The organism is Nocardia brasiliensis NBRC 14402 (assembly GCF_000308475.2).
In the GTDB taxonomy this organism is placed as follows: domain Bacteria; phylum Actinomycetota; class Actinomycetes; order Mycobacteriales; family Mycobacteriaceae; genus Nocardia; species Nocardia brasiliensis.
Genome location: NZ_BAFT02000001.1, coordinates 1 through 57,671, shown reverse-complemented (window position 1 = coordinate 57,671; position 57,671 = coordinate 1). Strand labels below are relative to the sequence as shown.

Annotated in this window: 52 protein-coding genes and 3 pseudogenes (1 of these 55 running past the window's edge); 30 read left to right on the top strand and 25 right to left on the bottom strand. The window is 68.2% G+C overall.

The window, feature by feature from the left end:
• The 10 genes from TY25_RS00265 to ligD all read right to left on the bottom strand — a co-directional run.
• On the bottom strand, positions 1-2,114 hold the 5' portion of the coding sequence (locus TY25_RS00265; protein WP_042253228.1) for a cytochrome P450. It extends 430 nt beyond the left edge of the window; 2,114 of the gene's 2,544 nt are visible here — the first part of the coding sequence; it begins with the start codon at positions 2,112-2,114; its stop codon lies beyond the left edge, outside the window.
• Positions 2,115-2,189: 75 nt separating this feature from the next.
• Positions 2,190-2,948 (bottom strand): MerR family transcriptional regulator, encoded by a 759-nt coding sequence (locus TY25_RS00260; protein ID WP_029899794.1) that lies wholly within the window; start codon positions 2,946-2,948, stop codon positions 2,190-2,192.
• A gap of 69 nt (positions 2,949-3,017) precedes the next feature.
• A complete protein-coding gene (locus TY25_RS00255) occupies positions 3,018-4,523 on the bottom strand; it encodes a flavin-containing monooxygenase (RefSeq protein WP_088606969.1) in 1,506 nt (501 codons plus the stop codon).
• 10 nt (positions 4,524-4,533) lie between these two features.
• Complete coding sequence (locus tag TY25_RS00250; RefSeq protein ID WP_042253251.1) at positions 4,534-5,454, bottom strand: reductase; 921 nt, start codon at positions 5,452-5,454, stop codon at positions 4,534-4,536.
• A gap of 7 nt (positions 5,455-5,461) precedes the next feature.
• Positions 5,462-6,367, bottom strand: coding sequence for an SDR family NAD(P)-dependent oxidoreductase (locus TY25_RS00245; protein WP_042253226.1), 906 nt, complete (start codon positions 6,365-6,367; stop codon positions 5,462-5,464).
• A gap of 1 nt (position 6,368) precedes the next feature.
• On the bottom strand, positions 6,369-7,355 hold the full coding sequence (locus tag TY25_RS00240; protein ID WP_042253225.1) for an alpha/beta hydrolase: 987 nt from the start codon (positions 7,353-7,355) through the stop codon (positions 6,369-6,371).
• 135 nt (positions 7,356-7,490) lie between these two features.
• Positions 7,491-7,910 carry a hypothetical protein gene (locus TY25_RS00235; protein WP_042253224.1) on the bottom strand — a complete coding sequence of 140 codons (420 nt, stop codon included), beginning with the start codon at positions 7,908-7,910 and terminating at the stop codon, positions 7,491-7,493.
• Positions 7,911-7,958: 48 nt separating this feature from the next.
• On the bottom strand, positions 7,959-8,315 hold the full coding sequence (locus TY25_RS00230) for a nuclear transport factor 2 family protein (RefSeq protein WP_042253223.1): 357 nt from the start codon (positions 8,313-8,315) through the stop codon (positions 7,959-7,961).
• 153 nt (positions 8,316-8,468) lie between these two features.
• Positions 8,469-9,419: a D-isomer specific 2-hydroxyacid dehydrogenase family protein gene (locus TY25_RS00225; protein WP_042253222.1), complete on the bottom strand. Its 951-nt coding sequence runs from the start codon at positions 9,417-9,419 to the stop codon at positions 8,469-8,471.
• Positions 9,420-9,515: 96 nt separating this feature from the next.
• Positions 9,516-10,490, bottom strand: a complete 975-nt coding sequence (gene ligD, locus TY25_RS00220; protein WP_042253221.1) for a non-homologous end-joining DNA ligase — start codon at positions 10,488-10,490, stop codon at positions 9,516-9,518.
• Between the two features lie 62 nt (positions 10,491-10,552).
• On the opposite strand from ligD, the gene TY25_RS00215 reads away from it, so the two are divergent.
• Entirely contained in the window at positions 10,553-10,792 is a 240-nt protein-coding gene (locus tag TY25_RS00215) for a DUF6364 family protein (protein WP_014982656.1), read from the top strand.
• The gene (locus TY25_RS00210) at positions 10,789-11,097 is read left to right on the top strand and encodes a hypothetical protein (RefSeq protein ID WP_029899785.1); all 309 of its coding nucleotides are present in this window, start codon (positions 10,789-10,791) and stop codon (positions 11,095-11,097) included. Before TY25_RS00215 ends, TY25_RS00210 begins: the two co-directional genes overlap by 4 nt.
• A 23-nt stretch (positions 11,098-11,120) precedes the next feature.
• Here the strand turns inward: TY25_RS00210 and TY25_RS00205 are convergent, their stop codons facing one another.
• Positions 11,121-13,244 carry a RecQ family ATP-dependent DNA helicase gene (locus TY25_RS00205; RefSeq protein ID WP_042253250.1) on the bottom strand — a complete coding sequence of 708 codons (2,124 nt, stop codon included), beginning with the start codon at positions 13,242-13,244 and terminating at the stop codon, positions 11,121-11,123.
• A 280-nt stretch (positions 13,245-13,524) separates the two neighbouring features.
• Here TY25_RS00205 and TY25_RS00200 point away from each other — a divergent pair, with 280 nt between their 5' ends.
• Positions 13,525-14,664 (top strand): GGDEF domain-containing protein, encoded by a 1,140-nt coding sequence (locus TY25_RS00200; RefSeq protein ID WP_042253220.1) that lies wholly within the window; start codon positions 13,525-13,527, stop codon positions 14,662-14,664.
• A gap of 64 nt (positions 14,665-14,728) precedes the next feature.
• A complete protein-coding gene (locus tag TY25_RS00195) occupies positions 14,729-15,211 on the top strand; it encodes a hypothetical protein (RefSeq protein WP_042253219.1) in 483 nt (160 codons plus the stop codon).
• Between the two features lie 51 nt (positions 15,212-15,262).
• Here TY25_RS00195 and TY25_RS00190 read toward each other — a convergent pair whose 3' ends face one another.
• The 4 genes from TY25_RS00190 to TY25_RS00175 all read right to left on the bottom strand — a co-directional run bounded on the left by TY25_RS00190 (position 15,263) and on the right by TY25_RS00175 (position 20,031).
• Positions 15,263-16,486, bottom strand: coding sequence for an RtcB family protein (locus TY25_RS00190; protein ID WP_042253249.1), 1,224 nt, complete (start codon positions 16,484-16,486; stop codon positions 15,263-15,265).
• Between the two features lie 77 nt (positions 16,487-16,563).
• A complete protein-coding gene (locus TY25_RS00185; protein ID WP_042253218.1) occupies positions 16,564-17,634 on the bottom strand; it encodes an amidohydrolase family protein in 1,071 nt (356 codons plus the stop codon).
• A 1-nt stretch (position 17,635) separates the two neighbouring features.
• Positions 17,636-19,003 carry a type I glutamate--ammonia ligase gene (locus TY25_RS00180; RefSeq protein WP_052382696.1) on the bottom strand — a complete coding sequence of 456 codons (1,368 nt, stop codon included), beginning with the start codon at positions 19,001-19,003 and terminating at the stop codon, positions 17,636-17,638.
• A 152-nt stretch (positions 19,004-19,155) separates the two neighbouring features.
• The gene (locus TY25_RS00175) at positions 19,156-20,031 is read right to left on the bottom strand and encodes a ribokinase (RefSeq protein WP_042253217.1); all 876 of its coding nucleotides are present in this window, start codon (positions 20,029-20,031) and stop codon (positions 19,156-19,158) included.
• 67 nt (positions 20,032-20,098) lie between these two features.
• Between TY25_RS00175 and TY25_RS00170 the strand changes: the two genes are divergently transcribed.
• The 10 genes from TY25_RS00170 (at position 20,099) to TY25_RS00125 (ending at position 31,459) form a co-directional block, all read left to right on the top strand.
• A complete protein-coding gene (locus tag TY25_RS00170) occupies positions 20,099-21,364 on the top strand; it encodes a glutamate-5-semialdehyde dehydrogenase (RefSeq protein WP_042253216.1) in 1,266 nt (421 codons plus the stop codon).
• 52 nt (positions 21,365-21,416) lie between these two features.
• Positions 21,417-22,301 carry an AAA family ATPase gene (locus TY25_RS00165; protein WP_029899776.1) on the top strand — a complete coding sequence of 295 codons (885 nt, stop codon included), beginning with the start codon at positions 21,417-21,419 and terminating at the stop codon, positions 22,299-22,301.
• 3 nt (positions 22,302-22,304) lie between these two features.
• Complete coding sequence (locus tag TY25_RS00160) at positions 22,305-23,732, top strand: vWA domain-containing protein (RefSeq protein WP_042253215.1); 1,428 nt, start codon at positions 22,305-22,307, stop codon at positions 23,730-23,732.
• A 63-nt stretch (positions 23,733-23,795) separates the two neighbouring features.
• Positions 23,796-25,646, top strand: a complete 1,851-nt coding sequence (locus tag TY25_RS00155) for an HSP90 family protein (protein WP_042253214.1) — start codon at positions 23,796-23,798, stop codon at positions 25,644-25,646.
• Positions 25,647-25,648: 2 nt separating this feature from the next.
• The gene (locus TY25_RS00150) at positions 25,649-27,649 is read left to right on the top strand and encodes a tetratricopeptide repeat protein (RefSeq protein ID WP_226887472.1); all 2,001 of its coding nucleotides are present in this window, start codon (positions 25,649-25,651) and stop codon (positions 27,647-27,649) included.
• An 87-nt stretch (positions 27,650-27,736) separates the two neighbouring features.
• Complete coding sequence (gene nadD, locus TY25_RS00145; protein ID WP_014982670.1) at positions 27,737-28,378, top strand: nicotinate-nucleotide adenylyltransferase; 642 nt, start codon at positions 27,737-27,739, stop codon at positions 28,376-28,378.
• A gap of 26 nt (positions 28,379-28,404) precedes the next feature.
• Positions 28,405-28,821 (top strand): ribosome silencing factor, encoded by a 417-nt coding sequence (gene rsfS / locus TY25_RS00140; RefSeq protein WP_029899772.1) that lies wholly within the window; start codon positions 28,405-28,407, stop codon positions 28,819-28,821.
• A gap of 27 nt (positions 28,822-28,848) precedes the next feature.
• On the top strand, positions 28,849-29,508 hold the full coding sequence (locus tag TY25_RS00135) for a histidine phosphatase family protein (protein WP_042253247.1): 660 nt from the start codon (positions 28,849-28,851) through the stop codon (positions 29,506-29,508).
• Between the two features lie 382 nt (positions 29,509-29,890).
• On the top strand, positions 29,891-30,613 hold the full coding sequence (gene octT / locus TY25_RS44585; RefSeq protein WP_081868590.1) for a diglucosylglycerate octanoyltransferase: 723 nt from the start codon (positions 29,891-29,893) through the stop codon (positions 30,611-30,613).
• Between the two features lie 3 nt (positions 30,614-30,616).
• Positions 30,617-31,459: a DegV family protein gene (locus TY25_RS00125; RefSeq protein ID WP_042253212.1), complete on the top strand. Its 843-nt coding sequence runs from the start codon at positions 30,617-30,619 to the stop codon at positions 31,457-31,459.
• An 8-nt stretch (positions 31,460-31,467) separates the two neighbouring features.
• On the opposite strand, the gene TY25_RS00120 is transcribed toward TY25_RS00125, so the two are convergent.
• Entirely contained in the window at positions 31,468-32,250 is a 783-nt protein-coding gene (locus TY25_RS00120; RefSeq protein ID WP_042253211.1) for a DUF5984 family protein, read from the bottom strand.
• A 1,266-nt stretch (positions 32,251-33,516) separates the two neighbouring features.
• On the opposite strand from TY25_RS00120, the gene TY25_RS00115 reads away from it, so the two are divergent.
• The 4 genes from TY25_RS00115 to holA all read left to right on the top strand — a co-directional run bounded on the left by TY25_RS00115 (position 33,517) and on the right by holA (position 38,361).
• A complete protein-coding gene (locus tag TY25_RS00115; protein WP_226887470.1) occupies positions 33,517-34,218 on the top strand; it encodes a ComEA family DNA-binding protein in 702 nt (233 codons plus the stop codon).
• Positions 34,219-34,331: 113 nt separating this feature from the next.
• A complete protein-coding gene (locus tag TY25_RS40230) occupies positions 34,332-37,073 on the top strand; it encodes a ComEC/Rec2 family competence protein (protein ID WP_193125449.1) in 2,742 nt (913 codons plus the stop codon).
• 33 nt (positions 37,074-37,106) lie between these two features.
• On the top strand, positions 37,107-37,253 hold the full coding sequence (locus TY25_RS42315) for a hypothetical protein (protein ID WP_156055016.1): 147 nt from the start codon (positions 37,107-37,109) through the stop codon (positions 37,251-37,253).
• A 139-nt stretch (positions 37,254-37,392) separates the two neighbouring features.
• The gene (gene holA / locus TY25_RS00105; RefSeq protein ID WP_042253209.1) at positions 37,393-38,361 is read left to right on the top strand and encodes a DNA polymerase III subunit delta; all 969 of its coding nucleotides are present in this window, start codon (positions 37,393-37,395) and stop codon (positions 38,359-38,361) included.
• Between the two features lie 27 nt (positions 38,362-38,388).
• Here the strand turns inward: holA and TY25_RS44380 are convergent, their stop codons facing one another.
• Positions 38,389-38,514, bottom strand: a complete 126-nt coding sequence (locus TY25_RS44380) for a hypothetical protein (RefSeq protein WP_256656725.1) — start codon at positions 38,512-38,514, stop codon at positions 38,389-38,391.
• 753 nt (positions 38,515-39,267) lie between these two features.
• Between TY25_RS44380 and TY25_RS00095 the strand changes: the two genes are divergently transcribed.
• Positions 39,268-40,428, top strand: a complete 1,161-nt coding sequence (locus TY25_RS00095; RefSeq protein WP_342448143.1) for an LCP family protein — start codon at positions 39,268-39,270, stop codon at positions 40,426-40,428.
• A gap of 21 nt (positions 40,429-40,449) precedes the next feature.
• Here TY25_RS00095 and TY25_RS00090 read toward each other — a convergent pair whose 3' ends face one another.
• Positions 40,450-41,520 carry an aldo/keto reductase gene (locus tag TY25_RS00090; protein ID WP_042253207.1) on the bottom strand — a complete coding sequence of 357 codons (1,071 nt, stop codon included), beginning with the start codon at positions 41,518-41,520 and terminating at the stop codon, positions 40,450-40,452.
• 123 nt (positions 41,521-41,643) lie between these two features.
• Between TY25_RS00090 and TY25_RS00085 the strand changes: the two genes are divergently transcribed.
• Positions 41,644-42,519 carry a helix-turn-helix transcriptional regulator gene (locus tag TY25_RS00085; protein WP_042253206.1) on the top strand — a complete coding sequence of 292 codons (876 nt, stop codon included), beginning with the start codon at positions 41,644-41,646 and terminating at the stop codon, positions 42,517-42,519.
• Here TY25_RS00085 and TY25_RS00080 read toward each other — a convergent pair.
• Entirely contained in the window at positions 42,496-42,747 is a 252-nt protein-coding gene (locus TY25_RS00080; RefSeq protein WP_029902415.1) for a hypothetical protein, read from the bottom strand. The genes TY25_RS00085 and TY25_RS00080 overlap by 24 nt on opposite strands.
• Positions 42,748-42,916: 169 nt before the next feature.
• A complete protein-coding gene (gene rpsT, locus TY25_RS00075) occupies positions 42,917-43,177 on the bottom strand; it encodes a 30S ribosomal protein S20 (protein WP_014982684.1) in 261 nt (86 codons plus the stop codon).
• A 417-nt stretch (positions 43,178-43,594) separates the two neighbouring features.
• Here rpsT and TY25_RS00070 point away from each other — a divergent pair, with 417 nt between their 5' ends.
• The 4 genes from TY25_RS00070 to TY25_RS00055 all read left to right on the top strand — a co-directional run bounded on the left by TY25_RS00070 (position 43,595) and on the right by TY25_RS00055 (position 47,850).
• Positions 43,595-45,157 (top strand): circularly permuted type 2 ATP-grasp protein, encoded by a 1,563-nt coding sequence (locus tag TY25_RS00070; protein ID WP_042253243.1) that lies wholly within the window; start codon positions 43,595-43,597, stop codon positions 45,155-45,157.
• The gene (locus TY25_RS00065) at positions 45,157-46,128 is read left to right on the top strand and encodes an alpha-E domain-containing protein (RefSeq protein WP_042253205.1); all 972 of its coding nucleotides are present in this window, start codon (positions 45,157-45,159) and stop codon (positions 46,126-46,128) included. The genes TY25_RS00070 and TY25_RS00065 overlap by 1 nt, the downstream gene beginning before the upstream one ends.
• The gene (locus tag TY25_RS00060) at positions 46,125-46,967 is read left to right on the top strand and encodes a transglutaminase family protein (protein WP_042253204.1); all 843 of its coding nucleotides are present in this window, start codon (positions 46,125-46,127) and stop codon (positions 46,965-46,967) included. The genes TY25_RS00065 and TY25_RS00060 overlap by 4 nt, the downstream gene beginning before the upstream one ends.
• Positions 46,968-47,061: 94 nt before the next feature.
• Complete coding sequence (locus tag TY25_RS00055) at positions 47,062-47,850, top strand: aquaporin (protein ID WP_042253242.1); 789 nt, start codon at positions 47,062-47,064, stop codon at positions 47,848-47,850.
• 40 nt (positions 47,851-47,890) lie between these two features.
• Here the strand turns inward: TY25_RS00055 and TY25_RS00050 are convergent, their stop codons facing one another.
• Positions 47,891-48,442: a type II toxin-antitoxin system PemK/MazF family toxin gene (locus tag TY25_RS00050; RefSeq protein ID WP_014982689.1), complete on the bottom strand. Its 552-nt coding sequence runs from the start codon at positions 48,440-48,442 to the stop codon at positions 47,891-47,893.
• Positions 48,443-48,795: 353 nt separating this feature from the next.
• Between TY25_RS00050 and TY25_RS43780 the strand changes: the two are divergent.
• Positions 48,796-49,056 (top strand): annotated as a pseudogene (locus TY25_RS43780) (IS5/IS1182 family transposase); the annotation flags it as partial.
• A 633-nt stretch (positions 49,057-49,689) separates the two neighbouring features.
• On the opposite strand, the gene TY25_RS42310 reads toward TY25_RS43780, so the two are convergent.
• Positions 49,690-49,980, bottom strand: coding sequence for a hypothetical protein (locus TY25_RS42310; protein WP_146154055.1), 291 nt, complete (start codon positions 49,978-49,980; stop codon positions 49,690-49,692).
• A 579-nt stretch (positions 49,981-50,559) separates the two neighbouring features.
• On the opposite strand from TY25_RS42310, the pseudogene TY25_RS41325 reads away from it, so the two are divergent.
• The 4 genes and pseudogenes from TY25_RS41325 to lepA all read left to right on the top strand — a co-directional run.
• Positions 50,560-50,900 (top strand): annotated as a pseudogene (locus TY25_RS41325) (transposase); the annotation flags it as partial.
• The gene (locus TY25_RS44375) at positions 50,824-51,093 is read left to right on the top strand and encodes a helix-turn-helix domain-containing protein (RefSeq protein ID WP_081868584.1); all 270 of its coding nucleotides are present in this window, start codon (positions 50,824-50,826) and stop codon (positions 51,091-51,093) included. The pseudogene TY25_RS41325 and the gene TY25_RS44375, both read left to right, overlap by 77 nt.
• 170 nt (positions 51,094-51,263) lie before the next feature.
• Positions 51,264-51,854 (top strand): hypothetical protein, encoded by a 591-nt coding sequence (locus TY25_RS42305; RefSeq protein WP_146154054.1) that lies wholly within the window; start codon positions 51,264-51,266, stop codon positions 51,852-51,854.
• 135 nt (positions 51,855-51,989) lie between these two features.
• On the top strand, positions 51,990-53,852 hold the full coding sequence (gene lepA, locus TY25_RS00025; RefSeq protein ID WP_370466225.1) for a translation elongation factor 4: 1,863 nt from the start codon (positions 51,990-51,992) through the stop codon (positions 53,850-53,852).
• A gap of 4 nt (positions 53,853-53,856) precedes the next feature.
• Here the strand turns inward: lepA and TY25_RS00020 are convergent, their stop codons facing one another.
• From TY25_RS00020 to TY25_RS00010, 3 genes are read right to left on the bottom strand one after another with little or no spacing between them, the layout of a single operon-like run.
• Positions 53,857-55,182, bottom strand: coding sequence for a sensor histidine kinase (locus TY25_RS00020; RefSeq protein WP_042253200.1), 1,326 nt, complete (start codon positions 55,180-55,182; stop codon positions 53,857-53,859).
• Positions 55,179-55,871, bottom strand: coding sequence for a response regulator transcription factor (locus tag TY25_RS00015; RefSeq protein ID WP_042253199.1), 693 nt, complete (start codon positions 55,869-55,871; stop codon positions 55,179-55,181). Before TY25_RS00015 ends, TY25_RS00020 begins: the two co-directional genes overlap by 4 nt.
• A gap of 22 nt (positions 55,872-55,893) precedes the next feature.
• A complete protein-coding gene (locus tag TY25_RS00010; protein ID WP_042253198.1) occupies positions 55,894-56,301 on the bottom strand; it encodes a hypothetical protein in 408 nt (135 codons plus the stop codon).
• 381 nt (positions 56,302-56,682) lie between these two features.
• Here TY25_RS00010 and TY25_RS00005 point away from each other — a divergent pair.
• Positions 56,683-57,671: pseudogene (locus TY25_RS00005) on the top strand (hypothetical protein); the annotation flags it as partial.

Genomic DNA, 57,671 nt, shown 5'->3' with positions numbered 1-57,671 from the left:
CGCGTGACGTGCTCGGCGGTGACCGGCCCGGCGCCCACGAAATCGTCCAGCTCCCTGCGTATTTCATCGGCGATCCGGGGTTGGCGCATGATCTCGTGCCACACCCAGCCGAGGATCGACGCGGTCGAGCCGACGCCGGCGGCGAGCATCAGCAGCAGCTCATCGATGATCTCTTCGTCGGAGAGCCGGACGCCGGTCTCCGGGTCGCGATGGCGGACCAACTCTGACAGCACATCGTGGAAATCACGGTCGGCACGGCGGTATTCGGCGACCACCGCACCGATCTGGGTGCGCAGCCGGTGCGCCGTGCGCGCGAAGCGGCGGTTCGCCAGCGCCCGCATCCGGCGCACCGGCGGCGGCAGCGCGGCCCGCTGGATGACCTGACCGAGCAGCCACGGGATGCTCTGTTGCACTTCGCGTTTGGCGCGCGCGCCGAAGTCCGCGGTGAACAGGGTCGAGGAGATGATGTCGAGCACCACGCGATGGGCCTCGTCGGCGAGATCGAGTTGCTGTCCGGGGCGCAGCGCCGCCGACCAGGTATTCGCGAGATCCGCTGCGACCACGGCATATTCGTTCAAACGACGTTGTCGCAGTGCGGGCGCGATCAACCGGCGGCGGAGCTCGTGCGGTTTGCCGCTGAGCACATTGGACGCCTCGCGGATGACCTCTGCGATCGCCTCGCGCAACTCCTCGCGGTGGAACTGCCCTGCCTCGCCGAAACCCACCGCGCGGACCAGCTCCGGGGTGGTGAGCAGGTAGGCCGGGCGCGGGCCGAGATAGATCCGCACGATCGGCCCGAGTTCGGCCAGCGAGGTGACGAAACGCAATCCGTCGCGCAGCGCGACCGCCGTGTGACCGATCAGCGGCAGCCGTCCCGGCGCGGTGGGCACGTCCGGAACCTGCTGTGTGGCAGCGGCATACACGTCCAGGATCGACTCGGTCAGCCGGGACTGACGCGCGGATTCGGTGTGCTCGGCGAGGATTTTGCGCATCGGCGCCAGCAGGTCGGGGTCGTCGGCCAATTCCCGCAGCGTGGCCGCGATCGCGGCCACCGACGGGTCGCCGGTGCGGATTCCGCCGCCCTCGGGCACGGTCTCGGCCAGATCGGGATCGCAGTAGACCACCGGAAGCCGCATCGCCGCGGCCTCCAGCAGGGCCATACCCTGTGTGTCGAAACCGGAAGAGGGGAAAAGCAATACGTCGTGGTTCGCCATCGCGGCAAGGCACTCGGCTTGGTCGACCGCGCCGTGCAGCCGTATCCGCGCCCCGAGTCCGCGCGCGTCGATCACCGCTCGCGCGCGATCCTCGAGATCGCCGGAACCGTAGATGTCGAACTCGCAGTTCGGCACCGCGGCCACCGCGTCGAGCGCCTCCAATAGCCGTTTTTCGGCAGACAGCCGGGCGCACCACAGCACGCGCAGCGACCCGGTTGCGGCAGCGGCTGTTTCGGCCGAGCGGGCGGCCTGTGCCCGATCGAGCAGCGCGTCATCGATGCCGTTGGAGATCACCCGCAGCGGACGAGTCAACCCGTGCGCGCGCAGGCGCTCGGCGAAATGGTTGGTCGGCACGATCACCCGATCCGCCGCCTGGGCTTGGCCGACCATGGTGTGCCAGGCGTGCCTGGCCGCCCGGGATTCGTCGTTGCGCGGCATCCGCTCGGGGTGCGCGACGAAGCGGCCGTGCAGCGCACGCATGGTCAGCGCGGCCAGGTAGGGGGCGGGGGAGGTGTGCTGGATGAACACGTCGTCGCGGCTGTGCACGGTGTGCACCACCGGAAGGCCGTGCCTGTGGGCAGCGCGCAACCCGGCGATGGCGACGCCGTAGGTGGTCTGGGTGTGCACGACGTCGACCGGGCGCCGCTCAGCGAACACCGCGTCGATCAGTCGGGCGTTCGACCTGGTCGGCAGCACCATCGCGAACCCGTTCACCACCACACCGCCCAGCGCGGACAGCACCACCACATCGGGGTCGGTGGCCGCGGCGCCGGGCAGCGGCGCGCAGAACAGGGTGACGCGGTGGCCGAGGCGTTCGAGCCCCCGCCGCTGGGCGTGCACCGAGGTCTGGATTCCGCCCATGGTGCCGGGATGGAAGTCGGTGAACAGCGCGACGTGCATGGCACCACGGTACGGACCGAGCGCGCGCTTCGGCGCTCATCAGCCGCTGGTTTCGGCCATTTCCCCGCTGCCTCGCTAGGTGGCCGGATCGGTGCGGGCGCGTTCGCGTTCGGCCGCGGTGGCCAGGTAGTCGCCGAGTTCCCGGCGCAGGGTCACGTCCAGCGAGCGGGCGAGCGTGGCGTGCACCGAGGCGACGGCCAGCTCCCGCATCTTGCTCAACATCGTTGTGGTGTCGGCGATCTCGCTGCTGGTATCGGGCAGCCAGCCGGGGCCGTGCTCATCGATGATGTGCTGTTTGGCGGCCGTGATCATGATGTGGGTGATGTCATCGATCCGGTCGGCCACCTTGGCGTAGATCTCGATGAGCGTGCGCAGTTCCAGCCCGTACTCGTGCAGTTCGGCGAACGAGGTGAGCAACTGCGTGTCGGTGAACACCACGGTGTCGCCCTCGAGCCGCACCAGCTTCATCTCGCGCAGCCGGTCCACCAGCTCATCGGCCTCGGCGCCGAGAATGGTGCCGATCAGCTCCCGGGGCACCTCGAACGTCTCGTCCTTCGACCACGAGGCCGTTACGGCGTGCTGCAGGCCGAGTACCTCGGTGAGGTCCTTGCCGGTCTCCCAACTGGTGATGAAATCGCCGATGTGCGCGGTGGTGAACCCGCGCTGCAACAGCGCGTCGATCAGCCGCAATCGCTCGAGATGCGAGTTGTCGTAGATGCTGGCCCGGCCGTCCTTGCCGATCGGCGGCGGCAGCAGGCCACGCTCCTGATAGGCGCGCACGTTGCGGGTGGTGGTGCCCGCGGCGCGCGCGAGGTCATCGATCCGGTACTCCATCGAACTCACCTCCTCGCCCGCCACGGTGCCGGAGCCGAGTCTATCGCCCCCGCCTCCGGCACCGATCACCTAAGAAACCGCCGCGATCCGCGTCGGACGCACCTGACCGGCCGACGGCACCACCGTGTAGTCGGCGAGGTCGACGGTGCGCAGCTGGTTGACGTACTGGGAGGCGAAGCCCGGGTACATCGTGGCGTTGAAACCGTCCTCGGTGAGATACCAGCTCTTACAGCCCGAGTTCCAGGTGGTGCCGGTGAGTCGGCGCTGCATGCCCTCGTTGTAGCGGTCCTGCCGGTCCTTGCGGACGTCGAGGACGCGCAGATCCTGCTTCAGAATGGTGTCGATGCCCTGCACCAGGTAGTCGATCTGGGCCTCCATGTACACCAGCGCCGAATTGTGGCCCGGCCCGGAGTTCGGCCCGAACGTGAGGAACATGTTCGGATACCCGGACACCGCAACGCTCTTGAATGCGTATGCGCCGCGCGACCATTCGTCGGCGAGCACCCGTCCGTCGCGGCCGACCACCGGAATCGGCGTGCCGGTCTTGGACACATCGAACCCGGTCGCGAACACGATGCAATCCGCCTGGTGCTCAATGCCTTCCGCGGTGCGGATACCGCGCTCGGACAGCGTGGCGATGGGCCAGGTGATCAGCTTGCAGTTGTCCCGTTGCAGCGCGGGGTAGTAGTCGTCGGTCATCAGCAGCCGCTTGCAGCCCGCCCGGAAATCCGGCGTGAGCTGCCTGCGCAGCCACGGATCCTTGACCTGCCTGCGCAATTGGGCCTTGCCGACCAGCTCGACCACCCGGGTGAGCGGGGTGTTCCAGACCACGCCGAGCGCGACCGACTCGTGCCCGTAGAACCAGGCCTGCCGGGCCAGCTGCTCGGCGGCGGGCACCCGGCGGTAGAGCTCCCTGGTGACCGCGTTGGTCCGCCTGTTCACCCTTGGCAGCACCCACCCTGGCGTGCGCTGGAAGACCTTGACCGAGGCGGCCTTGTCCACCAGCTCCGGAATGATCTGCACCGCACTGGCTCCGGTGCCGACGACGGCGACCTTCTTGCCGGTGAAGTCGTAGTCGTGATCCCACCGGGCGCTGTGGATCTTGTGCCCGGCATAGCTTTCGATGCCGCGAATGTTCGGGAAGCCGGCGTTGGCCAGCGGACCCGAGGCGAGCACCACGGTGCGGGCGAGCACGGTGTCGGCGCGGCCCTCGACCGAGATCTCCCACCGCCCGGCCGCTTCGTCGAAGACGATGCCGGTCACGTTGTGGCCGAACCGCAGATGCGGCGCGAGCCCGAACTCCGCCACCATCGTCTCGATGTAGCCGAGGATCTCGTTGCTGCCCGAATAGGTGTGCGACCAGTCCGGGTTCGGCGCGAAGCTGTAGGAGTACAGCCGGGACGGAATATCGCACGCCGCACCGGGATAGGTGTTGTCGCGCCAGGTGCCACCGATGGATTCGCCCCGCTCGAAGATGGCGAAGTCGTCGATGCCCTTCTGCTTCAACCGAATCGCGGCACCGATACCGGCGAATCCGCCACCGATGATCGCGACGTCCAGGGTCTTGTTCGTCATTGCCATCCCGTCAGGCCGCCGGCTCGTAGGTGACTTCCTTGACCCAGGTCGGGTCGCGGCGCAGCAGGGCCTTGGGCACCCGCGCGGTGATCTTCACCAGTGCGTCGGCGAACAGGTGGTACGGGTGGCCGCGGTCGATCACCCAGCCGCCGTGCATCTTCACGATCTGGTACATCGGCAGCCGGCGCGCGAACTCGCTGCGCTCGCCGACATTGGCGTAGCGCTTCAGCGCGGAGTACAGCTTCTCCTCGTCGACGCCCATCTCGACGATGTTGTCGCGCATCTTGTTCAGCAGCGGCACGTAGCTCAGCACGCCGATGATCAGCGAGGGCTTCATCCAGCCGCCGACCAGGTCGATGAACAGCTTGCGGGCCTGGGAGTGGCCGAGCAGATCCATCACCGCGAAATCGACGGCCAGATGCCGGGATTCGTCGTTGTTGATCTTCTTGAAGGCTTCCTGGCAGACCGGGTCCTCGATCTCGTCCATGATGAACTTGACCAGCGCGCCGTCGAGGGCGACCTCGAGCATCGGGATCACGGTGCCGAGGAAAGACAGCGACATGTCGTCGGCGTACTTGTCCAGGAAGTCGATCACCAGCTTGACGTTCACGTTCGGCTGCGGGATCTCGTCACCGTCGAGCATGCCCCAGCGCCGCATCAGCGCCAGCTCGGCATTGGCGTGACGCTGTTCCTCGGCGTGGAAGTACCGGTAGATCTCGCGCAGCGTTTCGGTGGGCGCCTTCTTCGCCATGGCGGCGAAACCGCGCGCGCCCACGTTCTCGATCCACATCAGGTCGGCCATGAACGGCTTGAGCCGGGCGTGCAATTCGGGCGAGATCGTCTCGGCACCCGGTGCGTCCCAGTCGATATCGGCCAGCGCCCACTGCCGGTTCTTGATCTTGGTGAGCATGTCGTCGAAGTCCATTGCGATGGCCATGTCAGACTCCTGTCTTGTCGGTGACCGAAGCGTGGTCGGTGGCGGGGGAGTTGTCCTGCGGCAGTACGCGATCCAGGAGGCCGAGAACGTAGGTGTACTGGGCGGGGAAGTAGCGCTTGAGCCGCCAGATCACATGCGCGTCCAATTGCGGCAGCACGTAGAGCTGTCCGCGATCGTGCGCGTCGAGGGTGTTGCGGGCGACCGTCTCGGGGGAGAATCCGGTCCAGCGCATCAAGGTGTCGGCCAGCCGCGCGGACTGCTGGGTGATCCGGCCGTCCTTGGCCACGTTGGTTTTCACGAACGTCGGGCACAGCACGGTGAGGGCGACGCCGGTGCCGCTCAGCTCGGCCGCCATCGTTTCCGACAGCGCGAGCACGCCCGCCTTCGACACGTTGTACACGGCCATCGAGGGCGCGGCGGTGAAGGCCGCCGCGGACGCGACATTGATGATGCCGCCGCGGCGGGCCGCGCGCAGCTTCGGCGTGAACACCTCACAGCCGTGCACCACGCCCCACAGATTGATGCCGAGGGCCCATTCCCAGTCGTCGAATCCGACCTGGCCGACCCGGGTTCCGCCGATGCCGACGCCGGCGTTGTTGATCACCAGGGTGACCGGACGCTCGAACAGTGATTCGGCAAATCGCGCAAGGTTTTCCACGTCTTCGCGCTGCGCGACATCGCAGCGGAACGCGTGCGCGACACCGGGGAATTTGCGCTCGATCAGGGCGACGGTCTCGTCGGCCCGCGCCTCGTCGATATCGGCGCAGATCACGTGGCCGCCGCGATTGGCGATCTCGACCGCGAAGGCACGGCCGATGCCGCTGCCCGCGCCGGTCACCACCGCTCGCGCGCCGTAGCTGCGCCGCGGTCGATTACCAAGGGGCAGCAGGTTTTCCAGTCCGAACATGTCAGCTCACCTTTTCCGAGACGGGGTGGGAGGCCAGTGCGGCGGACAGGAAGTCGGCCGCGCGCGTCAGGGCTCGGCCGGCCTCGGGCACCAGCAGCGGCAACGCCTGGAAGACGTGCATCTGGCCCGGCCAGACCTCTAGATCGGCGCTACCGCCCGCGGCGCGCACCATCGCGCACAGCGCCCGTGCGTCGGCGCGCAGCATTTCGGCGCCGCCGACCTGCACCAGCATCGGCGGCAATGCGAGGCCGTCGGGGATGCTCAGCCGCACCCGCGGTGCGTCGGCGGGCAGGCCGCGGGTGTACATGGCGGGCATCCGGCTCGCCGCCGCGGCCGTGATGAGCGGATCCGGTTGCTGCCGTTCCTGTTCGGCGGCGAGACCGAGGGTGAGATCGAGTAGAGGCGAGAACAACGCGACACCGGCCGGAGTGGCCATGCCGCGACGGCCGTTCTCCACGAGCAAGTCGAGCGCGAGGTGCCCGCCCGCCGAATCACCGGCGAGCACAAGGTTTTCCGGGGCATAGCCTTGCTCGAGCAGCCAGTTGTAGCCTGCCTCGACGTCATCGGCCGCGGCCGGGAAACGATGCTCGGGGGCGAGCCGATAGTCGATGACGAAGACGGGCAGGCCGGTCTTGCGGGACAGTTGGGCGGCGAGCGCGCGGTGGGTTCGGGCGGAGCAGATCACGTAGGCGCTGCCGTGCAGGTAGTAGAGCGCGCGCGGGCCGAACGACACACCGGCGGCGCGGACCCATTCCCCGCGCACCGCGCCGGCCTGTACCGGCGTGACCTGCGTACCGTTCGGCACCGGACCCCCGACGGCCATGAAGGTGGCGACGAGCTTGCGGGCGAACCAGACTCCCGGCGCGTTCATCGGCACCGCGCAGTTGAGCTGCCGCAGGCCGAAGCGGGTGGCCGTCGCGGCGAGCGTCGCCTGCACGGATGGTGCCGTGGGTACGCCGGGAACCGAGGTCCTCGTTGACCTTGTCATGTGCCCAGAATCATCCATGAATGTGCCAGTTGTCAATGGCACATTTATTGCAGGCTGTTTACTGGTGGTCTTGACCTGCAAAAACGACCGGGGTACCAGCAGGTCTGCTGGTACCCCGGTCGGGTTTCGGTGGGTTCAGGACGCTTTGCGCAGACCCAGGTACTGGAGGGCGGCGAAACCGCCGACGGTCGCCGCCTGCATGACCGCCCACACCGCGCCGACCATGTTCAGGTCCAGGGCGCCTTCGAGCAGGGCCGCGAGGCTGACGACGGCCCAGGCCGAATTGGCCGCGATCACGGCGCGGGTGGCTCCGGTGCTGATCGTGGACCGGGTGCCGATGATCGCCACCGCGAGACCGTACAGCGTGAGGAAGACGCCGATCGGGATACCGATCTCGGTGTTCAGGCCGAGCAGCGACTCCAGCGGCTTGGCGAGAGCGAGATAGGCCAGGCCGTTGACGCCGGTGACCACCGCGTCCAAGCGGAGCGAGAGACGGAGCAGCTTCGGGCCGGGGGCGAGCACGGAGGACAGGTAGGACGGGGCGGTGGTGGTCATGGCGGTGCCATCCTTCGGTGAATCAGATTGGGGGAGAGGGAGTTTCGATCAGGCAGTGGCGGGGACGCGGTCCAGGAAGCCGTACACGTTGGCGATCTTGCCCTGCTCGAGCACGGCCACGTCGAAGCCGACGACGACGGCGGGCGCGTCGGCCGGGCCGAGCTCCCAGGTGAACCGGACCTGGTCGTGATGCGCGTCCACCGGACCGGCCAGCCGGAACGTCCAGCCGGGGAATTGTGCTTGCGCGGCGGCGATTCCCGCGTCGATGGCGTCGTGGCCGATGACCGACATCAGGGGGTCGGTGTAGCCCGCGGTCTCGGTGAACACCCGGGCCACCGCGGCCTTGCGCGCTGCGGCGTCGGTGGTGTTCCAGGCTTCCAGGTACTGGGCGACGATGGTGTCCATGATGAGCTCCTTCGGGGCTGTGATCTGCGGTTTCGCTGTCGTTGTGCTGACACGAACTACGTTATGGCCGCAGGGGGGTGCCCCGAATCAGTCATCTATAAGTACTTTTCGCGCTTCTATACGTATGCCCAGTCGCTCGGCGTAGGTATAGGGCTAGTAACCGCGTTCCGGATCAACCGGCGCGAGCAGTTCCTCGCCCGCGACGAACCGTCGCACATTCGCGCCGACATGGTCGGCGAAGGCGGCCAGCCGCAACTGTGGCGGATTCGAATCATGCGGCGTGACAATGGCATTCGGCAGTACCCAGAGCGGATGTCCATCCGGCAGGGGTTCCGGATCGGTGACGTCGAGCCCGGCGCCGGCGATCGCCCCGGAGGCCAGCGCGGTGACCAGCGCGTCGGTGTCGATCAGGCTGCCGCGAGCGATGTTGACGATCCACGACGACGGTTTCAGTCGAGCCAGCACGTCGGCGTCGATGAGGTGGGTGGTCGCGGGCGTGGCCGGCGCGGCGACGACCACATGGTCGGTGCGCGCCCACACCCTGGAGAGCTGATCGGTGGAGATCGTCTCGATCGTGTCCGGGATGCCGGGGCCGGTGACCGGGTTGCCGGAGCGGTTCACCGCGATCACGTGCGCACCCAACGGGATCAGCATCGGGATCAGCGCGCGGCCGATGCCGCCCGCGCCGACGATCGTGACGGTCTTGCCGCGCAGCGACCCGATATGCGGGACGAAGTCCTGCTGCCGCCAGCTCGCCGCGCGCAGCTGCTCGGGCAGGTAACGCACCCCGGCGAGCAGCAGCATCAGCGCGTGCTCGGCCACGCTGGCCGCGAAAGCGCCTGCGGCGGAAGTGAATCGAACCTTCGGATGGTTCGCGATAATGCCCGCGTCGAACCATTGCTCGACACCCGCCGCGGGCAGCTGCACCCATTCGACCGAGGCGGGCAGCTCGTCGGGGAACTGTCCCGGCGTGCCCGCCCAGATCAACCCGCGAGCCTCGGCCAGATCGGTCACCTGCGCGCCGGCCTCCGCCACCGCCTTCGCCAACAGCGCGGGCGGTGGGTCGGCGGGTCCGATCGCTATCGCTGCTGCCGGTCGGTGCACGGAAATGGACCTCCTTCGAAGCAGTGCGACGGATTCGCGCGGCACCGTCGATCAGTGCCCCAGCGACGTTATCACCGCTGGCCAGACGGGCTCGGGTCACTCCTGGTCGAGGTCGGTTTCCTGCTCCAGGTCGGCGTCGACCTTGTCGCGGTCGGCCCACTCGAGCAGCCGGTCGATCTCGAAGACCGCGTCATCGATGCCCGCGTGCAGATCACCGAGTTCGGCGAAGCGAGCGGGGACGGTCCGCATGGTGAAATCCCGTGGATCGATATCGGGGATCTCGTCCCAGCGGACCGGGGTGGAGACGGTGCCCGCCGGCACGCCGCGCACCGAATAGGCGGCGGCGATGGTGTGGTCGCGGGCGTTCTGGTTGTAGTCGACGAACAGCATCGCGGGATCGCGGTCCTTGCGCCACCAGGTGGTGGTGACGTCGTCGGGTGCGCGGCGCTCGACCTCGCGGGCGAAGGCGAGCGCGGCGCGCCGCACATCCTGGAAACCCCACTGCGGCGCGATCCGCACGTAGACGTGTAAACCCTTGCCGCCGGAGGTTTTCGGCCAGCCGACCGCGCCGAGTTCGTCGAGTACCTCCTGCACGACGCCCGCGACCCGCTGCACTCGCGACCATGGGCAGTCGGGCATCGGATCCAGGTCGATGCGCCATTCGTCCGGGCTCTCGGTATCGGCCGCGCGTGAGTTCCACGGATGGAACTCCACGGTCGACATCTGCACCGCCCAGATGACATCGGCCAATTCGTGCACGCACAGCTCGTCGGCATGCCTGCCGTACCGGGGGAAGAAGACGCGCACCGTGGGAATCCAGTCCGGCGCACCCGCGGGCAACCGCTTCTGATGCACCTTGTCCCCGGACAGTCCTTTCGGGAACCGGTGCAGCATGCACGGCCGATCACGCAGCGCGCGGACGATACCGTCGCCGACGCTCAGGTAGTACTGCACCAGGTCGAGCTTTGTCGCACCGGACTCCGGGAAGTACACCCGGTCCGGGTTGCTGATGCGGACTGTGCGGTCGCCGACATCCAATTCGATGGCCGACGCCGCCGACTTGCTGGCCACGGGTCCGACGATAGCCGATCGAGCGCCCGCGCCGAGTGCATCGATCTGGTATGCATGTGAGTATGAGCAAGGCGACGCGTGTCACGGTGACGTTGGACCCGCAGGTGGCCGAATGGGCAAAACAGGCGGCCGACCAGCAGAAACGCAGCTTGTCCTCGGTGATCAACGCCTCGCTGCGGTCCGCGCTCGTGCACGACAGCCTGGCCAAGCTCGCCGTCGACGAGGAAGCCGAACGCGCCGCCGCCTACGACGACGTGCACGTCACCGAGGCCGCCGAAGCCGACGCCCGCGGCGCGGCATGAGGCGCGGACAGATCTGGCGTTACTCTCCGGCGCTCAGCGACGGCACCCCGCTGCCCAGACGCATGACGGTGGTGCTGGTCTCCGATTCCGCGGTGATCACCTCCCCGTACCGCTGGCTGCACGTCGTCCCGCTCCGCGAGGCAGACCCCGGCCACGTGCTCGCCACGCACACCGAACACGGTTGGGCCGACACCCTCGAACTACACCGCGCCTACCGCCCGTGGCTCGCCGAGCATCTCGGCGAACTCACCGCCGCCGAATGCGAATCCCTCGACGCCCGCCTCCGCGCCACCCTCAGCCTGTAGCGCTGCGGGTTGGCGTGCTGCCGCTAGGTCACCGAGGCGAGGGCGAAGGGGAGGACGGCGTCCGCGCCCGCTTTGCGCAGGGCGTGGGCGGCGAGGGTGAGGGTCCAGCCGGTGTCGGAAAGGGTGTCCACCAACAGGATCGGGCCTTCGACTGCGGTGAGGTCGGGGACGTCCCAGGAGTCGTAGAGGCCCGCGACGCGGTGCGCGGAGTTGGCGGCCGAGACCGGGGGACGGTCGGGGCGCGTCGGCAGCGTACCCAGATCGTCGAGGCGGCCCACTTCGGCGAGACGGGCGGCGAGGGTCGCGGTGAGCACCGGGTAGCGCGGGGAGGCGAGGGCCATGACGGAGGTGGGGCGGGTCGCCCAGTTCCAGTCGCGCAGTACGGCGATACAGGCGTCGAAGACCGCGTCGGGGATCGGGTCGTCGGGTCCGTCGAGCAGCGCTCGCAGGCGCTGGCCCCAGCCCAGGTCGGTCAACCTGCCGAGCACCCGGCCGGTCTCGGCGCCGTCGGTGATCTTGCCGGACAACGGAACACCGAGTTTCGCCATGCCCGTCGGCCACTGCTTGCGCGGGCTGAGGTCGAGTCCGGGCCGATCGAGGCGGGCCCGGGTCGCGGCGACCGCCGCGGCGTCCACCGAGACATCGGGACGGGTGCCGGTGCAGTTGTCGCACCGCCCACAGCCGGGTGAATCCGACGACGCCGCAGGCAGTCCGGGATCGTCGAGCTGGCGGCGCAGGAATTCCATCCGGCATTCGGCGGTCGACTGATAGTCGATCATCGCCTGCTGTTCGACCTCCCTGGCCGCGGACAACCGCTCGTAGCGTTCGGTGTCGTAGGTCCACGGCTGCCCGGTGCTGAGCCAGCCGCCGCGCACCCGGCGCACCGCACCGTCCACGTCCAGCACCTTGAGCACCATCTCCAGGCGGGACCGGTTCAGCTCCACCATCGGTTCCAGCGCGACGGTGGACAGGGGGCGGTCGGTGTCCAGTGCGTCCAGCACCGCACGCACGATGTGCTCGCGCGGAAACGCCACGGAGGCAAAGTAACTCCAGATCCGCGCGTCTTCCGGACCGGGCAGCAGCACCACCTCGGCCCGGGCGGTGCCGCGACCCGCGCGACCCACCTGCTGGTAGTAGGCGATGGGCGAGGACGGCGCACCGACGTGCACGACGAAGCCGAGATCGGGTTTGTCGAAGCCCATGCCGAGCGCCGAGGTGGCGATGAGCGCCTTCACCTCGTTGTTCAGCAGCGCCGCTTCCAGCGCTTCGCGTTCGGCCGGATCGGTCTGGCCGGTGTACGCGGAGACCGTGTGCCCGTGCGAGTTCAGCACGTCGGCCAGGTCGTGCGCGGCGGCGACGGTGAGGGTGTAGACGATGCCCGAGCCGGGCAGCCGGTGCAGCTGCGCGCTGAGCCAGGCGGTGCGTTCCACCGCGTCGTCGAAGCGGACCACCGACAGGTGCAGCGATTCGCGGTCCAGCGTGCCGCGCAACACCAGGGTGTCGGTGCCGATCTGCGTCGCCACGTCGGTGACCACGCGATCGTTGGCGGTCGCGGTGGTGGCCAGGACCGGCACCTCGGAGCCGAGGTCGGCGATGAGGGTCCGGATGCGGCGGTAATCGGGCCGGAAGTCGTGGCCCCAGTCCGACACGCAGTGCGCCTCATCGATCACCACGAGACCCGCGTCGGCGGCGAGCTTGGGCAGCACCTGATCGCGGAAGTCCGGATTGTTCAACCGTTCCGGGCTGACCAGCAGCACGTCGACCGCGCCCGCGGCGACCTGGGTATGTATTTCATCCCATTCGGTCATATTGCCCGAATTGATGGTCGCGGCAACCACTCCCGCCCGCTGCGCCGCCGCCACCTGGTTGCGCATCAGCGCCAGCAGTGGGGACACGATCACCGTCGGACCCCGACCGGCGCCCCGCAGCAGCTTCGCGGCGATGAAGTACACCGCCGACTTACCCCAGCCGGTGCGCTGCACCACGAGTGCCCGGCGCCGCTGCACCACCAGCGCTTCGATCGCGGTCCACTGGTCCTCCCGTAGCCGGGCCTGCGGACCGGCCAGCTCACGCAGCAGGGCTTCCGCGCGCTCGCGCAGGTCGGGTGCGGTGAGGTCGATCGCCGGGACATCGGTCGCCGTGGTCATGCGCTCCATCGTGCCCGACGGTACCGACACTCCTGGCGCGCGTCGCGTCCGCCCGCCCCCTGCGCGCCTGTCGCGTCCACTACCACCGGCGAGGGCGACGCGCCGAATCCCGTTCGAAACGGTCGGTATATCCGGGGTTCAGAACTCGTGATGTGCCTTACACTGCCTGAATTGCTGTGACGTCGCCGGGTCGAGTCCGGCGTCGGGTGGCGGTATTCACCGCATCGGGTGCGCTTTTCGTGGAGATACGAGGATTCGTCGACGCCGAGGACTTGTGGCAATGAACGAGCGGAGCAAACGAGGTGCGGCGCTGACCGACCACCTCCAGCTGCTGCGGGACTGGTGGCGCGACGGCGTCGACTATCGCTGGGTGGTGAACGCTCTGGAGTCCCGCTCCGCGCTCGGGGTGGTGAAGATCGCGATCGGATTGTGCGGCCTGGCAACGCCGTTCATCAGCGTGCTCACCGTGACCTCGCCGGCGGGCCCGGACACGCTCCTCGGCCGGACGGTGCTCTGGTGCATCGCGGCGCTGTCGGTCGTGTGGGTCGCGCGCTGGTGGTTCCTGCCCTGGCCGAACGTGCTGGAATCGCTGGTGCTCATCGCGGCCGGCGATGTGTGCGTCACGGTGGTCTGTCTGCTGAGTCCCGGTTACGTGGTGCGCTCGGTCGGCATGCTGCTCCTGCTGATCGTCGGGATCTATGTCAGCGCTTTCCACAGTCCGCGGCTGCTCGCCGTGCACACCGCGTGGTCGCTCGCCTCGGCCGTGGTGCTCGCCGTGCCGCTGTTCGGGGACGGCGACCCGGCCTCGGCGGCCATCATGATCCTCGGCATGGTCGCGGCGACGGTGGTGGCGCCGGGCCTGCAGTTCTGTTACTGGGTGCTGCGCACCGACATGCTGTCCGATCCGCTGACGACGTTGCTCAGCAGGCGCGGTTTCGAATACCACTCCTCGCTGGTGGTCGCTCGCCCCGGCCCGGTTCCGGTCTGTGTCCTGATGGCCGACCTCGATCGGTTCAAGGTCGTCAACGACACCTTCGGACATCACGCGGGAGACAAGGTGCTGGTGACGACCGCGGAACGGTTGCTGCACAACGCACCGGCGGACAGCATCGTGTCCCGGCTCGGCGGTGAGGAATTCGCGATCGTCGCGCGCCTGTCGCTGCCCGACGCGCTCGACGCCGCGGAGCGGTTGCGCGCCGCCCTCGCCGCGCCGATGGGATCGATCTCGGTGACCGCCAGCATCGGCCTGTCGATCGGCGAGGCGGACGTGGTCGGCTTCCACCGCACCCGCCGGCTGGTGCAGGATCTGATCCGCTGCGCGGACAGCGCGATGTATCAGGCGAAACAGCGGGGCGGCAACACCGTCGTGGTCGAGAACATCGCCGCGCTGTACGGCGTCGACACTCGCGACTCGGCGTGACGGACGCCGGGGGAGAATAGGTCTGGGAAGATTCCCGGCGCCGGGGACCCGCAGGAGGGCAACCATGTCGAGCAACTATCAGCCGCCCGCGGGCTGGTCACCGCCGGGCACGCAGTTCCAGACCCGCAGCGGCTTCGGGCGGACACTGATCGGGTCGGTGGTCGGACTAGTGGTGACGCCGATCGGGATCGGCCTCGCCGCGCACGGTGCGCTGGACACCCGGCAGTGGGTGCTGCTCGGCACCGCCGCCGACCGGTGGGGTTCGAACTTCCAGATCATCGGCGGCGCGGTGCTGCTGTTCCTGGTCGCCGCGCTGGCCGCGTTCTCGCCGGTCGGCACGGCCATAGCCGGCCTGGTGTGGGGTTTGATCCCCGGCCTGTTGCAGATCCTGTTCCCGGAGGACACCTATCGGCAGATCGAGAACCTGCCGGAGCTGTCCGACGATTTCCATCTCGCCCTGCACAATTGGGTGCTGAACGGTTTCGCGCTGATCACCGGCCTGTTCCTGATCGGCGCCGGGATCGCGGCCACCCTGCGGCGCAGGTAGATCCGGGCCGCGCGCCCACGGATGTGGTGCACGCGGCCCGGAGTCAACGGCTCAGCCCTTGACGCACAGCACCTGCCGCAGCGTCGCGACGACGTCGACCAGATCCCGCTGTGCGGCGATCACCTCGTCGATGTCCTTGTAGGCGGCCGGGATCTCGTCCACCACACCGGCGTCCTTGCGGGACTCGACGCCCTCGGTCTGCGCGACCAGGTCGGCGACGGTGAACTGCTTCTTCGCCGCGTTCCGGCTCATCCGCCGGCCCGCACCGTGCGAGGCCGACTGGAACGAGGCCGGATTTCCCTTGCCGCGCACCACATATGAGCGGGTACCCATCGAGCCCGGGATCAGCGCGAGATCGCCCGCGCCGGCCCGCACCGCGCCCTTACGGGTCACCAGCATCGGAACGCCGTCGATGAGTTCCTCCGCCACATAGTTGTGGTGGCAGGAGATCGGCTGCTCGAAACGTACTTCGCGCGCGGCGAACTCGTCCCGCACCGCGCGGCAGACCAGGGCGAGCATCACCGCACGATTACGCGCGGCGTACTCCTGCGCCCAGGTCAGATCGCGCCGGTAGGCCGCCATTTCCGGTGTGCCGGAAAGGAACACCGCCAGATCGCGATCGGGCAGGTCGACGTTGTGCGGCAGCGTGCGTGCGACGGCCATGTGCCGCTCGGCGAGTTCCTTGCCGATGTTGCGGCTGCCCGAATGCAACAGGATCCACACCGCGTCGTCCTGGTCGAGGCAGACCTCGATGAAGTGGTTGCCGCCGCCCAGCGTGCCCATCTGCTTGTGCGCCTTGGCCTCTCGTGCCCGCACGCCGTCGTCGAGCGAGGCGAACGAACCCCAGAAGCGATCCCAGCCCGTGCGCAGGGTCGCGGTGCTCGCACCCAGCGCGGTGACTTCGGCGCCGAGCTTGGCCACATTGACCGCGTCGTCGTGCGCGGAGAAGCCCACCGGCACCGCCGCCTCGATCCGGGACCGCAGCGACCGCAGGTCGTCGGGCAGGTCGGCGGCCGTGAGATCGGTCTTGACGCTCTCCATGCCGCACCCGATGTCCACGCCGACCGCTGCGGGGGACACCGCGTCCTTCATCGCGATCACCGAACCGACCGTCGCACCTTTGCCGAGGTGCACGTCCGGCATCACGCGGACGCCGTGGACCCAGCGCAGCGCGGCGATATTCCGCAGCTGTTGCAGCGCCGCCTGTTCGACGGCGTGCTCCTCGGCCCACATCAGCGTCTGCGCCCGGGTACCGCGCAGCTCGACGGGAAACATCGGTTCGATCCTCTCGTTGTCGTTACTGCTCAACGGTAGGGATCAGGTCTGCGCAGTGCACTCGATTAAATGCCGGTTCACCGTGCCGGTGTGCTCGGGTACGCCGCCTCGGCGTTGCTGTGGGCGATGCCCGCGGCGAGGCGTTCGGCGTCGGTGGTGGTGATCACGTCGTCGGCGATCCACTCGTCCAGGAGCCGCCCGAGACCGCGCCGCCACCAGAGCGCGCCGAGGTAGTGCAGCTCCGGCAGTCCGTAGCCGTCCGAGGAGTAGCACAGCGACCGGAACGGTGCCAGCTCCAGGGCTTCGGCCAGCACCGCCTGGGCGCGATGCCCCACGTACGGCACGGTGAGCCCGACATCCATCCGGACGTGCGCGAACGCGTGCGCCAGATACGCGGCGTTGCGATGGAACGGCCAGCAGTGCAACAGCATCACCGTCAGGCCGGTGTCCGCGGTCTTGCGCAGAAAGTCGGTGAGCAGCAACGGATCCGCCCGGTGCAGCCGCAGGTCGGTATCGCCGAAGCCGGTGTGGAACTGCAGCGGCAGACCGTATTCGGCGCCGATCCGCGCACCGAGACCGACCAGCCAGCCGAGCAGGTCGGGGTCGGCGAGCCTGCGTTCGGGCAGGACCGCGCGCGGCGGCCGATCCCGCAGCGGGAAGTCCAGGCCACACCGATAGGCCACGATGGTCTTGAGTCCCACCGCCTCACGTGCCCGCGCTCGCAGCCGTGACTCGATCTGCTCGAAGACCTCCCGGCCCGCGCCGACCTCGGCGATGACCTGCTCCGCGACCTGTTCGATGCGCACGATCTCGCGCACCTCGCCGTCGGTGAGCGCGCCGAAATCCGCTGTGCCGCCGCCATATCCGGTGTCGAGGAACCAGCTGGTCGTCCCGGTCGCGCGGAGCAGGCGGACCGCGGTCTCACGCCAGCCCAGCTCGGCCCGATGGGACAGGTAGGCATCCGCGCCCACATGCGGCGGTAGGTCGAGGGCCGGTGCGCACCAGCGGCGGACGGCGAGCCCGATCGAGGAGTCGAAGGTGCCGGTCGGCCCTTCGCTGAGCAACTGCTCGAAACCGGGACGATCGAGATCAGCGGGTACCACGCCGTGGCAATGATGATCGGTCAGGGTGAGTCCGTCGGTCAGCACGTCAGAACCGCCAGCGAGTCAGCGCGACAAGCTCTTCCGGGCTGGTGTCCCGGTAACGCGCCGCTTCGGCGCGGCGCACGGTGAGCAGGGCGTCGTGCAGTTCGGGGCCCATCGCGTCGGCGAGCACCGCAGAATCGGCCAAACGCTCGGCGGCTTCACCGGAGTTGGTCGGCAACCGTCGTACGCCGGCGATCATCAAGCGCTCGGCGTCGAAATCCACCGGGTCGCCGGTGATCTCGGCGGGCAGCCGCAGCCCCTCGGCGATCCCGGCCAGGCCGGCCGCGATGATCGAGCCCACGATCAGATACGGATTCCCGGTCGCGTCGAAGCATTTGACCTCAGCGTTGGCTGCCCACTCCTCGGTGCCGCGCACTCCGGTGACGAAACGCAGTGCCGCTTCGCGGGTTTCCCGCCCCCAGCACTGCCAGGCCCCCGCCCAGCGGGACGGCACCAGGCGTAGGAAACTGGCCGGATTGCCCGCGCCGACCGCGACCAATGCGGGCAACTCCCGGAGTATTCCGGCGAGGAAGGCCTCGCCGGCGGCGCGCATACCGTAGGGGCCCTCGCCGGTGGCGAACAGCGGCCCGTCGTCGTCCTGTGCCGAAAAGTGCAGGTGTGCACCGGAACCGGCACCGGCGGGGTCGATGCAGGGGGCGAGTTGAGCGCGCCAGCCGTACTGCGTGCTGACCTGCCGGATGGTGTGCCGTACCAGGATCGCGTCGTCGGCGGCACCGACCGGGTCGGAAGGCTGCACGGACAGTTCCAGTTGGCCGGGTGCGTACTCGGGATGGAACTGGTCGACGAGGATGTCCTGCCGCTCCAGCACCGCGACGAGTTCGCGCGCGTAATCGGCGACCTGTCCGAGCCGCACCAGGCCGTAGGCGGGCCCGTGGAGGGCGGGGGTGAACTCGGTGGTGTCCTGGCCGACGGACCACTCCGTCTCGAACGCCATGGACAGCCGTAGCCCCGCTGCGCGGGCCGCCGCGGCCTGACGCGTGGCGAACCCGCGTTGGCAGGCCACGAACGGGGTGCCGTCCTGGGTGTATTTGTCGGCGGGCGCCCAGGCCCAGCCGGGTTGGCAGGCGAGTTCGGTGAGCATGGACAGGTCCGGGACCAGCCGCAGGTCGCCGTCCGGACCGCCCAGGTATTTGCCGACCGTCATCAGGTCGTCGAACGCGAAGGTTTCGAAGCAGGGCGAGACCCCGACGCCGAACCGGGCGGCTTGCGCGAGCCGGCGCATCGGCACGGTTTTCACCCTGGTGATCCCGGCATTGTCGACGAAGGTGAGGGCGACGATATCGGCGTCCAACCTGCCGATCAGTGCCTCGTGGTCGTCCTCGGACGGTATGCGCTCCGGCATGGTCGGCATGAACGTCAACGATAGCCCGCGGGTCCGGTCGGGGGAACAACCCCGCCGGGTCGAACCCGGTGTCGCCCAGGGGATTCGCGTGCGGGGGCGGGCTGTTCCGGCCGGGAACGATCCACCGTTCGCCGGGTCGCCCGTCGGCCGGTGTCGTTCGGCTATTCGGCGACGAGCGCCCCGGTGATCTCCTCGGCGGTGGGAATGGAGGTGCTGGCGCCGAGTTTGGTCGTGGCCAGGGCGCCCGCGGTGACCGCCCAGTTCAGCGCCCATTCGGGGCCGCGATGCCAGGCGGCGGCGAGCGCGCCGGTGAAGGTGTCGCCCGCGCCGGTGGTGTCGACGACCTCGACGTGCGGGCTGGGCTCGGCGATCTCGCTGTTCGGCCCGCGATAGACCGCGCCGTCGCCGCCGCGGGTGACCACCACGTGCGCCACCGGGTCCAGCTCGGCGCCGAGCTGCTCGGCTTCGCCCGAATTGACCACTGCCACATCGACATTCGCCCAGAGTTCGGCAGGAAGCGGTTGCGCCGGTGAGGGGTTGAGCAGCACCGTCGTGCCGTTCGCCCTGGCGTGCCGGGCCGCCGCGGCGACCGTCTCGATCGGGATCTCCAACTGGCACAGGAGGATATCGGCGTCGGCGATGACCGCGAGGTCTTCTTCGGTCAGCTCGGTCAGCCGGGCGTTCGCCCCGCCGACCACGATGATGCTGTTCTCGCCGCCGTCGTCCACCACGATCGCGGCCACCCCGCTCGGCCCGGCCACGGTGCGCAGCCGATCCACGTTCACGGCCGCATCCGTCAGTGCCCGTCGCAGTTCGTCCGCGAACACGTCGTCACCGACCGCGCCCACGAACCGCACCGACCCGCCCGCCCGTTGCGCCGCGATGGCCTGATTCGACCCCTTCCCGCCCGGCACCATCGCGAACCCCGTCCCGAGCACCGTCTCCCCGGGCACCGGCCGCCGCCGCGTCGTCGTCACCAGGTCCATGTTGATACTGCCGAGCACCGCGATCGAGGCAACGTCCGTCTTTTCGGCCATGCGTCGAGGCTAGGCGGTCGCGCCGAGCGGTGGGATTCGCCCTGGACCGGGTCAGTAGGCTGTAGCCATGACGGTAGAAACGGCGTCCGATGTGGATGTCCGCGAGGTGGTGCACGAGGCCGCGCGCAAGGCTCGGGTCGCGTCGCGGGTGCTCGCCCAGCTGACCACGGCGCAGAAGAACGAGGCGCTGCACGCGGCCGCCGACGCACTGCTCGCGGCGGCCGACACCGTCCTCGATGCCAACGCCGAGGACCTGATGGCGGCGAAATCCGCGGGCACCGAGGATTCGCTGCTGGACCGGTTGCGGTTGACGAAGTCCCGGATCGACGGCATCGCCTCCGGCCTGCGCCAGGTGGCGGGGCTGCCCGACCCGGTCGGGACCGTGGTGCGCGGCTCGGTGCTGCCCAACGGTCTGGAGACCCGGCAGGTCCGGGTGCCGCTCGGCGTGGTCGGCATGGTCTACGAGGCCAGGCCGAACGTGACGGTGGACGCCTTCGGCCTCACCCTCAAGTCCGGCAACGCGGCGCTGCTGCGCGGCTCGTCCTCGGCGGCGCACTCCAATGCCGCTCTGGTCACCGTCCTGCGGGACGCGCTTGTCGCACAAGGCATTCCGGCCGACGCCGTGCAGCTGCTGCCCAGCGCGGACCGGTCCAGCGTCACCCATCTGATCCAGGCCCGCGGCCTGGTCGACGTAGTCATCCCGCGCGGCGGCGCGGGCCTGATCAACGCGGTGGTCCGGGACGCGCAGGTGCCGACCATCGAGACCGGCACCGGCAACTGCCACGTCTACGTGCACGCCGGCGCCGACCTGGACATGGCCGAGCAGATCCTGCTCAACGCCAAGACCCGCCGGCCGAGCGTCTGCAATGCCGCCGAGACCGTCCTCATCGACGACGCCATCGCCACTACCGCGGTGCCGAAGCTGATCGAGGCGCTGGAGCGGCACGGCGTCACCGTGCACGGCGACCTGCCCGGGTTGGTGCCGGCGAACGACAAGGACTGGGGCGAGGAGTACCTCACCCTCGACATCGCGCTCAAGGTGGTGGACGGCCTGGACGCGGCCATCGACCACATCAACACCTGGGGCACCGGGCACACCGAAGCCATCGTCACCGGCGAGATCGCCGCGGCCCGCGAATTCACCAGCCGGGTCGACGCCGCGGCCGTGATGGTGAACGCGTCCACCGCGTTCACCGACGGCGAGCAGTTCGGCTTCGGCGCCGAAATCGGCATCTCGACCCAGAAGCTGCACGCCCGCGGCCCGATGGCGCTACCGGAGCTGACCTCCACCAAGTGGATCGTGTGGGGCGAGGGCCAGATTCGGCCCGTATAAGTAGAGGGGCGAGCGGTCCGCATTCCGCTCGCCTCCGAAGGAAGGACTGCACGTGGCCCCCATTCCCGAGACGCCCCAGGAGCCGATTTTCACCTCGGTCGAGGATGTGATCGATCGGCTCGCCGAAACGGGCTATCTCGCCGACAAGGCCACGGCCACCTCGGTGTTCCTCGCCGATCGGCTGGGGAAACCGCTGCTCATCGAGGGTCCGGCGGGCGTCGGCAAGACCGAGCTGGCGCGCGCGGTCGCGCAGACCTCCGCCGCGGAGCTGGTCCGCCTCCAGTGCTACGAAGGGGTCGACGAGGCCCGCGCGCTGTACGAGTGGAATCACGCCAAACAGATCCTGCGTATCCAGGCGTCCAGCGAAAACGACTGGGAAGAAACGAAAGCCGACGTCTTCACCGAGGAGTTCCTGCTGTCGCGGCCGTTGCTCACCGCGATCCGCCGCAGCGAGCCCACGGTGCTGCTGATCGATGAGACCGACAAGGCCGATGTCGAGATCGAGGGTCTGCTGCTCGAGGTGCTCAGCGATTTCGCGGTGACCGTGCCGGAACTGGGCACCATCACCGCGAGCCGCAAGCCGTTCGTGGTACTCACCTCCAACGCCACCCGCGAACTGTCCGAGGCGCTCAAGCGGCGCTGCCTGTATCTGCACCTGGATTTCCCGGACGAGGAACTGGAACGCCGCATCCTGGCCAGCCGGGTGCCGGAGCTGTCCGCCGCCGTCGCCGCCCAATTGGTGCGGATCGTGCACGTGCTGCGCGGGATGCAGCTGAAGAAGCTGCCCTCGGTGGCCGAATCGATCGACTGGGGCCGCACACTGCTCGCGCTCGGCCTGCACGATCTGGACGACACCACGGTGCGCGCCACGCTCGGCGTGGTGCTCAAACACCAGAGCGATCACCAGCGCGCGCTGGCCGAGCTGAAGCTGGCCTGACCGATGCCCGCGCGATCGCTGCCCGCGCCGGAACCCGAGTTGCACGCGCCGCACGGACTGCCCGGCCACCTGGTCGGGTTCGTCGAGGCGCTGCGCGAACGCGGCATCCCGGTGGGTCCGTCGGAGACGGTGGACGCGGGTCGCGTGGTCACCGTGCTCGACCTGCTCGACCGTGACGTGCTGCGCGAAGGTCTCGCCTGCGCCCTGCTGCGCCGGACCACGCACCGCGCGACGTTCGACGGGCTGTTCGATCTGTGGTTCCCGGTCGCGCTGGGGGAGCGCACCGCCGCGCGTGACGAGGTCGAGATCCCGCGCAACGCGGCGGGCGAGGTGGATATCGCGGCGCTGCGCGAGTTGCTCGCGCAGTTGCTGACCGAGGAGTCGGCCGAGGCGAGACTGGAAGCGCTCGCCGCCCAGCTCGTCGATCAACTCGGTCAGTACCAGTCCGCCAGCGGTTCCTCGTTCTCGGCCTATCAGGCCTTGAAAGACGTTCAGCCGCAGACCTTGCTGGCCAAGATCCTGGCCGGGCTCGCGGCCGGACCCGACGTCAGCCCGTTCGACACCGAGATCGCCCGGCGCACCGCCCGCGGGCGCATCGACGGGTTCCGCGCGTCGGTGGAGGCCGAGACCCGGCGGCGGGTGGCCGAGCGGATCGGTCGCGAGCGCGTCGCCAGTTATGGCGTCGCACGGCAATCCGAGGACGTCGACTTCCTGCGCGCCTCCGAATCCGAGCTCGCCGAGATGCGGCGCAGCACGCAGCGGCTGGCTCGCATTCTTGCCTCGCGACTCGCGGTGCGGCGCAGGCACTCCCGGCGCGGCGAGATCGATTTGCGCAAGACGCTGCGCAAGTCGATGTCCACCGGCGGTGTGCCGATCGATCTGGTGAACCGCAAGCCGCGGCCCGGTCGGCCCGAGCTGGTGCTGCTGTGCGATGTGTCCGGCTCGGTGGCCGGCTTCAGCAATTTCACTCTGTTGTTGGTCAGCGCGTTGCGTGAACAGTTCTCGCGGGTAAGGATTTTCGCGTTCGTCGATCAGACCGACGAGGTGACCCGGTTCTTCGATCCGCGCACCCAGCTGGACAAGGCGATGGCGCGGATCTTCACCGAGGCCGGCGTCGTCGGCATGGACGGGCATTCCGATTACGGCAACGCGCTCGCCGGCTTCGCCCGGAACTATCCCGACGCGGTCACCGCGCGCAGTTCGCTGCTGATCCTCGGCGACGCGCGCACCAACTACCGCGATCCCGACCTGGAGACGCTGCGGTCGCTCGTGCGCACCGCTAAACACGCGCACTGGCTCAATCCGGAGATGCGCACCAACTGGGGGTCGGGCGATTCGGCCGCCGACAAGTACCAGGACGTCATCGAGATGCACGAATGCCGCTCGGCCCGGCAGCTGACCGCGGTGGTATCACGCCTGCTCCCGGTGTAACGATCCGCCGCCATCAGCGATCGTTAAGAGAACCATTGGGCCGTTCGGGCAGGATCGCCAGCCATGGTGGAAAGAACGCCGAACGGGGCGGCGGCGGTGGCGGACAGTTATGCGTTCCAGGTGGATCTACGGGGGATCGTCGATTTACTGTCGCACCACTTGTACTCGAGCCCGCGCGTCTATCTGCGCGAGCTGTTGCAGAACGCGGTGGACGCCGTCACCGCGCGGGCCGCGCGAGACCGGCTGGCGCCCACCGCGATTCGGATCAGTGTCGACGAGCGCGGCCTGCGGATCGCCGATCCTGGGGTGGGGCTGACCGAGGCGGACGTGCACCGCTTCCTGGCCACCATCGGCCGCTCCTCGAAACGGGACGAGATCGAGGGTGCGCGTCGCGAGTTCCTCGGGCAGTTCGGGATCGGTCTGCTGGCCTGCTTCACGGTGGCCGAGACGATCCAGGTGGTCACCCGTTCCGCCGCCGACCCCGCCGCCCCGCCGGTCGAATGGCTGGCCGCCGCCGACGGCACCTATTCGGTGCGCGTGCTGGAACCGAAGGTCTATCCCGAGCCGGGCACGACGGTGCGGCTCACCCCGCGGGCGGGCGCCGAGTCGTGGTTCGCGCCGCGCCGGGTGATCGAACTCGCCCGCGAATTCGGTTCGCTGCTGCCGTATGCGGTGACGGTCGAATCCGACGGCATCATCGTGCCGGTCACCGACGGACCCGCGGTGTGGCATCGCGACTATCCGTCCCAGGCCGAGCGCCGGGCGGCGCTGCTCGAATTCGGTGAGCGCACACTCGGTTTCGCGCCGCTGGACGTGATCGACCTGGACGCGGAGCTCGCGGGGGTCACCGGTGTCGCGTATGTCCTTGCCCAGCCGGGTAATCCGGCCGAAAGCAGTGCGCACCGGGTCTACCTGAAGGGGATGCTGCTCGGTGACGCCGTCCGCGGCCTGCTGCCGGACTGGGCGTTCTTCGTGCGCTGCGTGATCGACACCGACTCGTTGCGGCCGACCGCCTCCCGCGAGGGGCTCTACGAGGACGAGCGGCTCGCCATCATCCGCGAGGTGCTCGGCGATCGGGTGCGCGACTGGCTCACCGAGATCGCCGCCGAGCAGCCGCAACGGCTGGCCGCGTTCCTCGCGGTGCACGCGCTCGGGGTCAAGGCGATGGCCCGGCATTCGCCCGCACTCTTCCGGATCATGCTGCCGCACTTGCACTTCGAGACCACCGACGGCCGGGTGCCGCTCGCCGATTTCGCGCGCAACCACCCGGTCATCCGGATCACCTCGACGGTGGAGGAGTTCCGTCAGGTGGCCGCGACCGCGGCCGCGCAGGGCATCGGCATCGTCAACGGCGGCTACGCCTACGACCGGGAGCTGGTGGCGTTGCTACCGCGACTACTCCCCGATGTCGAGGTGGTCGACCTCGACGTGAATACCCTTACGGCGGCGCTCGATCCGGTCGACCCGGCCGAGGAACTGGCCTTGACCCCGGTGCTGACCACGGCCCGCGCAGTGCTCGATCCCCTGTCCTGCGACGTGATTCTGCGTGCCTTCCATCCGCTTTCGGTGCCCGCGCTGTACCTGGACGGCCGGGCCGCGCGCAACGAACGCACCAGGGCCGAGACCGCGCTCGGCGCGGACGAGCTGTGGTCGGAGATCCTCGGCGCGCTCGATGCCGCCGCACCGCGCGCTCAGCTGGTGCTGAACCACCACAGCCCGATCGTGCGCAGGTTGTCCCGGATCAGCGACCCCGCGTTCCTGAAGACCGCGGTGGAATCGCTGTACGGCCAGGCCCTGCTGATGACCCACCGCCCGCTGCGCCCCGCCGACACCGCGCTGCTCAACCGCGCCTTCGGCGAATTCCTCAGCTGGGCAACGCGTCGTGCCACCGGCACCGGCGACGAGACGGAGTGAACGTGGACACCGCCGAGATCAAGGACGCGCTGGCGCAGGTCTATTCGTTGCCGCACGGCCGGATTCGCGTCGAACGGCTGGAAACGCTTGCGGCAGCGGCCAAATCGGCCGCCGACCGGCACCTCGAAGGACGGGTGCTGCTGGAGCTGGCCGAGTCGTACGCCTACGCGAGCGAGCGCGACCTCGCGCCGGTCGCCTACGGCCGACTGTTGCAGATCTACGACCAGTACCCGGCCGAGCTGGGCCCGCTGACGTATTCGGTGCACTGGTACCTGAAATGGATGACCTGGGGGCTGATCGACAATCCGGCGATCCCGCTGCCGACCGTGCACCGCTGGTTCGAAGAGCTCGAAAATCGGTACCGGCAGCGAGGTTACAGTCTGCGACCGGTGTTCGCGCTGCGGGGCGAGCTGGCCCGCAAGCTCGGCGATGCCGAGCAGGGCGCCCGGCTGCACGAGCAGGCCATGGCCGCGCCTCGCGATGGCATGTCCGACTGCGAAGCGTGCGAACGCAACGAATGGGGTACCGGCAGTGCGGCTCTCGGCGACGACGAGGCCGCGCTCGCGCACTGGCAGTCGGTGCTCGACGGCGCGCACAGCTGTAGCGAGGAGCCGCACCGGGTGCTGGCGCAGGCGCTGCTGCCGCTGCTGCGCACCGGGCGCATCGCCGAGGCGCGGGGAGCGCACCTGACGGGGTATCCGCTGGTACGGCACAGCGACAGCCTGCGGCCGTCGGTGGCCCAGCACATCGAATTCTGCGCGCTCACCGGGAACGAGGGGCGCGGGCTGGAGATTCTCGCCGAGCACGCCCGCTGGCTCACCGAGCCCGGTGCGGACGTGGGCGCGCGGCTCGCGTTCATCACCGGCGTGAGCGTCCTGCTGCGCCGATTGCAAACGCTGGGTCTGGGCTATCTGCCCATCGGCGGGGGTACCGCGTATTCGCTGCTGGCCGAACTCGATACGGAGATCGCCGGCCTGTGCACCCGGTACGACCTGCGCAACGGCAACACCGCGGTGAGCACCCGGATCGCCGCGCGGTTGGCCGCGCAACCACTGGTGGAACGGCTGCCGCTCGGACTGCGCAGCAAGCAGCTCGAAGTCGTCAGCGTGCGTGCCGCGGTGGACGAGATCGCCGCCGCGGACTGCGTCGAACGCACGGTGGTCGCCGCGGAATGGGCGGGCAGCTCGGCCGACGACCGCCGGGCCGAGGCGCTGCGCCTCGCCGAACTCGGCACCGCGGAACTCGCCGCCGCGCCGGCCGCGGCCGAAGGGCATCTGCGCGAGGCGCTGGCGATCGGTGTCGCGGTATTGCCGGCCGAGCATCTGGCCCGGCTCAGTTCGCAGCTCGTCATCGCCCTGGCCGGACAACGCGGTCGCGAATTGGACCTGGCCGACGCGGCGGTGCGCGCGGGCGCGCGCTGGGAGGGACTGTCCGAACCGGATCTGCTGCATCACACGGTGATCGCGGCGCGCGCCTTCCACCGGGCGGCCCGGCACGGCGAGGCCGTCGCGCTGTTCGAGGAAGCCATGGCGGCCGACGTGCCCTATCCGGCCGCCGAGCTGGCCACCGTGCGCGCGCAGTTCGGGGCATCGCTGAAGGCGTTGCACCGGCACGAGGAGGCCGCGCGCCAGTTCGCCGAGGGCGCCCGGCTGGTGGAGCGTGATCCGGAACGCCGCGCGCTGCACGCGGAGCTGGCCTGGTCCGCCGCGACGGCGCTGGACTACTGCGAACGCCCCGAGGAGGCGCTGGCGGCGTATCTGCGTGCCGCCGAACTGTTCGGCGAACTCGGCGAGGTGGTGTCGCGGACCAAGTGCGTGCGCTCCGCGGCCTGGTTGCAGCTGTGGGGCTACGGCGCCGAACCGGACCGGCCGTGGTTCCGGGCGATGCACGCGCTGATCGCGGAGCTCGAGCAGGCCGCCCCGAGCGCGGAGGTGAGCGACGAACTCGCGGAGACGCGCAGGCAGCTGGACGAAATGCTGGACGGGGAAGCATCCGCCGAATAGCACGGCTGCGGGCGGTTGCCCGCAGCCGCCTGTCCGGCGGCTTACCGCCCCCGTCGACCGGCAGCCGACCGGTTAAGCTCGGCACTCATGCAAGAGACAGGCCGGCGCGGCCGCAAACTGGGTGTGATGGGCGGCACCTTCGACCCCATCCACCACGGTCACCTGGTCGCCGCCAGCGAGGTCGCCGACCGGTTCGACCTCGACGAGGTGATCTTCGTTCCCACCGGTCAGCCGTGGCAGAAGGCGGACAAACAGGTCAGCCCCGCCGAGGACCGCTACCTGATGACCGTGATCGCGACCGCCTCCAACCCGAGCTTCTCGGTCAGTCGCGCGGACATCGATCGGGAGAAAGTCACCTACACCGTCGACACCCTGCGCGAGATGCGCAGCAAGCATCCCGACGCCGAGCTGTTCTTCATCACCGGAGCGGATGCGCTGGCCAACATCCTGACATGGCAGGATTGGGCGGAACTGTTCGAACTGGCGAGGTTTGTCGGGGTGAGCCGTCCGGGGTATGAGCTGAATACCGATCATCTCGAAGAGCATCTGCGCGACCTGCCGGCCGACGCGGTGACCATGATCGAAATCCCCGCGCTGGCGATCTCGTCGAGCGAATGCCGTCGCCGCGCCGCCGAGAACCGGCCGGTGTGGTACCTCGTCCCCGATGGCGTGGTGCAGTACATATCGAAGCGGCACCTGTACGAGGCCGCAGAAGCGGAAGGTAGCTGAGTGAAAATGCGTAGCGAGGGGCGGGCATGACGGCATCGGTCGAGTCGGTCGAGATCGCGCAGGTTGCTGCGCTGGCGGCGGACGAGAAGCTGGCCACCGACGTCGTGGTGCTCGACGTGTCGGAACAGCTGGTGATCACCGACTGCTTCGTCATCGCCTCCGCGCCGAACGAGCGCCAGGTGAACGCCATCGTCGACAACGTCGAGGAGAAGCTGCGCGAAGCCGGGCACAAGCCGGTGCGGCGCGAAGGCACCAGGGAGGGGCGCTGGGCGCTGCTCGACTACGTCGACGTCGTGGTGCACATCCAGCACAACGACGAGCGCAATTTCTATGCGCTGGAACGGTTGTGGAAAGACTGCCCGGTGGTGCCGGTGGACGGCATCGGCGCGCCGGAGAACCGGCCCGCGGCGGTGAACGGTGACGCGGACAGCGACGCCGAGTGAACGAGGGGGAGTAGCCGGGTGGCAGTCGTGAACAAATATGCCAGCGTGCGCACGTTGATCCTGTTGCGCCACGGGCAGACCGAATGGAACGCCGCCGACCGGATGCAGGGGCAGATCGACACCGATCTCACCGAACTCGGTCGCAGGCAGGCGAAAGAAGCTGCGCGCGAACTCGTTTCCCGCAATGCCATCGCCATCGTCTCGTCGGATCTGCGCCGCGCCTTCGACACCGCGTCCGCGCTCGCCGAGCACACCGCCCTGGGTGTGGTGCCCGATCAGCGGCTACGCGAAACCGATCTCGGTGACTGGGAAGGCCTGACGCATCTGGAGGTGGACGCCGACTACCCCGGCGCGCGCCTGGAATGGCGTCGTAACCCCGGCTTTCGGCCGCCCAACGGGGAGACCAAGCTGGAGGTCGGCGCACGGGCGCTGCCGGTCGTGCGGGAATTACTCGTCGAGCGGCAGGACTGGCCAGGCCGGACTATCATCCTGGTGGCGCACGGCGGGCTGATCGCAGGCCTCACGGCCGCGCTGCTCGACCTGCCGCCAGCCAACTGGCCGGTCCTCGGCGGACTGGCCAATACCAGCTGGGTGCAGCTCAGCAGCCACGGTCCGAGCATCGACCAGCCCGGCTGGCGTCTCGACGTGTGGAACGCAGCTGCGAAGGTGGCCCCGGATGTCCTCTGAAGATCCGATTCGGCAGGTGCCGGACGAACTGTTCCGGAAAGCTTCGGCGAAACCGGAACGTTCGATCCCGGATGCGCTGTTCGGCCCGCCGCCGGAAGCCCCGGCCGCGGCGACCGAAACAGACTCCGACGGAACGGATTCGGGTACGCAAGACGCGCCGGGAGCCGCCGACGCGGACGACTCCGCCCGGCCCGCCAGTTCGGTGGACCCGCCCCCTGAAGTACGCGGCACCGCTGCCGGTACGGTCGTGATGGCCGAGCCCGACACGGGCACAGTGGAATCCGAAGAGCTCGACGCACCGGTCGCCGAGGTGGTCGACGCGGCCGAGTTGATCGCCGAATCCGCGGCCGACGCCCTGGATGTGTCCGGGCAACCGCAGGCCGTGGCCGACGCGTCCGACGAGCGACCGGTGCTGCTGGTGATCGCCGATTCGCTGTCGTACTTCGGGCCCAAAGGCGGTCTGCCCGCGGACCATCCGCAGATCTGGCCCAATCTCGTCGGCGCCGAACTCGGCTGGGACGTCGAGTTGGTCGGCCGGATCGGCTGGACCTGCCGAGATGCCTACTGGGCGTTGATCGGTGACCCGCGCGTGTGGGCGGCCGTGCCGCGCGCCCATGCGGTGGTCTTCGCGGTCGGCGGGATGGACTCGCTGCCTTCGCCGCTGCCGACCGCGCTGCGCGAACTGATCCGGTACGTGCGCCCGCCCGGCGTGCGCCGCGGAGTCCGCGCGACCTACAACTGGCTGCAGCCCAAACTCTCGAAACTCGGTCGCCCCGTGGCACTTCCGCCGAAGGTGAGCGTCGACTACCTGGAGCAGTCGCGCGAAGCGCTGGCGCAGCTGCGACCCGACCTGCCGTTCGTCGCGGTGCTGCCGTCGGTGCACGACTGCGCGGCCTACGGACGCGTACACACCGGGCGCGAACCCGCCGTGCGCGCGCTGCGGGCATGGTCGGAGCGCACCGGCGTGCCGCTGGTCGACCTCGCCGAAGCCGTGCGCGAGAACGTCTTCTCCGGCGACGCGAACCCGGACGGTATCCACTGGGGCTGGGCCGGGCACGAGGCCGTGGCCAACGCGATGGTGAAGGCTCTGCAGGAGGTTCGGTAGTCCGTGGCCGTCGTGGTCGTGACAGATTCGTCGGCCAGCCTTCCTGCCGAATTCGTCGATGAGCTCGAGATCGACGTCGTCCCACTGCATGTCCTGATCGGTGACCGCGCGATCCGCGAGGGTATCGACCCGATCGAGATCGACTACACCGCCGACACGGTGACCACCTCGGCCGCCTCACCCGGTGAATTGCGCGCCGTGTACGAGCAGGCCTGGGCGCGCAGCGGCGGCGACGGCGTTGTCGCGGTGCATCTTTCACGCCAGCTCTCCGGCACCTGGGAGGCGGGCAGGCAGGCGGTGCGGGACATGGACGCCGCCGATCGCGTGCGACTCGTCGACTCGCTCGGCGCGGGACTCGCCACCGGGCTGCCCGTGCTCGCGGCGGCCCGGCGCGCCCGCACGGGTGCCGCACTGGACATCGTCTACGACACCGCGGTCGCCGCATCGAGCCGCGCCCGCACGTTCATCCTGGTCAATCGGACCGAACAGCTGCGCCGCGGCGGCAGGCTGAGTTCGGCCGCCGCGTTCTTCGGCAGCGAGCTGGTCACCAAACCGCTGCTGCAGATCGTCGAAGGGCGCCTGGAGCTGCGCGAGAAGGTGCGTACCCGATCCAAAGCGTTCGCGAAACTCGTTGCGGCAGCGGTGGATGCGGCGGGGGAGGACGGTGCCGCGGTCGCGGTCCAGCACCTCGGGGCCGAAGAGGCCGCACAGACCGTCGCCACCCAGCTGCGCGAGCTGGTGCCCGGTATTCGGGAATTGATCGTGGCCGAGTTCGGGCCCGCCCTCGGCGTGCACCTCGGGCTCGGGGCCGTCGGCGTGCTCGTGCTGCCGGGCGGCTGCGCGTAGCCGCCCGGTCAGGGCAGGGCGGACGACGATCGGCGCAGCGCGTCGGCTCCGGACCGCACCGCTGACCAATCCGTGTCGGGTCGCTGGTTCAGCGCGCGGGCGAGCCAGCGTGCCCGGTCGTCCTGTTCGTACGCGAGGTGGTCGAGGTCGAGATCGATACCCGGCGGAGGGCCGGATGATTCGAACTCGCGCAGTCGGGTCGCCATCGCGGACAGCAGCGCGCGGTCGAATTCTATTACCGCGCTGCGGAATTCGTCGGTAGGTACGCTGACGCGGCCGGACGACGGTGCGGTGAACTCGATCTCGTGCTCCGGATCCGGCGGGTGGTGCCAGGCCAGGGTGACGGTGTCGGCGGTGCCGTCGACCGTGCGCCACCAGCGCAGATGCGGGCCGAACCAGAGGTAGCCGGTATCCAGGGTGTGTTCGCCGTACCAGGTGGTGGCGGCGTCGGCCTCGTCGGATTCGGACCACCGCCAGCCCTCGGCGTCGGCACCGATGAAATCGGCGAGATCCCCGGGTACCGGTTCCAGCACACTGGGCAGCAGGGCCAGCAGGTCCTCCCACAGCCGGGCAACGTAATAGGCGACGTAGCAGTCGAAAGGCGTCTCCACGCCGCCGGACTGCGTGCGCAGGAGTTCGGTGGTGCGCGCGGAATAACGCAGCAAGGTCTGCCCGCCGAGGTCGATGCCGTACCAACCTTCGGTCAGCGCGAACCACTGCAGCGTCCGGCGTTGCTCTCCCCACGGGGCGACTCGGTCCACCGGCGCCAAGCCGAAACGGAAACGGATCACCCGCCAAGTCTGGCATCAGCCCGCGGAATCCGAGTGCGCGCGCACCGGCGATCCGGCCGCCGGTCTGCGTGTCGTCGGCGAGTTGTCCCCATCGCACGGCGGTCCACAAGACAGGCGAAATACCTGTTCGGCCAAGCCCTTTGCCCCGCCCCCGAAACTACGTTCGCTCCCATGTCACGACAGCAAGAGCGCGACCGCACCCACCAGCGACTCGGCACCCTGACCGCCCGCGTGCGCGCCGGCCACGGCACCAGCCCGAAACCCTGCCCCGCCCGGCGACCGCACGTGTCCCAGGCGCTGGCGGTGAAGCGGTGGGAGGCCGAGGGGCTGCGGGTACTGACGGGAACGCACTCGGCACCGAGCAACAGCGCGCCCCCGATTGCCGAGCCCTCGCGTACGGACGCGGCACCGGCCGCACGGTCGAGCGGTGCGGACCCCTGCGATCCCGTGGGGGGCGACGCGAACGGAACCTCGGATGTGCATGCGCGGAACGGGGTTCCGGCAAGCGCCGAATCGCGAGGGGACGCGGACCGTGCCGATCCGGGTGCGGGGTTGCTGTCGGGCGCGGTGGATGGTGCCGACTCAGGACCAGGTGGGCTGGCAGACGGCGCGAAGCGACCCCGACTGGCGGAGGTGTCGGATGCGAGCCTCGGCGGGGACATTGCACGTCACATACCCCAGGTGAACTGGGCTCTAGGAGGTTTGGCTCCCGCGGCGGACGATGAGGTGCCCAGTGTGGGCGACGACATCGAGGCCGGAGGGTCGCGCAGGAACCGGAGGGAGCCGGTGGTTCAGCCGGGCGTGCGTCGAGGAGATTCAGGGCCCGAAGGCAATGGGGACGAGGAGGTGTCGGCCGCCGCGGTGGATCGCGGGAATGCGGGTGGTGACGTTGGGGTGGTGCAGTCGCGCACTATCCGGACGGAGCCGGAGGTTCTGTCCGGCGTGCACCGAGGAGGGGCAGGGCGTGAAGGCAGTCGGGACCGGAAGGCGTTGGCCTTCGCGGCGGACCGAGCGGCTGTGGGTGACGACGTCGAGGAGGTTCGGTCGAGCAAGGACCGGACGGAGCCGGCGGCTCCGTCCGGCGCGCGCAGCGGAAACGTAGGGCGTGAAGGCAATTGGGACCAGGAAGTGTTGGCTTCTGCGCCGGATTGCGAGGCTGCGGGCGATGACGTCGGGGTGGTGCGGTCGCCGGGATGGCTGACGGAGCCGACGGCTCGACGCGGGTGGCGGGATCGGTTGGTGCCGGAGCGGTTTCGTGGAATCCGAGTGGACCCCGGGCGGCGCGGGGTGTGCACCCTGCTGGCGGTGGGCGTGGTGGCGATGGTGGTGGCCGGAGTCGTGATCTTTCGCGAGCGGCCGATCGCGCGACCGGTGCCGCCGCTGCCCGCGGTGCACTCGACCGCTGACGCCGCGGCACCCGCTCCTCCGCCGGGTACGGCAGCGCAGAGCGGGACCGGGCCGAAACCTGTCGAGCCCGGCTCACCCGTGGGCGAGCTGGTGGTCAGCGTCGTGGGGTTGGTGCACCGGACGGGGTTGGTGCGACTCCCGACGGGAGCGCGGGTGGCCGACGCCCTCACCGCGGCGGGCGGCCCGCGTGACGGTGCCGACACGACCGGCCTCAACCTGGCCCAGCGACTCTCGGACGGCGACCAGGTGCTGGTCGGCCCGTCCGGCGCCGACCCCGCGGCACCGAAACTCGGCAGCGCAACGATCAGCGCGGGCGGTCGCCCCACAGCCCCCTCCGGCTCCGGCTCCGCCCAGCCCCAACCATCTTCGGGCCGCCTCGACCTCAACACGGCAACCGAAGCCCAACTCGACGCCCTCCCCGGCGTCGGCCCCGTCACCGCCAAAGCAATCATCACCTGGCGCACCACCCACGGCCGCTTCACCGACACAACCCAACTCGGCGAAGTAGACGGCATCGGCACAGCCCGCCTCGCCCGCCTCCGCGAACTGGTGCGGGTATGAGGGCTGGCGCTGTGGTCGAGGTGCGTGCGGAGGCGGAGGAGCGGGGGCCGGAGGTGCTTGATGCGCGGTTGGTGCCTGCGGCGTTGTGTTGTTGGGGGGCAACGATTGTGGCGTTGACTGCTGGGTGGGTGGTGGGGGTGTGGGTGGCGATCGCGCTGGTTGTGCTGGCGATCGGGTTGTGGGTGTTGCTGTTGTGGGCGATGGCGCACCGGCGGGTGCGGCAGCGGGCTGTGGCGGTGGTGGCGCTGGCGGCGGTGTTGCTCGCGGGCGGGTTCGCGGTGGCGGCGGCGTGGCGGGAACATCAGGTGGCGACGCATCCGTTGCGGGCGCTGGCCGGGCATTCGGTGCGGGTGCTGGTGACGGCGAGTGATGATCCGAAGCCGTTGCGCGGAAACGTATTCGGTGGTGACCGTTGGGTGCTCAGGGCGAACCTGCGGGAGTATCGGTACGGCGAGCGGACGGTGCAGGCCGGTGGAGCGGTGGTGATTCTGGCCGCCGGTGCGGGCTGGGCGAATCTTTCGCCGGGACAGACGGTGCAGTTCCCGGCGAAGGCCGACCTTCCTAGGCAGCGCGACCTCACCGTCGCGACATTGCGGGCAGTGGGAGAACCCAAGCCGGTGGGCGCATTGCCCTGGTGGCAACGGCTGGCTCGGTCTGTGCGTACCGACTTCGCGGAGGCGGTCACCCGCGCATTGCCCGCCGAACCAGCGGGGTTGCTCCCCGCGCTCGTCGTCGGGGACACCTCGGCACTGTCGGATCAGGTCCGCGAAGACTTCGAAATCGCTGGGCTGGAACATCTTTGCGCCGTGAGCGGGACGAACTTCACGATCCTGCTGGCAGTGGTACTCGGCGCAGTGCGCGGGCTCACCCTCGGTCCGCGTGCAGCCGCACTGGCCGCCGGGCTCGTGCTGGTGCTGTTCGTGATCGTCGCACGGCCCGACCCGAGTGTGCTCCGGGCGGGAGCGATGGGCGCGATCACCTTGCTCGCCTTGATGACTGGCCGGCGGAAACAGGCACTTCCGGCGCTGTGCGCGGCGATCATCGGACTGCTCGCCGTATGGCCTGCGCTCGCAGTCTCGATGGGCTTCGCGTTGTCGGCCTGCGCGACAGGTGCACTGATCCTGCTGGCACCGAGTTGGGCGGACTGGTTGCGCGCCCGCGGTTGGTGGCGTCTGCCCGCGGAACTTTGTGCGGTGGCGGCGGCCGCGTTCGTCGTGACGGCTCCGCTCGTCATCGCGATGACCGGAAAGCTGAGCCTTGTCGCGATTCTGGCGAACATGCTCGTCGAACCGGTCATCGCCCCGATCACCGTGATCGGGGCGGCCGCCGCGGTGCTGGCGTCCATCTGGTCGCCCTTGGCCGAATTGGTCGTGCACTGCGCGGCACCGCCGCTGTGGTGGTTGCTGTTCGTCGCCGAACACGCGGCCGCGGTACCGGGCGCGTCCGTAGTGGTGCCGGGCGGCCTGTCCGGTGGGCTGCTTGCCGCAGCGATCATCGTCGTCGGCATCCTCGCGTTGCGTTTCGCGGCCAGCCGCAGACTGGTGCTGACGGTCGCCTTCTGCGTTGCCATGGTCCTTATTCCGGTCCGCATCTGGCATCCCGGCTGGCCCCCGTCCGGTTGGGTCCTCGCCGTCTGCGACGTGGGCCAGGGTGACGGGCTCGCACTGTCCACCGGCGACGGCTCCGCAGTGGTGATCGACGTCGGCCCCGAACCCCGACGTATCCGAATGTGCTTGAACCGCTTGGGCATATCCCGCATCAACCTCCTCGTACTGACCCACCCCCACGCCGACCACATCGGAGGGCTCGCCGGTGCACTGGACGGCCGAGCGGTCGCAGCGATCGCGGTCGGTGCGCAGGAACTCGATGGTGCGCGGGAGCTCGATGGTGCGCGGGAGCCCGGTGGTGCCCAGGAACTCGACAGTGCCCACGAACTCGGTGGTGCGCGGGAACAAGGCGGTGCCCAGGAACAAGGCGGTGCGCAGGAACTCGATGGTGCGCGGGAGCTCGATGGGGTGCAGGAATACGACGGTGCGCCGGTCCGTCCCGGGCCGTCGGAGCCGGCACCGAACGTAGGCACGGGACGGATCTCGCGCCAGTCGGATGCCGACACCTGCGAAGCGCCTGGGGCACAAGGCGAACCGGCCAGACCTTCGACCGGGGCGGACCCGAACGGCGGTGAACTCGAAGCCGAGCGGTGCGTCCCGACAGTCGCCGGGTGTGAGCATTCAGGGGACGAACGTAAGGCATCATGCGCGTCCACCGATTGGTGTGCGACCGGTGGTGAACGGTGTCGGCGAACTGGTGCAGCACCGGCGATGCGCTCTGAAGGCGCGCGAGTCGAGAACCTCACCCAGGTGGCGGATATCGCACGGCGCGAACGAATTCCGGTGTTGGCGCTTGCATCCGGGCAAGTGCTGGAGATCGGTAGGGTCCGGTTGACGGTGCTCGCACCCGAGCTGACGGGCGCGCGGCCGACACCAGGTGCCGAAGCGGAGGACGCCAACGACCGGTCGATCGTCCTCGCCGCCGACACCGCGGCCGGTCGGATCCTGCTGACCGGTGATATCGAGGCCCCAGCCCAGCAATTATTACTTCGGCAAGGAATCGCACTGCGCTCCGACATCCTGAAACTGCCGCACCACGGATCCCGGACGACCACAAAAGAGTTCCTCGACGCGGTGCATCCACGCCTGACCCTGATCAGCGTCGGCGTCGAGAACACCTTCGGTCACCCGCACCACGGCATCCTCGCCGAACTCAACACCCTCGGCACCACCGTGCTCCGCACCGATCATCACGGCGACCTCCTGGTCGTCGGCGGCAACCCACCCAAAACCATGACCTCCCGATAGCGCGGTGCGGCCTGTAAAGCAGGCCGCACCGCGGTGGAAACACCGTTCGGTGTCGCGCTGGCCGGTCGTTTGATGTGGCTGCCGCGCAGTCATGTCGGCGAGAGATTCGATCGGCTCGACGCGGCGCTGACCCATCGGGTGGTCGATGCGAGTTGCCGGGTCTTGCGCGGTGTGTGGTGAACGGCGAACCTGTGGGGAGGCTGTCGGTGGGTCACCGTAGGATCGCTGCCGTGACCGACCACAACGAGCGTCAGCGAGTGAACCGTAGGCACGGTGCTTCGTCGGGTGGGGCGAAGGTGCGTGCCGGCGGGGCGAAGTCATGAGCGCGCCCGCACCGTTGCATCTGGTGCTCGGCGATGAAGAACTGTTGGTCGAACGAGCGATCGGCGCGGTCACCGCGCAGGTGCGCGAGACCGCGCCGGACCCCGACGCCGTGCCGGTCGACCGCATGCGGGCGGGCGACGCGAGTACCGCGGAACTGGCTGAGCTGCTGAGTCCGTCACTGTTCGCCGAGGACCGGGTCATCATCTTGGAGTCGGCGGCCGAGGCGGGCAAGGAAGCCGTCACCGTGATCACCGAAGCCGCGGGCGACCCGCCGCCCGGCGTGGTGCTCGTCGTGCTGCACTCGGGTGGTGGCCGCGCGAAAGCTTTGGTCCCCGCGCTGCAGAAAGCTGGTGCAGTCCAGCACGATTGCGCCAAACTGACCAAGTCCGCCGAGCGGGTGGAGTTCGTCCGCGGCGAGTTTCGCAACGCGGGCGTGCGCGTCGCCGGTGACGTGGTGCAGGCGATGTTGGAGTCCATCGGCTCCGATCTGCGCGAGCTCGCGGCGGCCTGTTCGCAGCTCGTCGCCGACACCGGCGGCAAGATCGATGTCGCCGCCGTCCGGCAGTACTACTCGGGCAAGGCCGAGGTCTCCGGGTTCGACGTGGCAGAACTCGCCGTCGCCGGTGACCGTTCCGGTGCGATGGAGGCGTTGCGCTGGGCGAACGATCGCGGCGTGCCGCACGTGCTGCTCGCCGACGCCCTCGCCGATTCGGTGCACACCATCGCCCGCGTCGGCTCCGCGGGCCGCGGCGATCCATTCAAACTGGCGCAGCAGCTGGGCATGCCGCCGTGGAAGGTCAAAAAGGCGCAGGCGCAAGCCCGCAACTGGACCCCCGCCACCATCGGCTCCGCCCTCCAGGTCGTCGCGACACTGAACGCCGACGTCAAAGGCGGCGCCGCCGACGCGAGCTACGCCCTGGAGCACGCCCTCACCCGCATCCTCGACCTACAGTCCGCAAACTGAGCCGGGGGCGCTGGAATACCCTGCCGCTCAGCTGAACTCGTAGGAGAACTGAGAGACCCGGAACGACTTGTTCCCCAAACTGCATCGGATGCCGTCGACCGCGTTGGTGCAGGTGAACCCGTCGTAGGTGACCGAGGAACCGTACGCCAACACGGCACCGCTCCAGCCGATGGTGCCACCGTCGCCACAGTCGAAAACCCGCGCCCTCGGCCGCCCTGAGATGGAAGACTTTGCCGTAGTAATGCGAAGTCGGCGTGCCGTCCGGAAAATAGCACCGAGCCGGCCGCTCCGGCGCCATGTAGTCGTATTTCTGTATTTCGCAGCGGACGTACCCGGCGCCGCCGTTGAACTCTTTCCCGAAGATCGCGCAGGAGATATTGCCGCTGGGGGAGGTGAAAAAGACCGAGTCGTCCGCGTCCGCGGTCCCGGTGAGGGCTGCTGTGGTCAAGGACGATCACCGGAAACAGACGCTCGGCTGCGGACACTGGAGGTTCCCCCAGCGCCTGGCGCATACCAAAATTGGATGCTAAATGTGTGCTGCACCACACCAGGTGGTTGTCGGAACGCCGTGTTCAAGTCCGGGTTCGCGCCGCGCCGCCGCTTCGATCCGTAGTCATCTGTGACGGCGAACTGGGCCGTAACGAGCGTTTTGTCCCGACTTCGCACCACAGCTGGAAGTGCTGAATTTGCCCTGCCGGAGGCCCGCTCGCACGGCGTCGACCAGCACGTTCACCCAAATAGCAAATTACTAGTTACTCATTTCGTGTCAGACTTGACAAGGTTATGGATGAACACTCGGCACCGGTCCTTCCGGTCGACGAATCCCGGCGGGCTCGTGCACGGCACTCTCGACGGTCGATTCGGAATGCGCATGAGCGACCGGCTCGCCGGGTCGGGCGGATCGTGGTGAAGGTCGTCATCGGTGGGTTGTCGACGGCGATGCTTGCGGGGACCGCGGTCGGGTGGGCGACGGAAGCCAGGTTCGATCGAGGATTCACCCGATCGGCGGCGCTGGGCGTGGACGCGCCGCATTCGCTCGCCGGGGACATGAATGTTCTGCTGATCGGCTTGGATACCCGGAAAGACCAAGATGGCAACGACTTGCCGAAGGAGATCCTCGATCGACTGCACGCGGGCGACGGTGGAGAAGGCGGCTACAACGCCAACACGCTGATCCTGGTGCATATCCCGGCGGACCTGAAAAAGATTGTGGCGGTCTCGATTCCGCGCGACGACTACGTCTCGGTGTCCGGCATTCCGGGCTACACCAAGGCCAAGATCAAGGAAGCGTACGGCTTGAAGAAGGCCGCGGTACAGGACGAATTGATCAACCAAGGGAGGACCGATCAGAAGACCTTGGAGCAGGCGGGCCGGGAGGCGGGCCGGGCGTCGATCGTGCAGGCGGTGCGCGACCTGACCGGCGTGCCGATCGATCGGTTCGCCGAGGTGACCCTCGCCGGCTTCTACGATCTCGCCGAAACCCTCGACGGCGTCGAGGTGTGCCTGAATCAACCGGTGCGGGACCTCGAGTATTCAGGGGCGGATTTCCCGGCTGGGCATCAGCGGCTCGATCCGGCGCAGTCGCTCGCCTTCGTGCGTCAGCGGCACGGTCTGGAGAACGGTGATCTCGACCGCACCCACCGCCAGCAGGCGTTCCTCACCTCGGTGGCGCTCGATCTGCGCCGCTCGGGCACGTTCACCGACGTGCGCAAACTGAACGCGCTGATGGACGTCGCGCATCGCGACATCGTCCTGTCCGACGGCTGGAACGTCACCGACTTCCTGCGCACCCTCGGCACCGCGGGCAGCCCGGCCGTCGAGTTCCGCACCCTCCCCGTCCTGCGCTACGACTCCATCAACGGCCAGGACGTCAACATCGTCGACCCGGCCGCCATCCGCCGCGAGGTCCGGACCGCCTTCGGCGAACCGGACCCCGCTACTGCTCTGTTCAAATCGGCACCCCCGCTCGAGAGCGCGACTGCCGCCGAGACCGCCGATCCCGCACCGGATGTCGGAAAGCCGGTGCAGGCCGCGATCGCCGGTGACACCATCCCGTGCGTGAACTGAGCCGCGTCCCAACAGCTCTGCTCAGATGCGGGCCTGAATTTTCAGATCGCCGGACACCACATTCCGAGTCATCGGCCGGGCCAGCATGTCGTGCGGGAAGCCGAGTTCGATCGCACTGACCTGCTCCAGGCGGGCCAGCTGTCCGGCCTCGAATTCGACGTCGAGCGCGCCGAGGTTGTCCTGCAGTTGGGCGGCGGTCCGCGCGCCGATGATCGGCGCGGTCACGCCCGGGTTGCGCAGCGTCCACGCCAAGGCGACCTGCGCGGGCGACCTGCCGAGCTCACCGGCCACGTCCTTGACCACGTCGGCGATGTCGAGTGTCCGTTCGGTGAGCGAACCCTGCGCGGCCGCAACGTTTTTGCGGCTGCCCTCCGGTGAGCTTTCGGCGTTGTGCGCGAGGTCGTCGCGGCTGTACTTACCGGTGAGCACGCCGCTGGCGAGCGGCGACCAGGGGATCACGCCGAGCCCCAGCTCCCGCGCCATCGGGATCAGATCGCGTTCGACGGTCCGCTCGGCCAGGTTGTATTCGATCTGCAGGGCGATGAGCGGCGACCAGCCGCGCAGGTCGGCGATCGTCTGCATGCGTGCCACCTGCCAGGCGGGCGCATCCGAGATGCCGACGTAGAGCACCTTGCCCGCGCGCACGAGATCGTCCATGCCGCGCAGGATTTCGTCGACCGGCGTGTGGAAATCCCAGGCGTGCAAGTAGAGCAGATCGATGTAGTCGGTGTTCAGCTTGCGCAGGCTCGCTTCGACCGAGGCGAACATGCTCTTGCGATGGTTCCCTCCGGAATTGGGGTCGCCCGGCCGCCGCAGCATGGTGTATTTCGTTGCCAGCACCAGGCTTTCACGGTTGTTCGCGGTGAATTCGCCGAGAAGTTGCTCGGAGGTGCCGTTGGTGTACATGCTCGCGGTATCGATGAAGTTTCCCCCGCGGTCGACATAGGTGTCGAAGATCTTGCGTGCCTCGTCCTGGTCGGCGCCCCAACCCCAATCGGCGCCGAAGGTCATCGTGCCCAGCGACAGCGGAGACACCCGGAGGCCCGAACGGCCGAGCAGCCGATAGGTATCGAGGGTGAGTGCTCCGGACATGGCCAGCTCCTTTTGTCGGTGCTTCCGTACTGATGAAAGCCAGTCTGGAACGGTGCAACGGCAACGGTAAGGGAAGGTTTTTCCTGGGAAGGCCAGTCCTACTCAGCCGTACTATCAAGGACGATGACTGGAACGGTGAACGCGGATCGAACCCATGAGCTGGCCGCCTTCCTGCGGGACCGGCGTGAGCGACTCGCCCCGGGCGACCTCGGCCTGCCGCAGCGCAAGCAGGCCCGGCGCACGCCCGGGCTGCGCCGGGAGGAGGTCGCGGAGCTGGCGGGGGTGAGCACCGACTACATCGTCCGGCTGGAGCAGGCCCGTGGCCTGCGTCCCTCGCCGGAGGTGCTGGAGGCCCTCGCGCAGGCGCTGCGGCTGAACGCCGACGAGCGCGCCTACCTGTTCGATCTGGCGCAGCAGCGGCAGCCGAACGCGGGCAAGCCGAGCATGGTGCCCGCACCGGCGCTGGCCATGCTGGTGGCGGATCTGTCGCCGCTGCCCGCGATGCTGATCAACCATCGCTACGACATCCTGGCCTGGAATCCGGAGATGGCGCGGCTGATCATCGACTTCGACACGTTGCCCGCCCGGCATCGCAACACCATGTGGCTGTGCCTGATGGAGCCGAGCATGCGGGACTTCTACGTGGAGCGGGAGCGGATCATCCGGGAGGGGATCGCGGATCTGCGGGCGGCCTGGGCGGCCCATCCCGACGACCAGGCGCTCGGCGACCTGATCGGGGAGTTCATCGCGCACAGTAGTGAGTTCGAGGCCGCGTGGGCCAGGCACGACGTCCGGGTGCAGGGCCGCGGCGCCAAACCGCTGCGGCACCCGATCGTCGGTCGGTTGGTGGTCAATTTCGAGGTGTTGATGCCGGTACAGGATCCGGACCAGCGCATCGTCATCTATCGCGCGGCGGACGAGGATTCCCAGGCGGCGCTGGATCGGCTGGCGGCCGATCCAGCACCGGCACCGGGGTCATTCGACCGAGCTGAGCACTAGCTCCTCGCCCTCGTCCACCTCGTCGTCGTAGCGGCCGTCCCACTCCTCGTAGGCCGGTACTTCCTCGTCCCTGGTGACGACCCACTCCAGCGAGTAGTTGCCCTCATCGTCGATGGGCACCATCACGTTCTCGATCTTCACCCCGAAGCCGAGCACCTCGGCTGCCCGGATCACATCCGGCAGATCCTCGGCACGGACCACGGTCTGATTGGCGTACACGGTAACCATGCGCCGAATGGTAGCTGGAACCACTGACAAGCTGTGGGCCGATCCGAAATCCCCGCAGATGAACAGTTCGCGCGACCGGCCCTGCCGCGGGCACGACAAAAACCGCCGTGGTCATCCAGGCCACGGCGGCTGCGTCAGTATGTGCGGTACCCGAATCGGTACCGGTGGATCAGAGCTTGTTCAGCGCGAGCGCGAGCGCCGACTTCTTGTTGGCGGCCTGGTTGGCGTGGATGACGCCCTTCGAGGCGGCCTTGTCGAGCTTGCGGCTCGCGAACTGGAGCTGCGCGGCGGCCTTTTCTTTGTCGCCGGCCGCAGCGGCCTCCCGGAAGCTGCGGATCGCGGTGCGCAGCGCCGACTTGACCGACTGGTTGCGCTTGCGCGCTTCCTCGTTGGTACGGATCCGCTTCAACTGGGACTTGATGTTGGCCACGCCTGTTTCCTCGTGTTCCTGTCGCTGAGTGATGTGCTGGGAAAGTTCCTACGCGTGCGTCGCACCCTGGGTAAACGGGTAACGCAACGCCGAAGGTCGAGGGTACCAGCCGCCGTCCGGCGCACGAAATCGGCACCGGTCGCCCCGGTGAAACGTACCGACCGGTCGCATGTGGAAAGGTGCCGAATGACCGGAAGGTCACGAGTGATGCAAGAAATTTACCTGTGTCTCACACAGCATTGCCGCTGCGTGTAGCACGATTTTTGCATGACTCCCGCCTCTCCGCCACGTTCGGCGCGACTCGCCGCGTCCGAACCGGTCGGTACGAACGGGCGGGCTGCCGGAAACGGCAAGGTCGCCTCCGCCGGGTTATTCGAGGGTTATCGCCCCGGCCGGTACGCCGCCGCGTTCGACGAGATGTTCGACGGCTCCGGTCGCGTCCGCCAGCCCTATCGAGGGCTGTTCGCCGCCCTCGACCCGATCGATGTGTCCGATCTGGCGGCCCGCTCGGCCGCCCTGGACCGGGCCTTCATCGACCAGGGCATCACCTTCTCGCTGTCCGGCCAGGAACGGCCGTTCCCGCTGGATCTGGTGCCGCGCGTGATCGCGGCGGCGGAGTGGGCGAAGCTCGAGCGCGGCATCAAACAGCGGGTCGTCGCCCTCGAACTGTTTCTCGCCGACGTCTACGGCGAACAGAACATCCTGCGCGACGAGGTGATCCCGAAACGACTCGTCACCTCGTGCCAGCACTTCCATCGCGAAGCGGCCGGCCTGATCCCGCCGAACGGGGTGCGCATCCACGTGGCGGGCATCGACCTCATCCGTGACGAGCGCGGCGATTTCCGGGTGCTGGAAGACAATCTGCGTTCGCCGTCCGGGGTTTCGTACGTCATGGAGAACCGGCGCACCATGGCGCGGGTCTTTCCGGATCTGTTCTCCTCGCATCGGGTGCGCGCGGTCGGCGACTATCCCGGGCATCTGCTGGCGGCGCTGCGTGCCTCGGCCGCACCGAACGAAGCCGATCCGACGGTGGTCGTGCTGACTCCCGGGGTCTACAACTCGGCGTACTTCGAGCACTCGCTGCTGGCCCGGCAGATGGGCGTGGAACTGGTCGAGGGCCGCGACCTGTTCTGCCGCGACAACGTCGTCTACATGCGCACCACGGCCGGGGAGCGGCAGGTCGACGTGATCTACCGGCGGATCGACGACACCTTTCTCGATCCGATGCACTTCCGGCCGGATTCGGTGCTCGGCGTCGCGGGACTGCTCAACGCCGCGCGGGCGGGCAATGTCGTCATCTCCAGTGCGGTGGGCAACGGGGTCGGCGACGACAAACTGATCTACGCCTACGTGCCGACGATCATCGAGTACTACCTCAACGAGAAACCGGTGCTGCCCAACGTCGACACCTACCGCTGCTGGCTCGACGACGAGCGCGACGAGGTGCTCGACCGGATCGCGGAGCTGGTGGTCAAGCCGGTCGAGGGCTCGGGCGGCTACGGCATCGTGATCGGGCCCGACGCCACTCAGCGGGAACTGGAGGCCTCGCGCCGACGGATCAAGGCGGACCCGCGCGGCTGGGTGGCGCAGCCGGTGGTGCAGTTGTCCACCGTGCCGACCAAGATCGGCAACGAGCTGGTGCCGCGGCACGTGGATCTGCGTCCCTTCGCGGTCAACGACGGCGACGAGGTGTGGGTATTGCCCGGCGGGCTCACCCGGGTGGCGCTGCCCGATGGCTCGCTGGTGGTCAATTCGAGCCAGGGCGGCGGCAGCAAGGACACCTGGGTGCTGTCCGGGCGGGACTCCCTGGCCGATCGGGAACTCGCGGGCGCGGAACTGGTCAGCGATCCGCCGCAATCGGATTCGCGCGAAGTGGGCCGCGACCTGACCGCCGCGCAGGCGAATCAGCAACAGCAGCAACAACAACAGGAACAGCGGCAATCGCGGCAGGGGCAGCGGCACCGGACGGTGAGCCCCTGATGCTGGCACGCAACGCGGAATCCCTGTACTGGATCGGACGTTACGTCGAGCGCGCCGACGACACCGCGCGCATCCTCGACGTCGCGGTACACCAGTTGCTCGAAGACGCGACCGTCGACCCGGACCGCACGTCACGGGTGCTGCTGCGGGTGCTCGGCATCGAGCCGCCGGACGGCACCCTGGATGTCTGGTCGGTCACCGACCTGGTCGCGTTCAGCCACGACGGCGGCTCGATCATCGACTCGATTGTCAACGCCCGCGAGAATGCCAGGGGCGCAAGGGAAGTCACCTCCAGCGAGATGTGGGAGTGCCTGAACGCCACCTATATCGGGCTGGCCGTCGCGGAGAAGGCGGCGCGCAGTCTCGGGCCGCACGAGTTCTTCCACTACGTGCAGGACCGCGCCGCCATGTTCGCCGGCCTGTCGGACTCCACGCTCAGCCGCGATGACGGCTACCGGTTCCTGCTGCTCGGCCGCTCCATCGAGCGGGTGGACATGACTGTGCGGCTGCTGCTTTCCCGCGCGGGCGACCGCACCTCCTCACCCGCGTGGGTGACCGTCCTGCGTTCGGCGGGCGCGCACGACACCTACCTGCGCACGCACCGCGGTGCGCTGGACGCCAACCTCGTGGCCGAATTCATCCTGCTGGACCGGCTTTTCCCGCGTTCGGTGTTCCATTCGGTGCGGGTGGCCGAAGCCTGCCTCGCAGAACTGGACCAGCGGCCGAGCAGCCGCGTCGGCGCCCGGCACGAAGCCCAGCGACTACTCGGCCGGGCGCGCAGCGAGCTCGAATTCCTGCCGCCCGGTGTGCTTTTGGAGGATTTGCAGAACCGGTTGCTGTCGCTGCAGAAGACCTGCCGGGAAGTGAGTGAAGCGATCGCATTGCAGTACTTCCATGCGGCCCCGTGGGTGGCGTGGACCGATCTGCGTAGCAGTCGAGACGACAATATGCAGGTCGAGGGGGAGCTATGAGCTGGCGAATTCGGGTGGTGCACACCACCGGTTACGTCTACGACGCGCCCGTGACGCGCTCGTTCAACGAAGCCAGGCTGACGCCGCGCGCCGACAGCAGGCAGAACGTGATCCTCAACCGGGTGGAAACCGTGCCCTCCACCCGCTCCTATCGCTACACCGACTACTGGGGCAGCGCGGTCACCGCGTTCGACCTGCACGCTCCGCACACCGAATTGGAGGTCACCGGCTCCTCGGTGGTGGAGACCGAGCCGTTCGCCGGACCGGCCGAGGAGCTGGACTGGGACGAGCTGCGCGCCGGGCACATCGCCGACCGCTTCGACGAAATGCTCGCACCCACCGTGTTCGTGCCGGGCGACCGCAAGCTGGCAGGCATCGCCCGCCAGTTGGCCAAGGGGCTGCCGCCCGCGAAAGCCGTTGTGCGCGCGGCGGAATGGGTGCATCGAGAGATGACCTACCTCGCGGGCACCACGTCCGTGCACACGTCCGCGGTGCAGGCGTTCGCCGATCGGCAAGGGGTCTGCCAGGATTACGCCCACCTGACCCTGGTGCTGTTGCGCAGCATGGGCATTCCCAGTCGCTACGTCTCCGGCTACCTGCACCCCGACCCGGCCGCCGAGATCGGCGTGACGGTGGAGGGACAGTCGCACGCCTGGATCGAAGCCTGGACCGGGATGTGGTGGGGCTACGACCCGACCAACAACATCGCGATCAACGAGCAGCACATCTCGGTCGGCGTCGGCCGCGATTACGCGGATGTGCCGCCGCTGAAAGGCATCTTCTCCGGCGGTGGCTCCACGGATCTCGAGGTCGTTGTAGAGATCACTCGTCTCGCGTAGCGTCCGGGTAACACCGTTGATCTTGAACGGCTCTGTTTTCGAAGCGGCACCACGGTTGGCACTGGCTACTCGTTGAACGCGGAAGGTGGAACAGATGTCTCCAACGGCTCAAGAAGTTGTCGAGGAAGTCGCCGAACTAGGGCCGATTCCCGAATCCAAGAAGTTCGGGGCGGAGGCGCTGGGTACCTTCGTCCTGGTGATCGGCGGTGTCGGAACGGCGGTGCTGGCGGGGGACCGGGTCGGCGCGCTCGGTGTGGCGCTCGCCTTCGGGCTCACGCTGCTGTTCCTGGTCTACGCCATCGGGCCGATCTCCGGCTGTCACGTCAATCCCGCGGTGACCCTCGGTCACCTGCTGCTCGGCCGGATCGGCGCGGTCACCGCGGCCGGCTACTGGATCGCACAGTTGATCGGTGGTTTCCTCGCCGGACTCGTGCTGTTCGCGCTGGCGAAGAACCTGCCGTCCTACGATCGGGCCGCGGCCGGGCTCGGTGCCAACGGGTGGGGACGGCACAGCCCGTCGGCGCAGACCGGGCCGCTCGGTGAGGTGGTCCTGCAGAACGGCTACGGCATGGCCGCGATGATCATCATCGAGGTGATGCTCACCGCGCTGCTGGTCTTCGTGGTACTCGCCTCTACCGACCAGCTCTCCGACGTGCCACTGGCCGGCCTGTCGATCGGCGTGACCCTGGCCGTCATCCACCTGATCTCGATTCCGGTGGACAACACCTCGGTGAACCCGGCCCGCAGCCTCGCCGTCGCGCCCTACCAGGACGGTGCCATGGGTCAGGTCTGGGCGTTCGTGGTGTTCCCGCTCGTCGGCGGCGCGCTCGGCGCGCTGCTCTACGGGCTGCTGTTCGGCCGCTCGCGCAACCTGTTGTCCTGACCGCTGATCGCCGGGCCCGGCCGGGCCCGGCGACTTCGGTTCAGTGCCAGGCGTATTCGGCGCACAGACGATGCGCGACCAGGTCGAAGGTCTTGCGCGGCAGGATGGCTCCTTCGCGGCGGATGCCGTCCTCGGGGACGTCGAGCACGCGGTCCAGCCGGACCCAGCTCGGCCGGCCTTCGGCATCCCAGCTGCCGCTGCCGATGCCGACCCAGTTGCGGTCGAAGGCGCGGTCCGCCTTCGAGGACAGCATCAGGCCGAGCAGCGTCCTGCGGTCGCGGCCGACCACCAGCACCGGGCGATCCTTCCCGTTGGCCGGATCCTCCTCGTACGGCACCCAGGTCCACACGATCTCACCGGGATCGGCGCGCCCGTCCAGCTGCGGCGAGTACACGATCTGCCGCGCCCGTTCGGCGGTCGGCACCGGCGTCGACGCGGTCGGCCGCACCCGCACCGGACGTGTCCCACGCTGGGTCAGCGAACCGACCAGACGCTCCACCAACTTCGGTCCCTGCTGCCGGACGATCCTGGGACCCTGCTCCTTCGCGATGATGCCGAGCTGCTTGCCGAGGGAGTTCCAACTTCGGGCCATCTTCGCAATATAACGGCGTACGCCGCGCTTCTCATCCGTGCCGCACCGTCGTCGAACGGCTGGAATTCGTCGATATGGGCTTGCAATACCGGATCGGCTGCTCGCGGTCGAATGAAGCCCCTCGTGACCAGGGCTGTGTCGGCAACCGAGACCACCCGGTCACTTATAGCGTTAGGGCATCGAATGTGTGAGCGCTCACGACAGGCGGCCATCCAGCTCTTCGAGCCAGGCGTCGAAGTGCGGGCATGGGGAGCGGAGTGCGGCGACGCCGAGGTCGGCGATGGCCAGCGGGCCATCGTTGATTTTTGAATATTGCGGGCAGTTCGTGCGTGCGGTCCCTGGCAGTGCGATCGCGGCGCGGGCCGCGACGACGCAAGCCCGCGAAGCTGCACGCCGACAACGCATATGATGCAAGGCTGCGTCGATGGGTGCGCGACCGGGGCATCATCGTCCGGATCGCCCGCAAGGGCATCGAATCCAGTGAACGCCTCGGCCGCAACCGGTGGGTGATCGAACGCACGAGCCCGTGGCTGACCGGCTACCACCAGCTCAACATCCCGGCCGCCACGCTCACCCGCTTCAGGAAACTGATGAAAGCTAAACCGGCGACATGAGACAACGGTCTCAGGTTCGAGACCTGAATTTCTCAATCGGATAGAGGGGTACGGTGGTAATGAGGACTCCGTACACCGCCAGTAGAACCACAGCGGCGGTGCTTAGCTCCCTGAATGGGTCAGCCAAGATATACGCGAGATAACCTAATGGCGGCAGACATAACAGGGCGCCGCCGCCGCCCCAGTAAAGGAATGTTCTGTTCAGCTGCTTCCTGCGGATCGGATCGGTCTTCAGATGGTCTGGGATGTATTCTCCGTAGCCTTCGGATTCGCTTGTCGCAGTTCCGCGAAACCCTTTCGAGGCAACATAAATCGACCCGAACAGAATTAGTCCATAAATCAGAGCCATAAAAAGCGGACGCATAATTTACCCCTGTAGCCCATCGCTTTGAGGTGCAGGCGGCCGGGAGAGCTATCTCCCGGCAGCCTACACATACTGGATGCTACCTCAGTCCAGTGGAGAGATACCGATTACCAGGGCGACGACTGCGGCAATCGCCTTCTTCTTGACACCTGGTGCCAATGCACTCCAAACCATCCCCACCCCAGCGCCGCTGAAGCAGCCGACTACGGCGTCAACGACGTATTGAGGTTGGTCTCCACCGGTAGCGACGTCCCTGAGAACGTCGACGGCTACGGAAGCCAAAGCCCCTTGGGCGCAGGACTTGACGGCCACGCCGCACTGAAGCTCCATGCGAGGAGTTCTGGATGATTCATGAGATCAGCCGGATTCGGGGTGGGCACAGACTTTCTCGCCGCTGCCTGCCGACCGGCACGGTCTCGTTGTCGCCGCCATTCCTGCGCGGCAAGATCACGAGACGCCTTTAGTGCGCTCTGGCCGATGCGCACGAACTGGTCGCGGATGCGCTTGGTTGCGGAGGTCTGCTGGTCGGCGATCTGTTCCAGTCTGGCAACGGAATTCATGGCTGTGGCTCCTGCTGGCTGCTCTCACTGGCAGCACCGACAGTCGGCAGGATGTTCGAGGCCCGCTCGCTTTCTCGCTGAAAGTGGAAGAACTGGCGGTAGCTCGACCAAGGAAGATTGCATCGGCTGTTCTGTTGCGGAGGAGGGTTAGCGGTTGGGGTGATATCTCAAATGTTGGGGCACCGGTCGGCAGGGGGCCGGCACTTGCAAGCTCTGCGCCTGTGGTGGGCTTCTGGGCGTCGACGGTGGCTGGGAACTCAGTGACTTTGGGGACCTCAGTGGTCACCGGGACTTATTGAAACACGCAGTCTCCCGGGGAAAGCGAACGCGTCACTGCCGCAGACTCCGGCGAATGCCGGTGAGGGTGACCGCGGCCGGTGGCAGCACCGTGATGTCGCCTGTGAGTGTTCCCACCTGGCCTCCTGAAGTCCGAGATCTGTTGTGTTACTTGGTTGGACGCCGCAAGTCGAAGATCGGTTCCATCAATCTCGAGACAGTTGTCGAATCGGACTGAGGCTGGCCCGCGACGTCGCTGCGGCCCGCACCCTGACTACGTCGGTGCGGGGCCGCTGCGGCGGACGCTCCGAGAAGCGGGTCAATTCCCGAAACGGCCACCGCCACCGCAATTTCGATACCTGCATCGGCACGATCGACGTGGCGATCCCCAAGCTGCGCTCGGGCTCCTACTCCCCGGATTGGCTGCTCGAACGGCGCAAACGCGCCGAACGCGCGCTCGCCACCGTAGTGGCGACCTGTTACCTGCTCGGGGTGTCCCCCCGCCGGAGGGAGAAACTCGTCGAATCCCTCGGTGTGACAAAGCTTTCCAAGCCCTCCGGGTATCGATTGTTGCCGCCGAGTTCGACGCTCAGGTCGAGGCGTCTCGCACCCGCCCCCTCGATCAAGGCCCGTGCATGTTCCTCAGAGGCCTGGCTCACAACTGAAGACGTGGCGCGGCGCTTTCAGGTCCCGGTAAAGACAATTGCGGTCTGGGCTTCCACCGGAAACGGGCTACGCTACATCAAGGTTGGTCGGTATCGGCGGTACCGATCGAGCGATATCGACGCGTGGGAGCACGCTCGCCTAACGGCGGAACGAACCCGCAGAGCTGCGTAGCGAGCTCGCGCCACTCTAGAGACCGGAATCCCCTTGTGCGAGATCCAGATACAGCTATCTATGAGTTAATAGTTCGGCATAGACGACCGTTCGGTTTGTCGGCAATGGTTCACGGAGCTCCTCGAATCCGGGCGACTATGAATGCCTATGGCAAGCCGGAGGGGGTAGGAATGGCAAGCATCCAAGTTCGTGAAATCCTAATGGGACCAGGGGTGGCCCAAAAAGAAGGTCAAGAGGTACATCGTTCGTTGGGAGCATTGCAACGGTGTCTCAATTCGAAAACCTTCGACAAGCGCGGTCGCTATGATATCCCTGATCCGGCCGAGTATTTCGAGAGTAAAATCGAAGGCAAGCTCCGATATGGCGAATACATCGACCTGACCTCGGAAGGCGGAACACCGAAGAGTATGCCGAGAAATGGCGGGATCGCGCTCGCACGGAAGGAACATTCAAGGCTCGGCAGCAGTTCATCAATAACCTGGGACCGCTCGCACAAGTTAAGCCTTGCGCAGGTCCAGTGCAGCGATATCTGTGATTGGACAGACCTGTTACTCACTGGGTGTCCCTGGTGTGAGAGAAAACCGATCCAGCTCTCGACGACCTCGTTGTATCTCCAGCACCTGACGACTCTGTTGCAAATCGCCGTTGATGACGGCTTGATCCTCGAGAACGCTGCCAGCAAGTTCAAGCTCGACAAAGACGACTACGAAGAGGGTCTGAAAGGCCCCACGGCCACCGCACCTGTGGCCCGGCCAGGATGATGCGCTGCGAGATGACATGGACGAAGCGCTCCAGGACATTACTGCGCAGCGATGGGATGAGAATGGGATGGCGTCGGACCTGGGAGCGATGGCTGCATAGCCGCATGGGATCATGGACAACGCCGAATCCCCCTTGTGACCAGGAGCCCCGTGCCTAGCTTTGCCGATACGACGTTCACCGATCCGACTCGGATCCGGAACTTCTGCATCATCGCGCACATCGATCACGGCAAGTCGACGCTGGCCGATCGGATGCTGCAACTGACCGGAGTGGTCGAGGACCGGCAGATGCGCGCCCAATATCTGGACCGGATGGATATCGAGCGCGAGCGCGGCATCACCATCAAGGCGCAGAACGTGCGGCTGCCGTGGCAGGTCGACGGCACCGACTACGTGCTGCACCTGATCGACACGCCCGGTCACGTCGACTTCACCTACGAGGTGTCGCGTGCGCTGGAGGCGTGTGAGGGCGCGGTGCTGCTCGTCGACGCGGCCCAGGGCATCGAGGCGCAGACGCTCGCCAACCTCTACCTGGCACTGGACAAGGATCTGACGATCATCCCGGTGCTCAACAAGATCGACCTGCCCGCCGCCGACCCGGACCGCTACGCGAGCGAGATCGCGCACATCATCGGCTGCGAGCCCGACGACGTGCTGCGCGTCTCCGGCAAGACCGGTGTCGGCGTGCCCGAGCTGTTGAACGAGGTCATCAAGCAGGTGCCCGCGCCGGTCGGCGACCCGGACGCGCCGGCCCGCGCGATGATCTTCGACTCGGTCTACGACACCTACCGCGGCGTGGTCACCTACGTCCGCGTGGTGGACGGCAAGATCATTCCGCGCGAGAAGATCAAGATGATGTCCACCGGCGCGCAGCACGAGCTGCTCGAGGTCGGCATCGTCTCGCCGGAACCCAAGGCGACCCAGGGGCTCGGCGTCGGCGAGGTCGGCTACCTGATCACCGGCGTGAAGGACGTGCGCCAGTCGAAGGTCGGCGACACGGTGACGGCCGCGCGCAACGGCGCCACCGAACCGCTCACCGGCTACCGCGAGCCGCGCCCGATGGTGTACTCCGGCCTGTACCCGGTCGACGGTTCGGACTACCCCGACCTGCGCGACGCGCTGGACAAGCTGCAGCTCAACGACGCCGCGCTCACCTACGAGCCGGAAACTTCGGTGGCGCTCGGGTTCGGTTTCCGCTGCGGCTTCCTCGGCCTGCTGCACATGGAGATCACCCGCGAACGCCTGCAACGCGAATTCGACCTGGACCTGATCTCGACCGCGCCCAACGTGGTCTACACGGTGGAGATGGAGGACGGCAGCGAGCACGTCGTCACCAACCCGTCCTACTGGCCGGAGGGCAAGGTCCGGCACGTATTCGAGCCCGTAGTGAAGTGCACGGTCATCTCGCCCAGCGAATTCATCGGCTCGATCATGGAGCTGTGCCAGGGGCGTCGCGGTGAACTCGGCGGCATGGACTACCTGTCCGAGACCCGGGTCGAGCTGCGCTACACCATGCCGATGGCGGAGATCATCTTCGACTTCTTCGACTCGCTGAAGTCGCGCACCCGCGGCTACGCCAGCCTCGACTACGAGGAGTCGGGCGTGCAGGAGTCGTCGCTGGTGAAGGTGGACATCCTGCTGCAAGGCGAGGCCGTCGACGCGTTCAGCGCGATTGTGCACAAGGACGCCGCGCAGGCCTACGGCAACAAGATGACCACCAAGCTGCGCGAGCTCATCCCGCGCCAGCAGTTCGAGGTGCCCATCCAGGCGGCCATCGGCTCGAAGATCATTGCCCGCGAGAACATTCGCGCCATCCGCAAGGACGTGCTCGCCAAGTGCTACGGCGGCGACATCAGCCGCAAGCGCAAACTGCTGGAGAAGCAGAAGGAAGGCAAGAAGCGGATGAAGACGATCGGCCGCGTCGACGTCCCCCAGGAAGCCTTCGTGGCCGCCCTCTCCTCCGACGCCGCCTCCGACAAGCCGAAGGGCCAGAAGTAGGAAGCTAGGTTTTCAGCCGCACCCGCAGGCGGGTGCCGCCTAGGGGGCTCTTGGTGAGTTCGGCTGTGCCGGAGTGGAGTTCGGCTTGTTGGCGGACGAGGGCCAGGCCCAGGCCGGAGCCGGGGGAGCCGGGGCCTTTGACGAAGCGGTCGAAGGCGTTGGGGCAGACGGTTTCCGGGATGCCGGAACCGTTGTCGTCGATCAGGATGTCCACTTCGTCGGCGTGGGGGGCCACGGAGATGGCGATGGTGTCGGCGTGGCCGTGCTGTACGGCGTTCGCGACGGCGTTGGTGACGATGAGCAGGACGCCGCCGGGCAGGCCGGTCACCGTGACGGGCTCGCATTCGGTGAGGGTGATGGCGGCGTCCGGGTAGCGGCGTTGCGCGTCTTGGGTCGCGCGGTCCAGGGTTTCGCACAGGTCGAAGGATTCGAACACGTCGGGCTCGGTTAGTTCGCCGACCGCGAGCCGCTCCAGGTCGGTGAGCGTGTTCTCGATCTGCTGTTCGGCGAAGAGCACCTCGGACAGGATCGCGCCGCGCTGTTCGGCGGGAATCTCCTTGGTGGCCAACACCTGTAGGTCGGTGCGCAGCGCGGTCAGCGGGGTGCGTAGTTCGTGCGCGCAGACGGCGGCGAAGTCGCGCGCACTGGTCAGCGCGCGATTGGTGGCGTGGTGTGCCGCTTCCAGCCTGGTCAGCATGCGGGTGATGGCGTCGGAGAGTTCCTCGGATTCCCGCGCGCCCCGGCCGGACAGCGGCGGCAACTCCTCGAGCGTGTCGATGCCATGGGTGGCGGTGGCGAGGCTGCGCAGCGGGCGCGCGGCGTAACCGGCCAGGAGCCAACCGAGTACGGCCGCGATGAGCGCTCCCGCCACACCGATGCCGAGGCCGATCAGCTGGCTGCGGTGAATGGCGGAGGCGACGACGTCGCGGTTCGGGTCCAGCGAGACGAGCACGCCGGGCAGTCCGTCGACGCGGGTGATCGCCACGTCCGAGGGCAGGTCGTCGCGCCGGATGGTGGTGGCCTCGTCCGGGATGTCGGCCGCGTGCGGCGCTACGGTCGCATACGTCGAAGGGCCCGCGCGTTCCGGCGCGGCAGGCGGCGGCGGTACGGCCGGTCCGGGCGGCCCCGGCGCCGGGAGTGTTTCCGCCGGAACACCGTTCAACGGGGGCGCGACCCGGACCGCCATCGAGGAGACGGTCTCGTCCAACTGCCGCTCGCCGGACGCGTTGAGCAGCGCGGCGAAGGTGATGGTGAGGGTGAGCGCGACGAGCGCGGCGACCACGCCGGACACCACCGCCACCCGGGTACGCAGTGACGGTGACCGTTTCACGGTTGCTCCCGCAGGACGAATCCGACCCCGCGCACCGTGTGCACCACCCGTGCCGCGCCGGGCGCCTCGAGTTTGCGGCGCAGATACGAGACGAAGACGTCGACCACGTTGGTGTCGGTCGGGAAGTCGTAACCCCATACCGCGGAAAGGATCTGCTCGCGGCCGAGCACGATCCCCGGATGGTCGGCGAGCAACGCGAGTACCTCGAATTCTCGTTTGGTCAGGTCGACGGGCTTGCCCGCGGCCAGCACGCGATGCCCGGCCAGGTCGATCTGCACCTGGCCGACCCGCACCGGCGCGCCGGCAGGCTCGGCGGCGCCGACCCGGCGGCGCAGCAGCGCGCGCAGCCGGGCGACGAGTTCGCCGAGGTCGAAAGGTTTGGTGAGGTAGTCGTCGGCGCCGCGTTCCAGGCAGGCGATCCGGTCGGTCACGGCGCTGCGCGCGCTGAGCACGCAGATCGGGATGTCGTTGCCCATCGCGCGCAACGCTGTGACCACGCCTTCACCGTCGAGTGTCGGCATGTTCACGTCCAACACCATGGCGTCGGGCGTCTGGGTGCGGCACATGGTCAGCGCCTCGGCGCCGTCGCTCGCGGTGAGCACCTCGAAGTCGGAAAGTTCCAGCCCGCGTCGCAGCGACGCGAGGACACGAACCTCGTCGTCCACGACCAAGATCCGGTGTCCGGTCATGGATCAACAGTAGTCCCGCAGGTCAGCGCACGCTGGCGGCGACGCAGCCTTCCTCGAGCGGTGCGGTGGCCAGCGGGGGCGTCCCCGGCGCGAGCGGTGCGGTGGCCAGCGGCGGCGTCCCGGGTACGAGCGGGTCGATCGGGGTGGCGGGCACCGCTTCGACCGGGCCCTGACGTTCGATGGTCACCCAGGGGCCGTCCTCGCCCTCGTTCGTGGTGATCACGACCTGTCCGTCCGGATCGTCGATCGACGGGCACACCACGACCTGACCGGGGCCGACCGGCTCGCTCGGGACGCCGGGAGCGGGCGCGGGGACGGCGGGCCGCACGGGCTGCGCCGAGGCGGCACCCGCCATGCCCGCGACCACGGCGGCGGTGAGCGCTGTTCCGCCCAGCACGGCGGCGACGCGGCGTCCGATGAGTGAGGTCATGAGGGGGTCTCCTTCAGCTCGATCCTGTCGACCGGGTGGCTCGACGAGTTCGACGTTAGGTACGGGATCTTCACGAGTCGTTGAGTAACTGTTAGAGAACTCTTAGGTCTGCCGGAATCGCTGGTGCGCCGAGTTCGAACGGGCAGAATCAGTCCTGGTCATCGCCGGTTTTGAAAGCGGCGTACGGTCTGCTCGACCCACTAGAAATAGGGCTTTCGTTCCGCTTTTGGGGATGGCAAGGTTGTGTTGCTCGCCACCGCTGGACTCTCTACAGTCCTGGGTAATGTGACAGTCGGGTTTTCCCGAAATAGTGTTAGGTGATCTTCACTCGGTCCGGCCGGACGCGTGAGGATGGCTGTTGGAACCCGAGATGGAGCTTTCATGACGCGTGACCTGCCCTTCGATGACGATGCCACCGAGGGAGCCGAGCGCACGGGTGACACCGCCTATCGAGTAGCCACCGGCGTCGCGCGCGTTGCCCGCGCGGGCGCCTACGTCACCGGCGGCGCACTGATCGCGGCGAACGGCGGCGGCGTGCCCGCCGCGCCCGGTTCCCGCCTGGACAGCATGAACACCGGCTGGGCGCACAACAGCGACCCGGACTCCGGTGCCCCCTCGCCGGTCATCACGTTTCCGGACCCGGTCATCGAACCCGCGCCGCTGAACCCGCAGCATTCGCCGAATCTGCCGGTCTCGCACGGTAATTCCGGTTTCGACCTGCCCGGCACCGCGGGCGGCGCGAACTTCCCGCTGCCGACGCTGCACGGCGACTACAACGGCACCGACGCCGGGCTGCCCGGCCTGCCCGGCACCGATTCCGGCCACGGCTTCGGCCTGCCGAGCCTGCCGAGCAACGCGGCCTCCTCCGACGGTGTGCCCGGTCTCGGCGGCATCCCCGGCACGGACACGGCCCAGTCCGGCGGACTGCAACTTCCGGGCACGCCCGGCAACGCCCCGAACCACGATCTCGATCTGCCCGGCGGCCAAGGCTTCGGCCTGCCCGGCCACGGGCTCGGTCAGGCGGGCCACGGCTTCGGCCTGCCCGGCGCCAACGGCTTCGTCGCGCCGGGCTCGTTCGATCTGCCCGGCGCGCACCCGATCGCGGGCACCCCCTCGGCCGGAACGCCGACGGGCGACGGTCCGTTCGACGGCGTCGGCGGTGACAACCTCGGCGTCTTCGTCGGCACCTCGTGGCAGGTCGATTTCGGCGTCGGCCCGAACGGCATCTACTTCAACTCCGAGATGAAAGTGGACGTCGGCGTCGGCCAGGTCGGCGACCAGCTCGACAACTTCACCGACTGGCTCGGCAGCGCGCTGCCCGCGCAGTCCGGCGGCGCGCGGTCGGCGACCGATCCGACCGACTCGAACCA

Bases quoted from the DNA above. Each gene is read 5' to 3' on its own strand.
- TY25_RS00050 (WP_014982689.1), bottom strand. From the start codon at position 48,442: ATGGCCCGAAGTTGGAACTCCCTCGGCAAGCAGCTCGGCATCATCGCG.
- TY25_RS00245 (WP_042253226.1), bottom strand. From the start codon at position 6,367: ATGTTCGGACTGGAAAACCTGCTGCCCCTTGGTAATCGACCGCGGCGC.
- TY25_RS00055 (WP_042253242.1), top strand. From the start codon at position 47,062: ATGTCTCCAACGGCTCAAGAAGTTGTCGAGGAAGTCGCCGAACTAGGG.
- TY25_RS00215 (WP_014982656.1), top strand. From the start codon at position 10,553: ATGAGCAAGGCGACGCGTGTCACGGTGACGTTGGACCCGCAGGTGGCC.
- TY25_RS00175 (WP_042253217.1), bottom strand. From the start codon at position 20,031: ATGGCCGAAAAGACGGACGTTGCCTCGATCGCGGTGCTCGGCAGTATC.
- TY25_RS00180 (WP_052382696.1), bottom strand. From the start codon at position 19,003: ATGCCGACCATGCCGGAGCGCATACCGTCCGAGGACGACCACGAGGCA.
- TY25_RS00155 (WP_042253214.1), top strand. From the start codon at position 23,796: ATGGTGGAAAGAACGCCGAACGGGGCGGCGGCGGTGGCGGACAGTTAT.
- TY25_RS42310 (WP_146154055.1), bottom strand. From the start codon at position 49,980: ATGAATTCCGTTGCCAGACTGGAACAGATCGCCGACCAGCAGACCTCC.
- TY25_RS00190 (WP_042253249.1), bottom strand. From the start codon at position 16,486: ATGTTTCCCGTCGAGCTGCGCGGTACCCGGGCGCAGACGCTGATGTGG.
- TY25_RS00015 (WP_042253199.1), bottom strand. From the start codon at position 55,871: ATGACCGGACACCGGATCTTGGTCGTGGACGACGAGGTTCGTGTCCTC.
- TY25_RS00010 (WP_042253198.1), bottom strand. From the start codon at position 56,301: ATGACCTCACTCATCGGACGCCGCGTCGCCGCCGTGCTGGGCGGAACA.
- TY25_RS00235 (WP_042253224.1), bottom strand. From the start codon at position 7,910: ATGACCACCACCGCCCCGTCCTACCTGTCCTCCGTGCTCGCCCCCGGC.
- TY25_RS00230 (WP_042253223.1), bottom strand. From the start codon at position 8,315: ATGGACACCATCGTCGCCCAGTACCTGGAAGCCTGGAACACCACCGAC.
- TY25_RS00240 (WP_042253225.1), bottom strand. From the start codon at position 7,355: ATGACAAGGTCAACGAGGACCTCGGTTCCCGGCGTACCCACGGCACCA.
- TY25_RS00170 (WP_042253216.1), top strand. From the start codon at position 20,099: ATGACGGTAGAAACGGCGTCCGATGTGGATGTCCGCGAGGTGGTGCAC.
- TY25_RS42305 (WP_146154054.1), top strand. From the start codon at position 51,264: ATGGCAAGCATCCAAGTTCGTGAAATCCTAATGGGACCAGGGGTGGCC.
- TY25_RS00210 (WP_029899785.1), top strand. From the start codon at position 10,789: ATGAGGCGCGGACAGATCTGGCGTTACTCTCCGGCGCTCAGCGACGGC.
- TY25_RS00160 (WP_042253215.1), top strand. From the start codon at position 22,305: ATGCCCGCGCGATCGCTGCCCGCGCCGGAACCCGAGTTGCACGCGCCG.
- TY25_RS00090 (WP_042253207.1), bottom strand. From the start codon at position 41,520: ATGTCCGGAGCACTCACCCTCGATACCTATCGGCTGCTCGGCCGTTCG.
- TY25_RS00085 (WP_042253206.1), top strand. From the start codon at position 41,644: ATGACTGGAACGGTGAACGCGGATCGAACCCATGAGCTGGCCGCCTTC.
- rsfS (WP_029899772.1), top strand. From the start codon at position 28,405: ATGACGGCATCGGTCGAGTCGGTCGAGATCGCGCAGGTTGCTGCGCTG.
- holA (WP_042253209.1), top strand. From the start codon at position 37,393: ATGAGCGCGCCCGCACCGTTGCATCTGGTGCTCGGCGATGAAGAACTG.
- TY25_RS00255 (WP_088606969.1), bottom strand. From the start codon at position 4,523: ATGACGAACAAGACCCTGGACGTCGCGATCATCGGTGGCGGATTCGCC.
- TY25_RS00205 (WP_042253250.1), bottom strand. From the start codon at position 13,244: ATGACCACGGCGACCGATGTCCCGGCGATCGACCTCACCGCACCCGAC.
- TY25_RS00070 (WP_042253243.1), top strand. From the start codon at position 43,595: ATGTTCGACGGCTCCGGTCGCGTCCGCCAGCCCTATCGAGGGCTGTTC.
- nadD (WP_014982670.1), top strand. From the start codon at position 27,737: ATGCAAGAGACAGGCCGGCGCGGCCGCAAACTGGGTGTGATGGGCGGC.
- TY25_RS00200 (WP_042253220.1), top strand. From the start codon at position 13,525: ATGAACGAGCGGAGCAAACGAGGTGCGGCGCTGACCGACCACCTCCAG.
- TY25_RS00080 (WP_029902415.1), bottom strand. From the start codon at position 42,747: ATGGTTACCGTGTACGCCAATCAGACCGTGGTCCGTGCCGAGGATCTG.
- TY25_RS00060 (WP_042253204.1), top strand. From the start codon at position 46,125: ATGAGCTGGCGAATTCGGGTGGTGCACACCACCGGTTACGTCTACGAC.
- TY25_RS00195 (WP_042253219.1), top strand. From the start codon at position 14,729: ATGTCGAGCAACTATCAGCCGCCCGCGGGCTGGTCACCGCCGGGCACG.
- TY25_RS00065 (WP_042253205.1), top strand. From the start codon at position 45,157: ATGCTGGCACGCAACGCGGAATCCCTGTACTGGATCGGACGTTACGTC.
- TY25_RS00260 (WP_029899794.1), bottom strand. From the start codon at position 2,948: ATGGAGTACCGGATCGATGACCTCGCGCGCGCCGCGGGCACCACCACC.